The sequence below is a fragment of the Pseudomonas sp. P1_C12 genome (genome assembly GCF_056406435.1).
The window spans coordinates 1-56,788 of sequence record NZ_JBFUAE010000023.1; the positions used below are offsets into that span (position 1 = coordinate 1).

The window sequence follows — 56,788 nt, forward strand, 5'->3', positions numbered from 1 at the left end:
TGTTGCAGTACCACGATTCACCCTTCAGGTTTTGCGATAGCTGAACAACAGATGACGTGAACGGCCTACCGGCCTGGCGAAGATCCTGGCATAAAAATCGGCTTTAAGAAGCCGATGGGCTTTTTAGGATCGTCAGGCGCGATTCTCATCGTGGCGCTGGGGCATGCCCCAAACAGACGCCGGATAGATTTAAGCAAGCCAACCACACCACCCGTTAATCAGTATTGCAAAAATGGGGGCGACCATAGAATTTTTTATGGCGAGCACAAAACCTGTAGGATTGCGACCCGCCGATATTGCGCATTAACCCCCCGTCTTTTTCCTGTCCATACAAGCTGTTACTGTACGGTCCACAAAGCCCAAGCCGCCTGGATCGGATCCCCTATTTGAAGCGTCCCCTGCCCCTGCTCCTGATCTGCCTGGCCTTGAGCTCCACCGCAAGCGCGACGATCAGCGAAAGCCATGGTTATGCGCAGTTCGGCACGCTCAAGTACCCGGCCCGATTTACCCACTTCGACTGGGTCAACCCGCAAGCGCCCAAGGGCGGTACGTTGCGGGTCATGGCGTTTGGCACGTTCGACACGCTCAACCCGTACACCTTCAAGGGCACCAGCCCGGTCACCACGCCGAATTTCCTGCAATACGGCATCAACGAGCTCAACGAGCCGCTGATGGTCGGTACCGGGCAGTACGCGCCTTCGGGTGACGAGCCCGCGTCCAGCTATGGCCTGATCGCCCAGTCGGTGGAGTACAGCGAGGACCGCAGCTGGGTGGTGTTCAACCTGCGTCCCGAAGCACGCTTCCATGACGGCACGCCGATCACCGCCTATGACGTCGCGTTCTCCTACCGCACGCTGCTCAAGGAAGGCCATCCGCTGTACCGCACCAGCCTTCAGGAAGTGTTGCGGGTCGACATCCTCAACCCGCAGCGCATCCGCTTCGTGTTCAAGCGTGCCGGCAATCCGCTGCTGATCCTGCGCCTGGGCGAAATGCCGGTGCTGGCGCAGCACTACTGGAAAGGCCGCGACTTCAAGGCCACCACATTCGAGCCGCCGCTGGGCAGCGGACCGTATCGCATCACCTCGGTCACGCCGGGACGGCAGATCATCTTCGAACGGGTCAAGGATTACTGGGGCAAGGACCTGCCGGTCAATCGCGGCAAGTACAACTTCGACCGCATGGAGGTCGAGTTCTACCGCGACAGCGACGTGGCGTTCGAGGCGTTCAAGGCCGGTGAATTCGATATCTATATCGAGCATCAGGCGAAGAACTGGGACACTGGCTACAACTTCCCCGCCGTACGCCGCGGTGACGTGATCAAGACACAGATTCCCCACCAGATCCCGACCCAGACCCAGGGTCTGTTCATGAACAGCCGTCGCCCGGCATTCTCGGACGCCAAGGTCCGTGAAGCGCTGGGGCTGATGTTCAACTTTGAATGGACCAACCGCACGCTGTTCAGCGGCGCCTACCAACGCGCCATGAGCTACTACCCCAATAGTGAGTTCTCGGCCAGCGGTTTGCCGGTCGGGCACGAATGGCTGTTGCTCAAGTCCTATCGTGAACAGCTGCCGGCCAGGCTCTTTACCGAACCGTTCAGCCTGCCGCAGACCGACGGGCACGGCATCCCCCGGGAGACCTTGCGCAAAGCCCTTGGCCTGCTCGCCGATGCCGGCTGGAAGTTCAATGGCCAGCGCCTGCAAAACGCCGCCGGGCAGCCGTTGCGCCTGGAGTTACTGCTGGTCAACCCGAACCTGGAGCGCATCCTCCAGCCTTACCTCGAGAACCTGACCAGCATCGGCATCGACGCACGGCTGCGCACGGTCGATCGCGCACAATACAAGCAGCGCCTCGACCAGTTCGATTTCGACATGATTCTGATGACCCTCAACCAGACGCTCAGCCCGGGCCTGGAACAATGGCAGTACTTTCACTCCAGCCAGGCCGGGGTCAAGGGCAGCAAAAACTACGCCGGCATTGCCGACCCGGTAGTCGATCACTTGCTCGAGCAGTTACTGGCGGCCCAGACCCGCGATGAGCAAGTCGCCGCCGGCAAGGCCCTCGACCGCGTGCTGCTGTGGCAGCACTACATCGTGCCCAACTGGTACCTCAATTATCACCGTCTGGCGTACCGCAACCGGCTCGCCTTCGTCACCACGCCGCCCTACACCCTGGGCCTGAACGCGTGGTGGCTGAAATCTTCGGAGAAAGATCAATGAAACCCATCCGCACCCTGCTCCTGCAGGCCAGCGGCCTGTTGTTCGCCGGGCTGGCCTGCGCCGCCCCGCAACACGCCGTGACCCTGTACAACGAGCCGCCGAAATACCCGGCCGATTTCAAACACTTCGACTACGTCAATCCCGACGCGCCCAAGGGCGGAATCTTCCGTCAGGCCGGTTTCGGCGGTTTCGACAGCCTCAACCCGTTTATCAGCAAGGGTGTGCCGGCGGACGATATCGGCATGATCTACGACACCCTGGCCAAGCAAGGGCTGGACGAGCCGTTCACCGAGTACGGCCTGATCGCCCGCCTGATCGAGAAAGCCCCGGACAACGGCTGGGTGCGCTTTTACCTGCGCCCCGAAGCACGCTTCCATGATGGCCATCCGATTCGCGCCGAGGACGTGGTGTTCAGCTTCCAGATGCTGACCAAGGATGGCGCGCCGATGTACCGCGGCTACTACAACGACGTGGCCGAAGTGGTCGCCGAAGACCCGCTCACCGTATTGTTCAAGTTCAAGCACACCAACAACCGCGAACTGCCGCTGATCCTCGGCCAGTTGCCGGTGCTGCCCAAGCACTGGTGGGCCGACCGCGACTTCAACAAGGGCAACCTGGAAATCCCGCTGGGCAGCGGCCCGTACAAGGTCAGCGAAGTGAAGGCCGGACGCTCGGTGCGTTACGAGCGGGTCAAGGACTACTGGGGCAAGGACCTGCCGGTCAATCGCGGTTTCTACAACTTCGACGTGATGACCACCGATTACTACCGCGACAACACAGTGGCCCTGGAAGCGCTCAAGGCCGGGCAGTTCGACTACTGGCTGGAAATGACCGCGAAAAACTGGGCCAACGCCTACAACACTCCGGCGGTCACCGAAGGTCGACTGGTCAAGGAACAGATTCCCAACGGCAATCCGACCGGCATGCAAGGGTTCGTGTTCAACCTGCGCCGCCCGGTGTTCCAGGATGTGCGCGTGCGTCAGGCATTGTCGCTGCTGCTGGACTTCGAATGGACCAACAAGCAACTGTTCAACGGTGCCTATGCGCGTACCCGCAGTTACTTCGAGAACTCGGAAATGGCCGCCACCGGCCTGCCTGATGCCGAACAGGTGGCGATCCTCGAACCGTTCCGCGGCAAGCTTTCACCGCAAGTGATCAGCGAAGCGTTCCAGAACCCGACCACCGACGGCAGCGGCATGATCCGCGCCCAGCAACGCCAAGCCTATCAACTGCTGCAGGAGGCCGGCTGGCGCATCGTCGATGACAAAATGGTCGACGCCACTGGCAAACCGGTGGTCATCGAGTTCCTGTTGGCCCAGACCGAATTCGAACGGGTGCTGCTGCCGTTCAAGCGCAACCTGAGTGACCTCGGCATTGATCTGGTGATCCGCCGGGTCGACGTCTCGCAATACATCAACCGCGTGCGTTCCCGGGACTTCGACATGATCGTCGGCAGCTTCCCGCAATCCAATTCGCCGGGTAACGAACAACGGGAATTCTGGATGTCGGCCGCTGCAGACAAACCCGGCAGCCGCAATTCCATGGGTCTGAAAGATCCGGTTATCGACCAACTGGTCGAGCAACTGATCAACGCCGATTCGCGCAACAGCCTGGTGGCCCACGCCCGCGCGCTGGACCGCGCTCTGCAATGGGGCTATTACGTAATACCCAACTGGCACATCAAGACCTGGCGCGTGGCGTACTGGAACCACATCGGCCATCCAAAGGTCTCGCCTAAATACGACATCGGCACGGCCACCTGGTGGGTCAAGCCCGACATCAAGCCGGCGATAGAAGTCGAAACCACACTGCAGGCCGCTCCTGCGGGCACGGAGTAATCAGATGCTGGCGTACATTTTTCGGCGACTGTTGCTGATCATTCCGACCCTGTTCGGCATCCTGCTGATCAACTTCGTGATCATCCAGGCTGCCCCGGGCGGGCCGGTGGAACAGATGATCGCCAAGCTCGAAGGCTTCGAAGGCGCCACCAGCCGCATCGCCGGCGGCGGTGCCGAAGTCTCGGTGGCAGGCTCGGCCTATCGCGGCGCCCAGGGCCTGGACCCGGCGCTGATCAAGGAAATCGAACACATGTACGGCTTCGACAAATCGGCGCCGGAACGCTTGTGGATCATGGTCAAGAACTATGCGTCCCTGGATTTCGGCGACAGCTTCTTCCGCGACGCCAAGGTCATCGACCTGATCAAGGAAAAGATGCCGGTGTCGATCTCCCTCGGGCTATGGAGCACGCTGATCATGTACCTGGTGTCGATCCCGCTGGGGATCGCCAAGGCCAAGCGGCACGGCAGCCACTTCGACGTCTGGACCAGTTCGGCGATCATTGTCGGCTACGCGATCCCGGCGTTCCTGTTCGCCATCCTGTTGATCGTGGTGTTCGCCGGCGGCAGTTACCTGGACTGGTTCCCGTTGCGCGGGCTGACCTCGAACAACTTCGATGAACTGAGCATGGGCGGCAAGATCCTCGACTACTTCTGGCACCTGGCGCTGCCGGTGACTGCACTGGTGATCGGCAACTTCGCGACCATGACCCTGCTGACCAAAAACAGCTTCCTCGACGAAATCAACAAGCAGTACGTGATCACCGCCAGGGCCAAGGGCCTGACCAACCACCGCGTGCTGTACGGCCACGTGTTCCGCAACGCCATGCTGCTGGTGATCGCCGGTTTCCCCTCGGCCCTCATCGGCATCTTCTTCACCGGCTCATTGCTGGTGGAGGTGATCTTCTCCCTCGACGGCCTCGGCCTGATGAGTTTCGAAGCGGCGATCAACCGTGATTACCCGGTGGTGTTCGGCACGCTGTTCATCTTCACTTTGCTGGGGCTGGTGGTGAAACTGATCGGCGACCTCACCTACACCCTTGTCGATCCGCGCATCGACTTCGAAAGCCGGGAGCATTGAGATGAACCTGTCCCCTCTCAATCGCCGACGCTTCGAACTGTTCAAGGCCAACAAGCGTGGCTGGTGGTCGCTGTGGCTGTTCCTGATCCTGTTCGGCGCAAGCCTGGGCGCCGAGCTGATCGCCAACGACAAGCCGCTGGCGGTGCATTACGACAACAACTGGTACTTCCCGGCGCTCAAGCGTTACCCGGAAACCACCTTCGGCGGCGAATTTCCACTGGAAGCCAATTACAAGAGTCCGTACATCCGCGAACTGCTCAAGGCCAAGGACGCCTGGGTGCTGTGGGCACCGATTCCCTACAGCTACCAGAGCATCAACTACGACCTGAAAGTCCCGGCCCCGGCCCCGCCCTCGACGGACAACCTGCTGGGCACCGACGATCAGGGCCGCGATGTGCTGGCCCGGGTGATCTACGGTTTCCGCATTTCGGTGCTGTTCGCCCTGACCCTGACCGTGCTCAGTTCGATCATCGGCGTGATCGCCGGGGCCTTGCAGGGTTTCTACGGTGGCTGGGTGGACCTGGCCGGGCAGCGCTTCCTGGAGATCTGGTCCGGGCTGCCGGTGTTGTACCTGCTGATCATCCTCGCCAGTTTCGTGCAACCCAATTTCTGGTGGCTGCTGGGGATCATGCTGCTGTTCTCGTGGATGAGCCTGGTGGACGTGGTGCGCGCCGAATTCCTGCGCGGGCGTAACCTGGAATACGTACGCGCCGCCCGCGCCCTGGGCATGCAGAACGGTGCGATCATGTTCCGCCACATTTTGCCCAACGCGATGGTCTCGACCATGACCTTCATGCCGTTCATCCTCACTGGCGCCATCGGCACATTGACCGCCCTGGACTTCCTCGGTTTCGGCCTGCCGGCGGGCAGTCCTTCGCTGGGTGAACTGGTGGCCCAGGGCAAATCCAACCTGCAGGCGCCGTGGCTGGGTATCAGCGCCTTTGCGGTGCTGGCCTTGATGTTGAGTTTGCTGGTGTTCATCGGCGAGTCCGCTCGCGATGCCTTCGACCCGAGGAAGTGAAATGAATCAGCACAATCTGATCGAAGTGCGCGACCTGTCCGTCGAGTTTGTCGTTGGCAATCGCTGTCAGTTGGCAGTCGAAGGCGTCAGCTTCGACATCAAGCGCGGCGAAACCCTGGCTTTGGTCGGCGAGAGCGGTTCCGGTAAATCGGTCACAGCACATTCGATCCTGCGCCTGCTGCCCTACCCGCTCGCCCGGCATCCGTCCGGCACCATCGAATACTCCGGGCAGAACCTGCTGAACCTGAAAGAAAAAACCATCCGCCACATTCGCGGCAACCGGATTGCGATGATCTTCCAGGAGCCGATGACCTCGCTCAATCCCCTGCACTCGATCGAGAAACAAATCAATGAGGTGCTGAACATCCACAAGGGGCTGACCGGCAAGGTCGCGACCAAACGCACGCTGGAGCTGCTGGAGATGGTCGGCATCCCCGAGCCGCACAAGCGCCTCAAGGCCCTGCCCCACGAATTGTCCGGCGGCCAGCGTCAGCGGGTGATGATCGCCATGGCCCTGGCCAACGAGCCGGAACTGCTGATCGCCGACGAGCCGACCACCGCGCTGGACGTGACCGTTCAGCTGAAAATCCTCGAATTGCTCAAGGAACTGCAGGTCCGATTGGGCATGGCGCTGCTGCTGATCAGCCATGATTTGAACCTTGTGCGAAGAATTGCGCATCGCGTATGTGTCATGCAGCAAGGATGCATCGTCGAACAGGCATCGTGCGAAGAACTGTTCCGCGCGCCGCAGCATCCGTACACTCGGGAACTGCTGGCAGCGGAGCCCGGCGGCAAGCCTGCAAGCAACGTGATCGGCCCGCCCTTGCTGGCGGTCGAGGACCTGAAAGTCTGGTTTCCGATCAAGAAAGGCTTGCTCAAGCGCACGGTGGATTACGTCAAGGCGGTCGACGGCATCAATTTCAACCTGCCCCAAGGCCAGACCCTGGGGATCGTGGGCGAAAGCGGTTCCGGCAAATCGACACTGGGTCTGGCGATTTTGCGCTTGATCGCCAGCAAAGGCGCGATTCGTTTTGAAGGCCAGCAGCTAGACTGCCTGACGCAGCAACAGGTCCGGCCGCTGCGGCGGGAGATGCAAGTGGTGTTTCAGGACCCGTTCGGCAGCCTGAGCCCACGGATGTGCGTGAATGACATCGTTGGCGAAGGCCTGCGGATCCACAAGATGGGCACCGCGGCGGAACAGGAACAAGCGATCATTGCAGCACTCAAGGAGGTAGGCCTGGATCCGGAAACCCGGCACCGCTACCCCCACGAATTTTCCGGAGGGCAACGGCAGAGAATCGCCATTGCCCGGGCATTGGTGTTAAAACCGGCGTTGATTTTGCTGGACGAGCCGACTTCGGCCCTCGACCGCACGGTACAACGCCAGGTAGTGGAGCTTTTGCGTTCGCTGCAAACCAAGTACAACCTGACGTATCTGTTTATCAGCCATGACCTGGCTGTGGTGAAAGCGCTGAGCCACCAGTTGATGGTGGTCAAGCATGGCCAAGTGGTCGAACAGGGAGACGCGCAAAGCATTTTTGCCGCCCCCCAACATCCGTATACACAGCAGTTGCTGGAAGCCGCTTTTCTGGCTCCGGCCACTGCGCAATAACCTGAAAGAGGAGCAACACATGGGTTTTCTCGCCGGTAAGCGCGTACTGATCGTCGGTGTCGCCAGCAAGCTGTCCATCGCATCCGGCATCGCTGCCGCCATGCATCGCGAGGGCGCTGAGCTTGCCTTCACTTATCAGAACGACAAACTCAAGGGTCGTGTCGAAGAGTTCGCACAAGGCTGGGGCTCGAGCCCTGAGCTGTGCTTCCCGTGCGACGTGGCCAGCGATGAAGAAATCGCCAAGGTCTTCGAAGAGTTGAGCAAGAAGTGGGACGGCCTGGACTGCATCGTGCACTCCGTCGGCTTCGCCCCGGGCGACCAACTGGACGGCGACTTCACCGAAGCCACCACCCGTGAAGGTTTCCGCATCTCCCACGACATCAGCGCCTACAGCTTCGTGGCCCTGGCCAAGGCCGGCCGCGAAATGATGAAAGGCCGCAACGGCAGCCTGCTGACCCTGTCGTACCTGGGCGCCGAGCGCACCATGCCGAACTACAACGTCATGGGCATGGCCAAGGCTTCCCTGGAAGCTGGCGTGCGTTACCTGGCCGGCTCCCTGGGTCCGGACGGTACTCGCGTCAACTGTGTATCGGCTGGCCCGATCCGCACCCTCGCCGCTTCCGGCATCAAGAACTTCCGCAAGATGCTGGCCGCCAACGAAGCGCAAACCCCGCTGCGCCGCAACGTCACCATCGAAGAAGTCGGCAACGCCGGCGCCTTCCTGTGCTCGGACCTGGCGTCCGGCATCAGCGGTGAAATCATGTACGTGGACGGTGGCTTCAACACCACGGCCATGGGCAGCATCGAAGAGTAATCTTCGGTCAGCCATTAAAAAACCCGCCTCTTCTGGCGGGTTTTTTATGCCTGCGATTTCCCCGGGCGATGCCGTCCTCCTACAGTGGATCTCTGGCGTTCACAAAACCTGTGGGAGCGGGCTTGCCCGCGAAGAGGCCCGCCAATTCACCACTGTTCTAACGGCTCATCACACGCTCGGCCTCACCCAACAGTTCCTCGATCGAGTCATGAACAGTGGGGTCATATTCGACCTGGGTAACACTGAACCGAATGTCATAACTGCGATGCGCCGTGGCGTTGCGCTCATCGAGAATCTCATTGAGCCGGGCCTTGATCGCCTCAATCTCCACGACGCTGGAACCGGTCAGCAACGCCACGAACCGGTCGCCTTCGAGCCGGCCGACCACATCGCTTTCACGAAAACCGATACGCAGGACATCGGCGAATGTCTTCAGCGCATCGTCACCTTTGGCCCGGCCATACAGATAGCTCATGCGCTTGAATTCATCGAGGGTGAAGTACAGCAGCGTCGCCGGCGTCCCCAGCTCCCGACAGGCGTTCAGCCCGAGCCGGGCCAGTTCGCTGAAGCCATGGCGATTGGACAGCAGCGTCAGCTCGTCCATGCTCGCCATTTGCACGCCCGCCAACTCTTGTTCGGCCTGGCGCGCCAGATCCCGCAGCCGTTCACGTTCTTGCTGTGGCGTGAGCAACGGGTTTGCGGATCGACCCGATTTGCCTGTTTTGCCTGAGATCAACATCATTCACTCCCTTGGCAGGTATGCACGTTAGAGTCGCCCATACCCGTATTGACTCCCTATTAGCGTGCCGCTGGTCAGCTACCCGCCAGCGGGCACGGCCCTCCTGCATCGGCCCAGCGCTTGAACCGGGTGACGAAGATATCGTGCGGTACCGACACCGGCGCGCGATTGCCGCCCGGATTCCAGCCCCACAGCACCAGCTTGTCCTCGCTGACGTGTTTGATCAGTGCGGCGAAATCCCGATCGCCGTTGCTGGAGCGATCCTTGATCATCGCGCACAACCGGTCGGCCGGCAGGCCGATCCAGGCCATCCGCTGCGCTGCTGGCGGCAGGCTCCAGTGTGGCGCTCCGGGCGGCGCGTGCGGACCATAACTGGCCGGCGGATTGCCTTGCGCATGGCACGTTGCACAGGGCAACCCGGCCGAGCCCTTGCCGTCCATGCCGCGCACGACATTCATCGCGTGGGGCACCCCGGCATCGAATTGCAGCGGCGAATCACCGGGAATGTGGCAGTTCTGGCAACGCGGGCTCTGGAAGACTTTCTGCACGGTGTCGAATGCCTGCAAGGCCTCGCGGTCTTCGGCGAACACGTGCGATGCGTAGGCGATGAGACAGATCAGGATCACCGTCCCAAGCAACCAATGATGTCGTTTCATCTCACACCCCCGACAGCTGCAACGGCAGCTCCCGCAGGCGCTGCCCGGTCAGGGCAAACACCGCGTTGGCCACCGCCGGCGCCGTGGGTGGCACACCGGCTTCGCCGATACCGCCGGGTTTGTCGCTGCTGGGCACGATATGCACTTCGACCACCGGCATTTCATTGAGCCGCAGCACCTGATAGTCGTGATAGTTGGACTGCACCACCTGCCCGTCCTTGAGCGTCAGCTTGCTGTGCAAGGCGAAGCTGAGACCAAAGGTGATGCACGACTCCATCTGCGCGGCGATGCTCTGTGGGTTGACCGCAATGCCGCAGTCCACCGCACACACCACCCGGTGCACACGGATGGCGAGGTTGTCCTGGGACACCTCGGCCACCTGGGCCACGTAACTGCCGAACGACTCGTGCACCGCCACGCCCAGTGCATGGCCGTCCGGCAGCGGTGCCTTCCAGTTGGCCTTCTCCACCGCGAGGTTCAGTACACCGAGGTGACGGGGATGGTCCTTGAGCAAGGTTCGCCGGTATTCCACCGGATCCTTGCCGGTCGCCGTGGCCAGTTCATCGATCAGCGATTCCACGACAAACGCAGTGTGGGTGTGCCCCACCGAACGCAACCACAAGACGCTGATCCCGGTTTTCGGTGAGTGCAGTTCGATCTGGTGATTGGCCAGTCCTTCGATGTAGGGGCTGTCGGCCACGCCTTCGACGGAGGTCTTGTCGATCCCGTCCTTGACCATGCTCGCTTCAAGGGAAGTCCCGGCCATGATCGACTGCCCGACCATCACATGTTTCCACGCCAACGGCAGGCCGTCGGCCCCCAGCCCGATGCGCGCATGGTGCAGGAACGCCGAGCGGTAGTAGCCACCGCGGATGTCATCCTCGCGCGTCCACACGGTTTTTACCGGTGCACCGGCGGCCTTGGCGACATACACCGCTTCGCTGACGAAGTCCGAGGTCGGATTGGCCCGGCGCCCAAAGCCACCGCCGAGAAACTCGGTATGGATCTCGACCTGTTCGGGTTTGAGCCCGGTGATTTTCCCGGCAACCATCTGGTCCAGGGTCTGGAACTGGGTGCCGGTCCAGATTTCGCATTTGTCCTTGGTGATGCTCACCGTGCAGTTCAGCGGTTCCATCGGCGCATGGGCCAGATAAGGTACGCTGTATTCAGCGTCGATGGTCTTGGTCGCTTTCGCCAGCGCAGCCTGGGTATCACCGGCCTGACCGGCGTTCAGGCCGGGGGTGGTGGCGAGTTTACGGAAGTTTTCCAGCAACGCCCGGCTATTGAGCCCGGCATTCGGCCCCGGGTTCCACTCGATTTTCAGCGCATCGCGCCCCAGCTTCGCCGCCCAGAAATGATCGGCGATCACCGCGATACCCGTCGGCACTTGCACCACTTTGTGCACGCCCGGAATCGCCAGCGCTTCGGCGCCTTCAAAGGATTTGACGCTACCGCCGAAGGTGGGTGAACGGGCGACCATCGCCGTCATCAGCCCGTCGAACTGCACGTCCATGCCGAATTTCGCCCGGCCGGTGATTTTCTCCGGCGTGTCCAGACGCTTGGTGGGTTTGCCGATCAGCCGCCAGTCTTTGGTGTCCTTGAGCTTGATCGAGGCCGGGTCCGGCCGTGGCAACTGCCCGGCGTCATCGGCCAACTCGCCATAAGTTGCACGATGCTCACCGGCGATGACCACGCCTGATTCGGTACGAATCTCGGATGGAGCGACGTTGAAACGCTTGGCCGCCGCGTCGATCAACATCAAACGCGCCGCCGCGCCGGCCTGACGATAGCGGTCGAATTCCATCCAGGTCGAGGTCGAACCGCCGGTGATCTGCATCCCGCCAAAGCCAGGCATACCGTAATCGGCGGCCGAAGCCGGGGAATGCTCGACGCGGATTTTCGACCAGTCGGCGTCGAGTTCTTCGGCGATCAGCATGGTCAGGCCGGTCCAGATGCCCTGGCCCATTTCCGAATGGCCGAGCAACACGGTGACGCTGTTGTCATTACCAATGCGCAGGAAGGCGTTGGGCGCAAATACGTTGCCCTGGTTCTCTGCGCCCATGGCGAAACGGTGGGCGCCGGGCATGACAAACGCCACCACCAGTCCACTACCCAGCAACGCACTGCCCTTGAGAAAACCACGGCGCGATAACGCGTTGATGCTGTTCATGGCCACCTCATCCCAGCTCGGCGGCTCGCTTGACCGCCGCGCGAATCCGCGGGTAAGTGCCGCAGCGGCAGATGTTGCCGGACAGCGCCTGATCGATGTCGCTGTCGGTCGGTTGCGGAATTTTCGCCAGCAACGCCGCCGCCGACATGATCTGCCCGGACTGGCAGTAACCACACTGGACCACGTCAAGTTCCGCCCAGGCCTGTTGCACCGGGTGCGAACCGTCCGCGGACAGGCCTTCGATGGTGAGAATCTTTTGCCCATCGGCCACCGCGGTGGCCGGTGTGATGCAGGCGCGTAGCGGCGCGCCGTCGACGTGAACGGTGCAGGCCCCGCATTGGGCTATGCCACAGCCGAATTTGGTGCCGGTGAGGTGGGCGACATCGCGCAAGACCCAGAGCAGCGGCATGTCAGCGGGGACATCCAGCTCCTGATCCTGGCCATTGATGTTCAGGGTCAGCATGGCGCATTTCCTCAGACTCACGGTGATCTGAAGGGGCGTCGCCGCGGCCTTGTACAGCCTGCGCGCGCCTCGGGTTCTCCCTTCAGCTAAGCGCAGATTTGCCGGCAGACCGTTGTGCATCGACCACCGGTCATGAAAAGGCCGCCTCGATGGGCGGCCATGGAACCGTTCGCTAGAGCCTTGGCCCTATTAAAATGCCGGTGTAGCGCCAGACAAAAACCGCAAAAGCGCTACACCACAGCAGCGCCGACAACGCCAACCCGTAACCGGAAAAAGGCACCAGCCACACCCGACACGCCCCCGCCAGCAACAACAGGACAAACCCCGCAACGATCGCCCTGGACGGCTGTAACATTCGCCCGGTATGCCCCAGGCTGACCCGTGCAATCATCGCCAGAATCAACCCGCCGATACCGCCGACGGCCAGCGAATGGGTGGCCAGGCTTTGCTGCGGCATCCAGCCCAGGTGCCACAGCGCCATGGCCAGCGTCGCTACCGCGAGCCAGGCGTAAGCCAGGTACAGCGACCACAGCAACGGCACGCGCCACAGGTCGCGGTCATGCCAGCGCCACAATCGCAGCAGATGCAAACCGCTGATCAACGCAAACAACAGCGCCAGCCACACGCGCGGGACGTCATTCAATCCGGCGGCAAAGGACACCGCCGCCAACATGGCGCTGATCAGCAACACCTTGCCCGGCAACGGATGGGCCGCAGGCGTTGCGGGCCGGTTCAGGCCGCGCTGGACAAAGAATGGAATCACCCGCCCGCCGATCACGCTCATCAGCGCACCCACCAGCCACAAGGCAGCCAGCACGCCATGGCGTTGCAGATTGGCGTCATCAACGGCGACCCCCAACAACGTCAACGCCTGACATCCGGCCAGCAACGACACCATCAACAGAATCGGATAATTCTCGCGCTTGCCCGCGGCCAGCAGATCGCGCCCCAACACCCACACCAACAGCGGCAGAAACGGAACTTGCAAGGCCAGCAGCAAGGGCGCCGGCATCGGCAACCACCAGGCCAGCCGCGCCAGCAGCCACACCAGCACCAGGCCGATCAGCGGCCAGCCCTTGAGCCCCGGCCGGCCGGTCCAGTTGGGCACCGCGGTCAGGAGGAACCCGGCAATGATGGCCGAGGCAAATCCGAAAGGCATTTCATGTCGATGCCAGGCGAGCATGCCGCCCAGCGGTTGCGCACCGGGCAAGCGGCCGTACAACCACAAGGCCCAGATCGCCACGGCGATGGCGGCGAAACCGGCCCCGACCAGAAAGAACGGTCGAAAGCCCAGACTGAAAGCCGGTGCAAGGGCAAGCCGGCGCATCAAGCCACCACCCGGGCCGGGACTTGGCTCGACAGATGAAGAACGTTCTGAGGGTTGCTGAAGAAGTTGAACATTTTGCGTACTCCTGAAGGCGTTCAGTTGTACGTTTATCTGTACAAGTCCCGTGCCAGCTCTTTACCCCTTCAGATCCAGGCACTTGCGCTCATACGAGTCATAAAGACTCGATACATAAATAGTCTGTTTGACTCCACACAAGTCATTTCGACTATATCTTCGCAACCCCGCGGCAATTTTCTCGATCTACGGTACGGCCGAACGACCAGAGGCTGACTACGCTGAAAGTCCAGGACATGCGCAACCTGCAGAGGAGTTGGCACCATGCAACGCGTACAAAAACTCACGCCCTGCCTGTGGTTCGACGATCAGGCCGAAGAGGCAGCGAAATTCTATTGTTCGATCTTCGACCATTCGAAAATCACGGCCATCACCCATTACGGCCACGCCGGTTTCGAGTTCCACGGCCGGCCGGAAGGTTCGGTCATGACCGTCAGCTTCGAACTCGACGGGCAGAGTTTCACCGGCCTCAACGGCGGGCCGTTATTCAAGTTCAGTGAGGCGGTGTCGTTTCAGGTCAATTGCCTGACCCAGGAAGAAGTCGACCATTACTGGGGCAACCTGTCGGCCGGTGGCGTGCCCGAGGCCCAGCAATGCGGCTGGCTCAAGGACAAGTTCGGGCTGTCGTGGCAGATCGTCCCCGTGGCGATGATGGAGATGATCAAAGACCCCGACACGAAAAAATCCCAACGGGCCATGCAGGCGATGATGCAGATGAAAAAACTCGATATTGCGACGTTGCAGCGCGCCTTTGACGGCGAGAGCTAATACACTCGGGCGCTGACCTGCCGAGGAGTGAGCATGAAGCACGCCGTTGCCAAGAACGCCGACAAGGCCCCGCGCTTCTGGCGCGATGATGCCCTGCCCTTCATCGAAGCCCGCTCCATCGCCGACGGGCGCGAAGTCTGCTACACCCGGCACGCCCATGAGCACTTTTCCATCGGGGCGATCACCGCCGGGCGCAGCACCTATCTCCATGAGCAGTCGGCGTTCGAGGTCAGCGCGGGCACGGTGGTGCTGATGAACCCCGGCGACGTCCACGCCTGCAACCCGATCGAAGACCAACCCTGGTCGTACCTGATGCTGTACGTCGACACGCCGTGGCTGGCCGATTTGCAGCATCAGCTTGGGTTCAGCGATGACGCGGCGTTTCGCTGTTTCTCGGTGACCCATACGCGGGACACCAGCCTGTTTGCCGGCCTCGCGGGCCTGTATGAAGTGTTGGTCGATCCGCGGCACGATGTCCTGTGCAAGCACAGCGCGGCCGTGGAGTTTTTCACTGATGTGCAGCAGCGATTGAACCCGATCGACCCACCGCTGCGTGAACCCAATTTCAAGCTGGAGCGTGCTGCCGATTACATCCGCGACCACTGCACGCAAACCCTCAGGCTCGAAGATATTTGCGAGGCGGCACAACTGTCACCGTCCTACCTGATCCGTGCCTTCAAACAGCATTACGGCATGACGCCCCACGCGTTCCTGGTGAACCGGCGCATCCAGTTCGCCCAGGATCAATTGCGCAGCGGCAAGCTGATTGCAGACGTGGCACTGGAAGCGGGGTTCGCCGATCAGGCGCATTTTCAACGGGCGTTTAAACAGCATCTGGCGGCGACGCCGGGGCAGTATCGGGGGTGAGGCACTGGCTGAGTCTGTGGCCTGACTGAATCTGTGGCTTAGTTGAATCTGTGATTTGGTTGAGTCTGTGGCGAGGGAGCTTGTCGGATCGCCGCACCGTCCCGCTCGGCGGCGAAGCCGTCGTAAATCCTGCAAGCAATGTATGCCTGAAAGAATGCCGAGGGCCGCTTCGCAGCCCAACGGGGGCAAGCCCCCTCGCCACAAGTACTCTCTCGCCACAAAACCGTGGTGATTGCCGTTACGGCAGCAACAGGTACACCGCACTCACCACCAGCAACAACGCCATCGCGCGATTGAACAGGCGCATACCCGCCGAATTATTCAGAAAGCCGCGCAAAAACGTCCCGGCATAAGCCCAGCAACCGACCGACACATAGCAGATCACCAGATAAATCACGGCGAACTGCCAGACCAGGCGCGCCTCGCCATCAGCGACAAACGCGCCCATGCCGGCGACACAGGCCAGCCAGGCCTTCGGGTTGAGCCATTGCATGATGGCGCCATACAGCATCGACGGGGCCTGCGCCGCTTCCCTGGCTTGCACGTGCCCATTGTCAGCCGCCAGCTTGAAGGCCATGTACAACAGAAACGCCACGCCCGCCCATTGCACCCCCTGGGTCAGCGCCGGCCAACGTTGCAACAACTCATGCAGGCCCAACCCCATCAGCACCAGCAGCAAGACAAACCCCAGCGTGGCCCCGGCCACGTGGCGCTGGCTGGCCCTGAAGCCAAACCGCGCCCCGGAGCTCAGCGCCACAATGTTGACCGGCCCCGGCGTGATCGAGGCGACCAGCGCAAACGCCGCCATGGACATCATCAGACTCATTGCACACCTTCTTCCATCGAGTTGAACAAGGCCCTCAAGGTAAAGAGCCGAGCGGCTCGCGTATTGAAGAAAACTGCCCTGCCTTACCCTGCCCTGCATTGCTATGAGAAATAACCCACGACGCTTTTCACTTTGGTCAATGCAACGCGTAGCGAGTCCATGTCCACGGAGCCCAATGCCAGGCGTATCGCGTGGGGCACATGGGTTGATATCGCAAAGGGCTCGGCCGGCGACACCGACACCTGCTCGCGCATCAGCGCCATGGCGATCTGGTCGGCCCGGGCGTCATCCGCCAACGGCAGCCAGATGAAGTAGGAATTCGGGTGACTGATGGTTCTGAGTCCCGCCAACACCTCGCGGGCCAGGGCTTGCCTGGCCTGGGCGTCCGCGCGTTTTTGTGATTCCAGTTGGCTGACGGTGCCATCGTCGAGCCAGGCCGTGGCGATGGCGGTCATCACGCCGGGGGTGTTCCAGGTGGTCGCCATGACGGTGCGCTCGAAGGCGGCGATCCATTGCGCGGGTGCGGCAATGAAGCCAACGCGCAGCCCGGTGGCGACATTTTTCGACAGACCGGACACGTACACCGTCCGCTCAGGCGCCATCTCGGCCAGTGGTGGCGGTACGTTTTCGGCCAGGAATGCGTAGGCCGCATCCTCGATGATCGTCAGGTCATGCCGACGCGCGATCGCTACCAGTTGCTCGCGCTGAACGGTGTCCATCACCCAGCCCAAGGGGTTGTGCAAGGTCGGCATCGAGTACACGGCTCGCACCGATCGGCTGCGGCAGAGTTTTTCCAGGGCAGGCAGATCAGGCCCGGTATCCGTGACCGGAATCGGTAAGACTTCCAGATGCAGGGTTTCGACCAGCGTCTTGAAACCGGGATAGGTCAGCGCATCGGCGGCGATCACATCGCCGGGCTTGAGCAGCGTCATCATCGCCACCGCCAGGCCATGCTGGGCGCCGCTGACGATCAACACCTGCCCGGCCGGCACGCTCAGCCCGCGTTCAAGCAGATGACGCGCGACCGAAGCCCGCTCATGCAGGCGCCCCGCGTGAGGCTGATAGCGCAGGAGGGATTCCAGGTCACCGGACAACGCCAGTTGACGCAAGGCAGTGCGCAGCAGGTCGGCCTGACCGGGCAATGACGGATAATTGAAATTCAGGTCGATCATCCCTGCCGCCACCACGTGCTGCGAGATGCCCTGCCCCGGCGGCAGCGAGGTTTCCCTGACAAAGGTCCCGCGACCGGTTTCGCCGCTGACCAGCCCCATGCCTTCCAGCTCGGCATACACCCGGCTGGCGGTGACCAGTGCCAAACCGTGCTCGGTGGCCAGTTGCCGGTGAGTCGGCAAGCGCGTGCCAGGCGGCAAATGCCCGGAACGGATGTCGGCGGCAAAGGCATCCACCAGGGTTTTGTAGCGGGATCGAGGCATGTCGAGATGTATCCATGACAATTTTTTGATTGTATCGATAGTCGCTCATACGATGAGTTTCGTGCAATCAGACAATGAGCGTGAGCCAAATGGAACGGACCTCGAACCTGCAACACCAGACGCTGGAAAACAGCACCGGCGGCTGGATCAACGGCCTGATCGGCGTGGTGATTTTCAGCGGCTCGCTGCCGGCGACACGGGTGGCGGTGCTGGAGTTTGATCCGCTGTTCCTGACGGTCGCGCGCGCGACCATCGCGGCGGTCCTGGCGCTGTGCCTGCTGGGGTTGTCCAAGGAAAAACGTCCGGCGCGCCAGCAACTGATACCGCTGCTCATCGTTGCCATGGGCGTGGTCATCGGTTTCCCACTGCTGACAGCGCTGGCACTGCAATACGTGACGTCCGCGCACTCCATCGTCTTCGTCGGCCTGCTGCCCCTGGCGACGGCGGTGTTCGGCGTCCTGCGCGGCGGCGAGCGGCCACGGGCGGTGTTCTGGATTTTCTCGGTACTGGGCAGTTTGCTGGTGGTCGGGTTTGCCCTGTCCCAAGGGCTGACCGCCTCCCCGCAAGGCGACATTCTGATGCTGCTGGCCATCCTCGCCTGCGGCCTGGGTTATGCCGAAGGCGCGAAACTGTCGCGCACGCTGGGAGGCTGGCAGGTGATTTGCTGGGCGCTGGTGCTGTCGCTGCCGGTCGTGGCGGCGCTCAGCTGGATGCGCATGCCGGCTTCGTTCACCGGCATCAGCACGCCGGCCTGGTTCAGCCTGGCTTACGTCTCGCTGTTCAGCATGCTGATCGGTTTCGTGTTCTGGTACCGCGGCCTGGCCCAAGGGGGCATCGCCGCCGTTGGGCAATTGCAGCTGCTTCAGCCGTTTTTCGGGCTTTCCCTGGCCGCCACCCTGCTGCATGAACAGGTCAGCCTCGGCATGCTGGGTGTCACCGTCGCCGTGATCCTCTGCGTCGCCGGGGCAAAAAAGTTCGCCAGATAGCCCGGTGTACGGTGGTTTACGCCCATGGCTGTACGGGTCTGACCGCCGCTGAACCGTGATCGTGTTGACCTGCCCGCATTGCAGTTTCGCCAAGCGCGAAGCCATGCCCACAGATGCCTGTCAGTTTTTCCATGAATGTGGCAATTGCAGGACTCTGCTACGCCCAAATCCCGGTGACTGCTGTGTGTGCTGCTCGTTTGGCTCGATGAAGTGCCCACCGGTCCAGGAGCAGCGCGGATGCTGTGGCATCGGGACGGATGCTCCCCCACACGTGGGGAAGCCCATTTTTTGGGGGGGAGATTTAGGGTCGGCTTTCGTCTGGAGGAAGTAGCCTGGAACGCAGCGCTAAAGGCCCAAGGCTTGCGGCCAAGCCGTCTTTCACTAAAATGGCCTGATTATTGCTTTATTGTTCATACGAGCTCCCAATTTACCAGGCATCCATGTAAAAACAGCGGTTATGGGAGGTGTGTCATGTGGAATCAGCCTCTGATGCTTGTGGTGATCTACCTTACTATCACTCTCAGCATCGGCTGGTTGTGGTCCATTGCTATCCTGTATTGGCTTTGACCCAGGGGAAAAGTGAATCACTACCTGATTTTATCAACACAAATGACCGGCAGCTTCACGCCCTGAGGAAGTCAGTCAAGCAAAATCGAGGTTCTTGAGGGGCCGTGATGTCGGCGCCATTGGCGACAATGCGAAACCTGGGGATCATGGAATTTTTCCAAAAAAAAAACCCGCACAAGGCGGGTATGAAAGTAAGGAGCTTGAGTTATCAAGCGACAGGAGTGTAGACCATCAATCCCATAGCGCGACCTGTTCCTGTGCTGCAGCGGCTTCGGTGCTGCTGATGGCTCGTCGTACCTGAGGGATTTGTTGTTTTTGTGGTCGATTACTTTCCGGTCCGAAATTCGCTGTCGATTTTCCGGTGGAGGCCACCCGTGACGCGATCTATGCTGCGCCCATGAACCTACAAAAAACGCTGCTTCCGCCCCGGGCCGAAATGCTTCGCGCCATGCTCGAACGAGACACCTCCTACGAGGGGGTGTTCTTCACGGCGGTCAAGACCACAGGGATCTTCTGCCGCCCCGGTTGCACCGCCCGCAGCCCGAAACCTGCGAACGTCGAGTTCTTTGCAAGCGCCGAACAGTGCCTGGCGGCGGGCTACCGCGCCTGCCTGCGCTGCAAGCCGATGGACACCGCCGCCAGCGCGCCGGACTGGGTGCAGACACTGTTCAAATCGGTAGACGCCGACCCTGAGCAGCGCTGGACCGACGCCCAGCTACTGGCCGCAGGCATCGAACCGCTGAAACTGCGCCGCTGGTTCAAGCAGCACTTCGGCATGACCTTCCACGCGTGGCTGCGCGCCCGGCGCTTGGGCATGGCATTGGACGGGATCAAACAGGGCGACTCCATCGATGACGTCGCCTTCGATTCCGGCTACGAGTCCCTGAGCGGTTTTCGCGATGCCTTCCAGAAATCGTTTCACATCACCCCGGGCCGCGCGGCCAACAGCGAACCGCTGCTGTTCACGCGCCTGACCACGCCGCTGGGGCCGATGATCGCCATGGCCGAACGGCGTGGGCTGGTGCTGCTGGAATTTCTCGATCAGGCATCGCTGAACCCGGCGGTCGAAGCGCTGCAAAACCGTTTGGGTTATGCCGTGGCGCCGGGGCACAACGCGCATTTGCAGCAGATCGAAGCGCAATTGTCCGCGTATTTCGCCGGCACACTCACTGAGTTCAGCGTTGCCCTGCACATGCCCGGTAGTGAGTTCTCCCGCCGGGTCTGGGCCGAACTGGCGAACATCCCTTACGGCCGGACCACCACCTACGGCGCCATTGCAGCGAGGCTGGGCAAACCCGGTGCCAGCCGGGCGGTGGGCCTGGCCAACGGGCATAACCGCTTATCGATTGTCGTGCCGTGCCACCGCGTGATCGGCGCCGACGGCTCGTTGACCGGCTACGCTGGAGGCCAGCCGCGCAAGGCGTTTTTGCTCAGGCTGGAGAACGCGGCGGTGCAGCTCACGGAGCAGCTGACGTTCTGATCCCCCACGTCTTTTTCAAAAGGAAGGAAGCTCGATGGACAGGCTCGACAATCAACTGCACCAACTGCATCACGAGGATTTGCTGATCCTCACCAACGTCGCCGATGCCGCCGGGGCGCGGCTGGTGGAGCAACTGGGCAACAAGGCCGTGGCTACCAGCAGCGCGGCGGTGGCCTGGGTGCATGGCTATCCGGACGGCAACACCCTGCCCCTTGAGCGCCTGGTCTCGACGGTCGAATCGATTGCCCGGGTCATTTCGGTGCCACTGACTGTGGACATCGAAGCCGGTTATTCCGATGACCTGGAACGGGTGGCGCAGGTGGTTGACGCCGTGATCGCCGCCGGCGCTGTCGGGATCAATATCGAAGACGGTTCCTCACCGCCGGAGTTGCTGGTACGCAAGATTGAGATCGCGCGCCAGGTGGCCGACCGACGCAATGTGAACCTGTTTATCAATGCGCGCACCGATGTCTACCTGCGGGGTCTGGTGCCTGCCGAAGATCGCGTCGCCGAAACCCTCAGGCGCGCCGCGCTGTATCAGGCGGCCGGGGCCAATGGCCTGTTTGCCGCCGGCGTTACTGCGGAGTACGAGATCAAGGCACTGTGCCAGGGTACCTCGCTGCCGCTGAATGTGCTGGGGTTCCCGGGCCTGCCGTCCCCCGAAGTGCTCGAGGCACTGGGCGTACGTCGCCTGACCGCAGGTTCGGGCATCGCCGAGTTCCTCTACGGCGCCATGGCCGGCATCGCCAAAAGTTTTCTGCAAACCGGCCGGTTCGATAGCCACGACCTGAAGGCGTTGACCTATGGCGAAGTGAACGCCCTGTTGAAACCGTCCGGGAAAGCCTGAGCCCATGTCTGACGGCTATCTGGCGGCCAGTGAGTTCCTGGCCGCCATCGATGACGACTGGCGCCGCCACATCGACGCCATCGGCCCGTGCCTGCACCAGCCGCATGCGGCGCGTGATCCCTATGAGTCGCTGGTGCGGGCGATTGCCTATCAGCAACTGCATGCCAAGGCCGGCGATGCGATTGTCGGCCGGCTGCTGGCGTTGTTCGGTTCGGGTTCGTTTCCCCGGCCTGAACAGATCGTCGCCACAGATTTCGACCAACTGCGCAGTTGCGGCTTTTCCGCGAGCAAGATCGCGACCATTCAGGGCATCGCCCAGGCGTCGCTGGACGGCGTAGTGCCGGATTACGCCACGGCACTGGCCATGGACGATGAAGCGCTGGTCGAACGCCTGACCACTCTGCGCGGTGTGGGCCGCTGGACCGTGGAGATGCTGCTGATCTACAGCCTGGAGCGCCCGGATATCCTGCCGGCCGATGACTTTGGCGTGCGTGAGGGTTATCGACGGCTCAAGGGCCTGGAGGTGCAGCCGACGCGCAAGCAGATGATCGAGATCGGGTTGGCGTGGAGCCCTTACCGGACAGTCGCTGCGTGGTATTTGTGGCGGCTGCCCAACCGTTAGACCACATCGCGGTCCCTGTAGGAGCTGCCGAAGGCTGCGATCTTTTGATCTTGATCCTGAAAAACAAAATCAAAAGATCGCAGCCTTCGGCAGCTCCTACAGGGGTCGGCTTGACCTCACAACCCCGACTTCAACCGACTGAACGCCCTGATCAACGCCCGGTTGAACACCTTGCCGTTGTCATTCTTGCTGTACAGCGAAGCCCTGACCGCGGCCGGAGGATACGTCCCCGGATCGTTGCGGATCGCCGGGTCGACCAAGCCGTCCGCCGCCGTGATCGCATTGGCGTAATGGATGCTGTCGGTGATCGGAGCTATCACCTCCGGGGTCATCAGGTAGTCCATCAATGCCAGGCCGGCCTTCGGATGCGGCGCGTCCTTGGGAATGACCATGGCATCGAACCAGATCAACGTGCCCTCCTGCGGAATCCGGTACTTCAGCGAATACGGCTTGCCCGCCGCCTCGGCCTGGCCCGCCGCGATGGCCACGTTGCCGTTCCACGACATCGCCACGCAGGTGTTGCCGTTGGCCAGGTCGCTGATGTTCAGGTCGTTGTCGAAGTAGCGAATGTAGGGCCGAATCTTCGCCAGCTGCTGTTCGGCGAGCTTCAGGTCATCGAGGTTCTGGCGATTGATGTCCAGGCCCATGTACTTCATGACCGCCGCAAACACTTCGTTGGGATCGTTGAGCAGGCTGACCCCGCAATCGGCGAATTTCGAGACCACGGCCGGGTCGAACAGCATCGCCCAACTGTCGGTCGGCGCGTCGGGCAGGCGCTGTTTCACGGCCTGTTCCTGATAACCCACGCCCGTGGTGCCCCAGGCGTAGATCCCGGCATAGCGGTTGCCCGGATCGAACACCGCCATGTGCTGGCGGAATTCCTCGCCGACGCCGGCGAAATGCGGCAGTTGCTGCTTGTCGACCGTCTGCACCGCGCCACTCTCGATGGCCCGGGACAGATGCTGCCCCGCCGTTAGCACCAGATCATAGCCACTGCGGCCAGTGAGCAGCCTGGTCTCGACGGTTTCCAGGGAATCGAAGTGGTCGGCCACCACATGGATGCCGGTTTTTTCCTCGAAATTCTTCAAGGTGTCCGGGGCCAGGTATTCACCCCAGATGTACAGGTTGACCACCGGCTTGGCGGTGTCGGCGGCCTGCACACACAAGGGTGCAAGCACCAGCAGTATTGCTTGAGTCAGTTTGTGCAGGCCCATGATCACACGCCTTTCTTGTTGGAGTGGGTGGCGGCGTACTGCGGCATGGTGATGCACGCGACGTTGCCGCCACCGAGGAGGATCTCCCGAGAGTTTTCGATGCCGACGATGCTGTGTTTCGGGAACAGCTCGGCCAAGGTCGCCAACGCCACCTTGTCGTTGCGATCACCGAACAGCGGCACCACGATCGAACTGTTACCGGCGTAGTAGTTGATGTACGACGCGCAGATTTTCGTCCCGGCCTGACGGGAGTGGGTGCTGTCCTGCTGGTCCAGGCCTTCGGCTTCTTCGGCGGTCCACTCCAGCACATCCGGCTGCGGCAGCTTGTGCACGATCAACTCGCGACCGCGACTGTCGCGGGTGCTGCGCAGAATGTCGTAGGCCTCCTGATAGATTTCCCACTGTGGGTCGTCGCGGTTGTCGGTCCATTGCAGCACCACTTCACCGGGGCGCACGAAACACGCGAGGTCGTCGACATGGCCGTCGGTTTCGTCGAACTTGCAGCCCCGGGGCAGCCAGATCACTTGCTCGGCGCCGAGGTAATCGGTCAGGCGGCGGGTGACTTCGTCCTTGCCCAGATGCTGGTTGCGGTTGCGGTTGAGCAGGCATTGCTCGGTAGTGAGGATGCTGCCCTGGCCGTCGCTCTGGATGCCACCCAGTTCGGCAATCAGCGGCGCGCGGTAGCGGTCGAAGCGTTCGATTTCGAGGATCTTGCTGGCGATCTGGTCGTCCTTGTCCCACGGGTAGTACAGGCCGCCGTCGAGCCCGCCATAGGCGTTGAACTCGAAGTCGACGCCGCGCACTTCGCCACTCTGATCGTTGACCACAAAGCACGGGCCGCTGTCGCGCAACCAGGTGTCGTTGCAGGTCATTTCCACCACACGCACCTGCGGTGGCAACTGCCGGCGCGCGGTGGCGAACTGGGCCGCCGAGGCGCATACGGTGACTGGCTCGCTCATGGAAATGGCAGTAACGATCTGCACCCAGACTTTCTGCGCAGGCTTGGCACCGTTGCGCCAGACGTCGGTGCGCTCCGGCCAGCCGAGCCAGCAACCGGACTTGGCTTCGAATTCGCCGGGCAAACGGAAACCGTCCTGTTTGGGAGTGGTGTCGAGCAAACGGGCCATGGTCAAACCTCTTCAGCAGGGATTGGAATGACCACAGGCTAAGGGCGTTGGTGACTGGCTCGCCAACGATGATTATTTCGGAACACTTGAATTCAACTCATCAATCGAGCAACTGATCGTTGAACCACTCCAGCATCTGCGCCACCGCCGGACGTTCCAGCCGCACCCGTTCGCACACCAGCGCGTATTGGCCCAGGGCGGTCATGCTCGACGTAAACGGGCGGACCAGCCGACCATTGAGCAAATCCTCCTGGGCCGTCAAGTTGTCGCCCATGGCCACGCCCTGCCCTTGCGCCGCGGCCTCCAGCGCAAGCCCCGCATGGGCGAAATACAACTGGCGGTCCGGGCGTTGGTCGCCGGCATGGCTGGTGAGCCACGCGGTCCAGGTCTTGCCGTCCTGGTCGTCGTGTAGCAGGCAATGGCGTGACAGGTCCTTCGGGGTTTTCAGCGTGCCCTGGTTGAACAGGCCGGGACTGCACACCGGAAAGAACTGCAGCGCCGGCAGCGGCCGGACGAAATATGCAGTGCTGTCCACCGGGCCGGTGCCGTAGGTGATCGCCAGGTCGATGTCTTCCCCGGGCGCCGTGGCGTCGATCGGTTGTTCGTACAGATGCAAGGTGATGTGCGGGTAACGCGCGTAGAAATCCGTGAGACGACTCATCAGCCACTTTTGCGCCAACTCGGCGGTGACCGCCAGACGCAACACCGCCAGGGATGAGGGATCACGCAGCTCGTCGCAGGCATCGCCAATCAACTCGAAGGCCTGCTGCAAGCTCTGCATCAGGCGTCCGGCGGCGAGGGTCGGGCGAATCTGCCGGCCCTCGCGCACGAACAGCGATACACCGAGCTGCTCTTCGAGCTGACGAATCTGGTGGCTGACCGCGCTGTCGGTGACACACAACTCGGCCGCCGCCCGGCCGAAATGGGCATGGCGGGCGGCGCATTCGAAGGTTCGCAGGGCTGCCAGGGAAGGTAATCGTCGCATCAGGTCATGTCCCGGTTTCGAGGGGGACATGCTGACTTGGCCTTTGGTGGGCGTCCAGTGGGGACCGCGTTATCGTTCATCGCAGGCAAGCCTGCTCCCACAGGTTAGGGCTGTGTTAACCACGGGACTCTGTAGGAGCTGGCTTGCCAGCGAAGGGGCCTGACGGTCTAGGCTGTTCCGGGTACGTTCAAGACAACCGGAGGCTCTCATGCAACTCGAAGGTTCCTGCCATTGCGGCGCGGTGTCGTTCAGTTTGACCAGCGCCCACCCCTACCCTTACCAGCGTTGCTACTGCTCGATCTGCCGCAAAACCCAGGGCGGTGGCGGTTATGCGATCAACCTCGGGGGCGATGCCGCCAGCCTCAAGGTTCGCGGGCGCAAGCACATCGCGATCTACCATGCACGGATCAAGGAAGAAGGCGACAAACGCGCCCACAGCAGCACCGCCGAGCGGCATTTCTGCTCGGTTTGCGGCTCGGGTCTGTGGTTGTTCAGTCCGCAGTGGCCGGAGTTGATCCATCCGTTCGCCTCGGCCATCGACACCCCGCTGCCGGTACCGCCGGAGCACACGCATCTGATGCTGGGTTCAAAGGCATCATGGGTGGAAGTCGAAGCGCAGCGCGGAGATCTACAGTTCGATGTGTACCCCGAAGAGTCCATCGCGCAATGGCATGAACGGCTGGGTTTGAGCCGTTCATGACTGGGTGGTGCGGGATTACGCCGCAGCCGGCACACCACTATGAAAACGGAATTCCACATCCGGGGATTCGATCAGTTCCTGCTCGGCGGCGCGGACCTTGTCGATCACATGCGCAATGTCCTTGGCGTCGCCGTACTGGTAGGCCAGTTTCAGGTAACCCTGGAAATGCCGGGCCTCGCTCTTGAGCAGACCGAAATAGAACTTGCCCAGCTCTTCGTCCAGGTGCGGCACCAGCGCTTCGAAACGCTCGCAACTGCGGGCCTCGATGAACGCCCCCACCACCAATGTGTCCACCAGCTTCACCGGCTCGTGACTGCGCACCACCTTGCGCAGCCCCGATGCATAGCGCCCGGCGGACAGCTGGCGCAGTTCGATCTTGCGGCGCTTCATCAGGCGCATGACCTGTTCGTGGTGCACCAGCTCTTCCCGGGCCAGGCGCGACATCATGTTGATCAGATCGACGTGGGAGTGATACTTGGCGATCAGGCTCAACGCGGTGCTGGCGGCCTTGAATTCGCAGTTCTTGTGGTCGATCAGCAGGGTTTCCTGATCGGCCAGCGCGGCCTGGATCCAGCCGTCGGGGGTGCGGCAGCCAAGGAACTCGTGAATTTCGGGAAGGATCATGGGGCTCACGGACAAATAGGTTCAAACGAAGGGCGCCGATTATACCGGCCTGCCCGCAGACCACCAGTCGCCAACCGTTGATATGCATCAAGTCCCCGAATCACAGACAGCAACTATAGTTGTGCAACGCCGTGCTTTTTCATTTTCAGGAGATCGTGCTCATGCAAGCCGTACGCAGCATTCTGGTGGTCATCGACCCCGAACACTCCGAAAGCCTGGCGCTCAAGCGGGCGAAGTTGATCGCCGGTGTCACCCAGGCGCAGTTGCATCTGCTGGTGTGCGACCCCAAGCATGATCACAGTGGCATGTTGGGTGTGCTCAAGGCCGCTTTACTGGAAGACGGTTACAACATCACCACTGAGCAGGCCTGGAACCAGAGCCTGCATCAAACCATCATCGATGTGCAGCAAGCCGAAGGCTGCGGCCTTGTGGTGAAGCAACACTTTCCCGACAGCGCGCTGAAAAAGGCCCTGCTGACACCCGAGGACTGGAAATTGCTGCGCCAATGCCCTTCCCCGGTACTGCTGGTGAAAACCGCTGGCTCATGGAAAGACAAAGTGATCCTGGCAGCCGTCGACGTCGGCAACAGCGACCTCGAACACCGCCACCTGCACGACACCATCATTGATCATGGCTATGACATCGCAACCCTGGCCAAGGCTCACTTGCACGTGATCAGCGCCCACCCGTCGCCGATGCTGTCGTCGGCCGACCCGACGTTTCAACTCAGCGAAACCATCCAGGCGCGCTACCGCGAGCAATGCAAGTCGTTCCAGGCGGAATTCGACATCGACGATGAGCATCTGCACATCGAGGAAGGCCCGGCGGATGTGTTGATTCCGTTCATGGTGCACAAGCTGCAGGCGGCGGTGACGGTGATCGGTACCGTGGCCCGTAGCGGATTGTCCGGGACCTTGATCGGTAATACGGCGGAAGTGGTGCTCGATGCGGTGGAGAGCGACGTGCTGGTGCTCAAGCCGATGGAAGTGGCGGATCATCTTGAGGAGATTGCCGACAAGCATTGAGGACAGATCAAAAGATCGCAGCCTGCGGCAGCTCCTACAGGGAAACACGACCAATGTAGGAGCTGCCGCAGGCTGCGATCTTTTCAGCCGCCAAAGGCATCTTTCAGGAACCCCGGCGCAATGTAGCGCTGGTAATGGGCCTCGGAGAGCAGGAAAAATTCCCGATCAATGGCATCGCGCAATTCCGGCAGGTTCCACTCGCGAAACTCCGGCAGCAATACCATCCCGTAGGCTTCCAGGTTGTTGATCACCCGCGCCCCCCGGGCGATCAACTGGTAGGCCCAGCAATATTCCGACTGATGGGGCACGAAGCGGATCTTGCGTTGCTCCAGCTGCATCCGCAGCAGCGCCGGATCGAAAATTTCCACCTTGGCGGCCATCACCTGGGACAGCAACTGCTCAAGGCGCAGCCATACCGCGCGCTTTTCTTCCTCGTTGTAACCGTTCCAGTGGATCACTTCGTGGTGGAAACGCTTGCAGCCACGGCACACCAGGTCACCGTAAACAGTGGAGCAGAGGCCGACGCAGGGTGTCTTGATGGTCTGATTGGGCATAGATAGGCAAAACGCGAAAAAGCAGAACAGGCCGGCATGTTAGCCCTTTGTCCGATATTCATCACCCCTCAAAGTTAAAGGGTTAGGGTCAACGGACCTCTGTTGGGCGCCACCACCAAAGTCCAATAAACACTGACTTACCTTTAATTTTTTTTTGCCGTAGAATCAGCCTGCCTTTTTAGGCGCCAATGTCCGTTAGAAGCTGTTTTCAAAGCGTCACGAGCACAGTCGTTCCTTCAGAGCGGTGTTGGCGAGGGGTTTTTCCAGCGGGGAAAAGCCCAACGCCAACCCTCATCAGCTCCCGTTCTGCAGGCGTAAAACTTTGAAAGCAGCTTCTGTAAGGAATTGTCGGTAATTCTGGCTAAGTGGCTCACAACGCCATGCTGCGCATGAGTACGGCAATTTCGGGATGAGCGTCCCGGACACCCATTTGGGACCACTGATGAGGGTAATAACTGTGCTTGAAGCCTACCGCAAACATATCGAAGAGCGCGCAGCACTGGGTATCGTTCCCCAGCCGCTAAACGCCGAACAAACTGCAGGCCTGGTCGAGCTGCTGAAAAATCCCCCGGCTGGCGAAGAAGCGTTCCTCGTTGACCTGATCACCAATCGCGTTCCGCCAGGCGTGGACGAAGCTGCCTATGTCAAGGCCGGCTTCCTGTCCGCCATCGCCAAAGGCGAAGCCAAATCCCCCCTGATCGACAAGAAGCGCGCTGTTGAACTGCTCGGCACCATGCAGGGCGGCTACAACATCGTGACCCTGGTTACCCTGCTGGACGACGCCGAACTGGCGCCAGTAGCTGCCAAAGAACTCAAGCACACCCTGCTGATGTTCGACGCCTTCCACGACGTCGCTGAAAAAGCCAAGAACGGTAACGTTCACGCCCAAGGCGTGCTGCAATCCTGGGCTGACGGCGAGTGGTTCGTGAAGCGCCCGACCCTGGCCGACAAGATCAGCCTGCGCGTGTTCAAGGTCACCGGCGAAACCAACACCGACGACCTGTCCCCTGCGCCTGATGCCTGGTCCCGTCCAGACATCCCGCTGCACGCCCTGGCCATGCTGAAAATGGCTCGCGACGGCATCGTGCCTGATGCACAAGGCGCCACCGGCCCGATGAAGCAGATCGAAGAAATGCGCAACGCCGGCTTCCCGATCGCCTACGTCGGTGACGTGGTCGGTACCGGTTCTTCGCGTAAATCGGCCACCAACTCGGTGCTGTGGTTCTTCGGCGACGACGTTCCTTACGTGCCGAACAAGCGTGCAGGCGGCTTCTGCTTCGGCAGCAAGATCGCTCCGATCTTCTACAACACCATGGAAGATGCCGGCGCACTGCCAATCGAATTCGACGTTTCCAACATGCACATGGGCGACGTGATCGACCTGTACCCGCATGCTGGCAAAGTCTGCAAGCACGGCACCGACGAAGTCCTGACCACCTTCGAAATGAAGACCCCGGTCCTGTTGGACGAAGTGCGTGCTGGCGGCCGTATTCCGCTGATCATCGGCCGTGGCCTGACCGAAAAGGCTCGCACCGAGCTGGGTCTGCCACCTTCGACCCTGTTCAAGAAGCCTGAAGCACCGGCTGAAAGCACCAAGGGTTTCACCCTGGCGCAGAAAATGGTCGGCAAGGCTTGCGGCGTGGCCGGCGTTCGTCCGGGCACCTACTGCGAACCGAAGATGACCACCGTGGGTTCCCAGGACACCACCGGTCCCATGACCCGTGACGAACTGAAAGACCTGGCGTGCCTGGGCTTCTCGACCGATCTGGTGATGCAGTCCTTCTGCCACACCGCGGCTTACCCCAAGCCGATCGACGTGACCACCCACCACACCCTGCCTGACTTCATCATGACCCGCGGCGGCGTTTCCCTGCGTCCGGGCGACGGCATCATCCACTCGTGGCTGAACCGCATGCTGCTGCCAGACACCGTCGGTACCGGTGGTGACTCCCACACCCGTTTCCCGATCGGCATCTCGTTCCCGGCCGGTTCCGGTCTGGTTGCGTTCGCCGCAGCCACCGGCGTCATGCCGCTGGACATGCCAGAGTCGATCCTGGTTCGCTTCAAAGGCGAACTGCAGCCAGGCGTCACCCTGCGTGACCTGGTTCACGCCATTCCTTACTACGCGATCCAGGCTGGCCTGTTGACCGTAGAGAAGAAAGGCAAGAAGAACGCCTTCTCCGGTCGCATCCTGGAGATCGAAGGTCTGCCTAAACTGACCGTAGAGCAAGCGTTCGAACTGTCTGACGCCTCGGCTGAACGTTCGGCTGCCGGTTGCACCATCCAGCTGTCCAAAGAGTCGATTGCCGAATACCTGCAGTCCAACATCACCCTGCTGCGCTGGATGATCGGCGAAGGCTACGGCGATGCACGTACTCTGGAACGTCGCGCTCAAGCAATGGAAGCCTGGCTGGCCAACCCTGAGCTGCTGCAAGCGGACAAAGACGCTGAATACGCTGAAATCATCGAGATCGACCTGGCCGACATCAAGGAGCCTGTGCTCTGCGCGCCGAACGACCCGGACGACGCTCGCCTGCTCTCCAGTGTTGCTGGCGAGAAGATCGACGAAGTGTTCATCGGTTCCTGCATGACCAACATCGGCCACTTCCGCGCTGCCGGCAAGTTGCTGGAACAGGTCAAGGGTCAGCTGCCAACCCGTCTGTGGCTGTCGCCGCCGACCAAGATGGACGCTCACCAGCTGACCGAAGAAGGCTACTACGGCATCTACGGCAAGGCCGGCGCGCGCATGGAAATGCCAGGCTGCTCGCTGTGCATGGGTAACCAGGCACGTGTAGAGCCGAACTCGACTGTCGTGTCGACTTCGACCCGTAACTTCCCGAACCGTCTGGGTGACGGCGCGAACGTCTACCTGGCTTCGGCTGAGCTGGCGTCCGTGGCTTCCATCCTGGGTCGCCTGCCGACCGTCGAGGAGTACATGGAATACGCTGGCAAGATCGACAGCATGGCGGCCGATGTCTACCGCTACCTGTCCTTCGACCAGATCGCCGAGTTCCGTGAAGCTGCTGCGAACGCCAACATCCCGGTCGTTCAAGCCTAACGTTGCAACGCAATGAAAAACGCCGCCCATCGTGAGATGAGCGGCGTTTTTTTATGCCGATGAAAAGTCACTGGCTGTTCCGGCCTCATCGCGGGCAAGCCCGCTCCCACAGGGTTTTGGGTGTTCACACGGTTTCTGTATTACCGCGCAGCCCAGGCATTGAAGCGCTGTTCAAGCTCCTCGCCATGGTCGACCCAGAACTCCGCGTCCACGGCCCGCGCGCCGGCCAGGTTGGCCTCGGCGGTCGGCAGTTGCTCCTGCACGTCCTTGGGCAGCAATGACAGAGTCTGGCGATGCACCGGCCCGTACGGGATGGTTTCCGAGAAGACTTTTTGCGTCTGCGGCTGACTGGCAAATGCAATGAAGTTTTCCGCCAATGCCTTGTTCGGCGTGCCTTTGACCACCGCCCAGTATTCCGGGTCGTACAGGCTCTGCGGCCAGACGATGCTCAGCCTCATGCCTTCCTTTTGCGCCGAAGCGATCCGCCCGTTGTAGGCGGCGCTCATCACCACGTCGCCGGCCACCAGCCATTGCGCCGGTTGCGCGCCCGCCTCCCACCACTGGATGTTCGGCTTGATCTGGTCGAGTTTGGCAAAGGCCCGCGTCACGCCTTGCGGAGTATTCAAGACCTTGTACACGTCGTCCGCCTTGACGCCGTCGGCCAGCAAGGCGATTTCCAGGGTGTACTTGGCGCTCTTGCGCAGGCCGCGCTTGCCCGGGAAGTCGGCGACATTCCAGAAGTCCGCCCAGGATTGCGGCGCCTTGGCCTGCTTGCTCTGGTCATAGGCCATGACCATCGACCAGACATAAGTGGCCACCCCGCATTCGGTCAACGCACCGGGCACGAAGTTCGCCGAATCACCGAAGCGCCCCGCATCGAGTTTCTCGAACAAGCCCTCCTCGCAGCCGCGCAACAATTCGGGGCTTTCGACTTCGACCACGTCCCAACTGGTGTGACCGGCCGAGACCATGGCCTTGATCTTTGACAGTTCGCCGTTGTACTCACCGGCGATGATGTTGCCCGCGCCGCTGGCGTTGAAGGGCTTGAAGTAGGCTTTATCCTGAGCCTGTTTGGTAGCACCACCGAAGGAAATCACGGTGAGGTCCTGGGGGGCCGCCCACACACTGGCACTCAACACCGCCAGGGCAAACGGAACACTGCAACGCAAGGATCTGGACATGGATCGCTTCCTCGGGTCTTGTCGACCCATTGTTGTTATCGGTGTTCGGATTCACTCAAGTAAGCCGCCAGGCGATCCATCAGGCGGTCACAGGCCGCCATCTGTTCGACGCTGACAAATTCATCGGGCTTGTGCCCCTGGTCCATGCTGCCGGGACCGCAGACCACCGAAGGAATGCCGGCCTGATCGAACAGCCCGCCTTCGGTGCCAAAGGCCACGGTGCTGAAATCGTCACTGCCGCACAGCCGGGCAATCAGCCGGGCCGCCGCGCTGTCGGCGGGCGTCGCCAGGCCGGGATAGGCCGAGATTTTTTCAAAGCGGATACCGGTATCGGTGTCCACGGCCTGCATGGCCGGCAGCAACGTCTGCTCGGCGTAGTCCTGCAGTTCATCGACGACCACTTGCGGGGCGAAGTCCGGCAAGGCGCGGATCTCGAAATCGAAACGGCAATCCGCTGGCACGATGTTCAGCGCCGTCCCGCCCTGGATCACTCCGACCTGCACGGTCGAGAACGCCGGATCGAAGCGTTTGTCGTGCAATGGCGGCCGGGCCAGGGTGGCGCCGATGTCGCCCAGCCGACCGATCAGGCGCGCGGCCTGCTCGATGGCATTGACCCCATAAGGTGCGTAGGCCGAATGACAGGCGGCGCCGCGCACGTGGCACCGCATCGCCAGTTTGCCCTTGTGGCCGAGCACCGGCTTGAGTTCGGTCGGCTCGCCGATCAAACACATCGCCGGTGCCGGGATGCGTTGCAGCAGCACTTCCAGCAATCCGCGCACGCCGAGGCAACCGACCTCTTCGTCATAGGAAAACGCCAAATGCACCGGGCGCTTCAAAGGGCTCGAGAGAAACATCGGCACCGCCGCCAGCACAGAAGCCAGATAGCCTTTCATGTCCGCGGTGCCGCGGCCGTAAAGCTTGCCGCCCGCCTCGCTCAGCCGGAACGGCTCGACCGTCCAGGCCTGGCCGTCCACCGGCACCACGTCGGTGTGCCCGGACAGCACGATGCCGCCGGCCACACGCGGGCCGACCGTGGCCAACAGATTGGCCTTGGTCCGCTCGGTGTTGTAGATCAGTTCGCAATCCACGCCCAGTTCGTGCAGGTAGTCACGCACGAACTCGATCAGCTCCAGGTTCGAATCGCGGCTGACCGTGGCGAACCCGATCAATCGCGCGAGCATGGCGCGGCTGCGCAACTCACTCATCGCCGGGCACTCCATAAGCGGGGGCCAGGGTCGGATTGAGGGCGCGGGTCAGGTAGTCCTGCAATTGCGGTTCGTAGGCCGTCCACAGTTTGCCCAGCTCGCTGATCGGGTTTTCATCGGCCCAATCCACCCGCAGGTCGACAATCGGCCAGGTCAGGTCACCCACCACCGACAGCGCCGCCGAGTGCACCGCGCCGGCTTCGCCACCGGCATCCTGCCCGGCCTGCAAGGCGCTCATCAGCCGGGTGGCGAGGCAGCCTTCGCTGTTTTCGAACGCCGCGACCATCGCTTCGATCACCCCACTGTTGGCCAGCAGGTTGCCGGCCGCCACGCATTGGTCACCGGCTAGGGCGTTATTGATGCCCAGGGCATGGTTGCCGCTGAACACCGCCGTACGGCCCTGAGCATCCACCACCGCCACCTGGCGGTATTGGCTGTAGCCATTGCGGGTCAATGAGTGATCCAGCGCCTGGGGTGGCGCCGAGCCGTTGGCCAGTTCATCGAGGATCTGCGGGCCGAGGGCCGGCAGCGTGATGTTCTGGCTCGACACCGCGCCGACACCGGCACGCAGCCACGGGCAGCGCGCGCCGACGGCAATGCTCGAAGAGCTGATGGCAATGCCCAACTGACCGGTCTCGGCGCAGCGACCCACGATGGAAAAAGTCATGGCCAATTCCTTATTCAGGGATGACAGCGATCACATCGATTTCCATCAGCCACTGCGGCTGGCCGAGGGCGCTGACCACAAGGCCAGTGGAAATCGGGAACACGCCCTTGAGCCACTTGCCGACCTCCTGGTACACCGGCTCGCGATAGCGCGGGTCGATCAGGTAAGTGGTGGTCTTGACGATATGGCTCAGGTCGCTGCCCGCCTCTTCCAGCAATTGCTTGACGTTGCGCATGGCCTGCTCGGCCTGGGCGCGCGGATCGCCGAGGCCCACCAGTTGACCGTTGAAATCGCTACCGACCTGGCCACGCACATACACGGTGTTGCCGGCGCGCACGGCCTGGCACAGGTCGTTGTCGAGCGTCTGGTTCGGGTAGGTGTCTTTGGTGTTGAACATGCGGATGCGGGTATGAGTTGGCATTAACGAACTCCCATGAGGCTGGCTTTCTGAATGGGTGCACGGGCGGCGTCGGCTTGACGCTGGGTCGCATCCCGATAGTTGAGATAGGTGTGCTGTTTAACGATGTGATCGGCGATGTGCTTGGCGTCGTGCCAAACGCCCCAGATAAACGCGGAGCCGCGGCGGGACTGCCAAGGCAACCCGACGAAATACACCCCCGGCTCGGCCGACACGCCGCGCTGGTGTTGCGGTTTACCGTTGTCCTTGAAGGCGTCGACCTTCAGCCAGCTGTAATCGGTGGAGTAACCGGTGGCCCAGATGATGGTGGTGACGCCGGCCTTGAGCAGGTCCAGTTCCAGGATTGGATGGGTCACGCAGTCCGGGTCCGCCAGCATGGCCCGGGCTTCGGGTTCCAGCGGCAGGTCCAGGCCATTGCGTTCGATATAAGCGTCGGCCTTGTCGAGCAGTGCCAGGTAATTTTCATCGCCACGTTTAATGTTGTCGGCGAGGTTGTCTTCGAAACTCACCACAGCGCCGTTGAACGCCTGGGTCAGGCCGACCAGCGTCATGCCTTGATGGGCCAGCCGGCGGAAGTCCACGGTGTGGCCACCACGGGCACCGCTCACGGCGATGGTCACATGCTCTTTACCGGGCTGCATGGCCTCGGCATCCCACTCGCCGAGCACCCCCAGCCACCAGCAGAAATCACGGTTGCGATAGGCACGGGGCGGACGATCGTGGGCGCCCACCGACAGGTAGACCTGCTTGCCGGAACGTTGCAGTTCATCGGCGATCTGCACGCCCGAGGAACCGGCTCCCACCACCAGCACCGCGCCTTCGGCCAGTTGCTGCGGGTTGTAGTATTGGGCGGAGTGAATCTGGGTGATGCCGGCGATTTCGGGAGCAATCGGCGGAATGGCCGGACGCTGGAACGGACCGGTGGCGACCACTACATGCCGGGCTTCGATCACGCCATCAGAGGTTTCAACAGTAAAGCCCGGACGGTCGGCGTTACGTTCAACTTTCTTCACGTCCACGCCGGTACGGATCGGCGCGTTGAACTTCTTGGCATAGGCTTCGAAGTACTCAGCCACCTGCTCTTTCCCGGCGAAGGCATCCGGGTCCAGACCGTCGAATTCCAGCCCCGGGAAACGGTCGTGCCAGGCCGGACCGTTGGCCACCAGCGAATCCCAGCGGCCGGTGCGCCAGGCTTCGGCGATACGATTGCGCTCCACAACGAGGTGAGGCACACCGAGCTTGCTCAGGTGTTCACTCATGGCCACGCCGGCCTGGCCGGCGCCAACTACAAGCGTATCAATTTCGGTCTTGTCAACTGTCATGGCTGTGCACTTCTGAAAGGTGGTTTGATTCAGGTCGGTCATGGCTGCCGCCTCGATTCTGATCACTGTTGTTCTTCTGCTGCGGCTATCGGTGTCAGGGTGTTGGCCGCATTCTGTTCGGAGCCGGGAAATAGCGAAATTATGTTTTTTGTGGTCGCTGGAGAGGAAAAAGCGTCGAGGCGACCGGTTGGCTGTGCAAGGTTGCGGTCGACCCGATCCCGGCCTATGGTCCAAGCGATGCATTGCCCGCGACCGACGCGAAGACCCGGCGCGGATTGCTGTCCATCCAGTGCGGATTTACGCAAGGAGTGATGACATGCCCGACAATTCCCGTCCTGCCGTGCTCGAACTGATTGGCAATACCCCGCTGGTGCGCGTCAGCCGTTTCGATACCGGCCCATGCACACTGTTTCTCAAACTCGAATCCCAGAACCCCGGCGGTTCGATCAAGGACCGCATCGGTCTGGCGATGATCGATGTCGCCGAACGCGATGGTCGCCTGCGCCCCGGCGGCACCATTGTCGAAGCCACCGCCGGCAACACCGGGCTGGGCCTGGCCCTGGTCGGCCGCGCCAAGGGTTACCGGGTGGTGCTGGTGGTGCCGGACAAGATGTCCACCGAGAAGGTCCTGCACCTCAAGGCCATGGGCGCCGAGGTGCACATCACCCGCTCCGATGTCGGCAAGGGCCATCCCGAGTATTACCAGGACGTCGCCGCACGGCTGGCGGCGGACATTCCCGATGCGTTCTTCGCCGACCAGTTCAACAACCCCGCCAACCCGCTGGCCCACGAATGCAGCACCGCGCCGGAGATCTGGGCGCAGACCCAGCACGATGTGGACGCCATCGTCGTCGGTGTCGGTTCGGCCGGCACCCTCACCGGCCTGACCCGCTTCTTCAAACGGGTGCAGCCGGACCTGGAAATGGTCCTGGCCGACCCGGTCGGCTCGGTGATGGCCGAATACAGCCGCAATGGCACCCTCCCCACCCCCGGTTCCTGGGCGGTGGAAGGCATCGGCGAAGACTTCATTCCGTCGATTGCCGACCTGTCCAGCGTGCGCCACGCCTATTCGATCAGCGACGAAGAAAGCTTCGACCACGCCCGCCAGTTGCTGCGCGCCGAAGGCATTCTTGGCGGCTCGTCGACCGGCACCTTGCTGGCGGCGGCGTTGCGTTACTGCCGAGAACAGACCCAGCCGAAACGGGTGGTGAGCTTCGTCTGCGACACCGGTACGCGTTACCTGTCGAAGGTCTACAACGACCAGTGGATGAACGATCAGGGCCTGCTGCAACGCAAGCACTACGGCGACCTGCGCGACCTGATCGCGCGGCGTTTCGAAGATGGCCGGGTGATCAGCGTCGGCCCGGATGACACGCTACTGACGGCTTTTCAACGCATGCGCCTGGCGGATGTCTCGCAACTGCCGGTGTTGGTGAAGGGGCAGCAACTGGTCGGCGTGATCGACGAGTCCGACATCCTGCTGGGCGTGCATGAAGACGTTGCGCACTTTCGCAAGACCGTATCCAGCGCCATGACCGACAAACTGCAAACCCTGTCCCCCGATGCCTCACTGGCGGATCTGGAGGCAGAACTGGGCCGTGGGCTGGTGGCGATCATCCAGGATGCCTCGGGCTTCCACGGCCTGATTACCCGAACCGACATGCTCAATCACCTGCGGAGATCCCTGCCATGAGTCAACAGGATAAAAACGCCCCGCCACAGGGCTTCGCCACCCGGGTGATCCACGCCGGGCAAGTGCCGGACCCATCCACCGGGGCGTTGATGCCGCCGATCTACGCCAACTCCACCTACCTGCAACAGAGCCCCGGGGTGCACAAGGGCCTGGACTACGGGCGTTCGCACAACCCGACGCGCTGGGCGCTGGAGCGCTGCGTGGCGGACCTCGAAGGCGGCACCCGGGGCTTTGCCTTCGCCTCGGGGCTGGCGACCATTTCCACGGTGCTCGAACTGCTCGACGCCGGCTCGCACATCGTCTCGGGTAACGATCTGTACGGCGGCACCTTCCGCCTGTTCGACAAGGTGCGCCAGCGCAGCGCCGGGCACCGTTTCAGCTTCGTCGACCTGACCGACCTGGCGGCGTTCGAGGCCTCCCTGCAAGACGACACCCGGATGGTCATGGTCGAGACCCCGAGCAATCCGCTGCTGCGCCTCACGGACCTCGCCGCCATCGCCCGCACCTGCCGCGCACGCGGCATCATCTGCGTGGCCGACAACACCTTCGCCAGCCCGTGGATCCAGCGCCCGCTGGAACTGGGTTTCGACATCGTGCTGCACTCGACCACCAAATACCTCAACGGCCACTCCGACGTGATCGGCGGCATCGCCGTGGTCGGGCAGAACGCCGAACTGGCCGAGCGCCTGGGCTTCCTGCAAAACGCCGTCGGCGCCATCGCCGGCCCGTTCGACGCCTTCCTCACCCTGCGCGGCGTGAAGACCCTGGCGCTGCGCATGGAGCGGCATTGCAGCAACGCACTGGAGCTGGCGCAGTGGCTGGAGCGCCAACCGCAAGTGTCGCGGGTGTATTACCCCGGCCTGCCGTCGCACCCGCAACACGAACTGGCCCAACGGCAAATGCATGGTTTCGGCGGGATGATCTCCCTCGATCTCAACAGCGACCTGGCTGGCGCCAAACGCTTCCTTGAAAGCGTGCAGATCTTCGCCCTGGCCGAAAGCCTGGGCGGCGTGGAAAGCCTGATCGAACACCCGGCGATCATGACCCACGCCACCATTCCGCCCGCCACCCGCGCAGAACTGGGGATTGGCGACGGGTTGGTGCGGTTGTCGGTGGGGGTTGAGGATGTGGAGGACTTGCGCGCGGATCTCGCGCAGGCGTTGGCGCGGATGTAACGCTTGCGAGAGGACCAAAGTCAAAAGATCGCAGCCTGCGGCAGCTCCTACAGAAGGTGTGCATCCCAATGTAGGAGCTGCCGCAGGCTGCGATCTTTCAAGGCTTCATCTATACGAGCCATTGCACCCATCTGCTCCATGCGCTGGAAGACCATGCTGGTCAAGTACGCAGTAGTCCCTATAATCGCGGCGTTTTCGTCTACCCTCACGAAGCGTCGTGCAGCAATCAGCTTGTGCGGGGCGCATCGACATTTTTCCGCTATTGAACCGGAGAACTTCCATGCTCAAACGTACCCTGGCAATGGCCGTTGGCCTGACCTTGTCCCTTTCCACGCTGCTGGCACAGGCTGCCGAGACCCTCAAAGTCAGCGCCATTCCTGATGAAGCACCCACCGAACTGCTGCGCAAGTTCAAGCCCTTGGGCGAGTATCTGGAGAAGCAACTGGGCATGAAGGTCGAGTTCGTACCGGTGTCCGACTACCCGGCGGTGGTCGAGGCGCTGGCCACAGACCGTATCGACATGGCCTGGCTGGGCGGCTTCACCTTCGTGCAGGCGCGACTGAAAACCGGCAATGCCATTCCACTGGTACAGCGTGAGCAGGATGCGCAATTCACCAGCAAATTCATCAGCGCCGACCCGGCCGTCAAGTCGCTGGCCGACCTCAAGGGCAAATCCTTTGCCTTCGGCTCGGTCTCGTCGACGTCAGGCAGTTTGATGCCGCGCTATTTCATGCTGCAGGATGGCATCAAGCCGGAAACCTATTTCAGCCGTGTCGGCTACTCCGGCGCCCATGACGCCACGGTCGCCTGGGTTCAGGCGGGCAAGGTGGACGCTGGCGTGCTCAACGCCAGCGTCTGGGAAAAACTGGTCAAGGCCGGCAAGGTCGATACCGACAAGGTCAAGGTCTTCGCCACCACACCGGCCTACTTCGACTACAACTGGACCGTGCGCGGCACCCTCGACCCGGCCCTCGCCAACAAAATCAAGGTGGCCTTCCTCGCGCTCGACCCGGCCAACCCGGAGCAAAAAGCGATTCTGGATCTGCAAGCCGCCAGCCGCTTCATCGAGACCAAGCCTGAGAACTACAAGGGCATCGAGGAAGCCGCGCGCGCTGCCGACCTGCTGAAATGACCTTGCATCTGAACCGGGTCAGCCTCACCCACGGCAATGGCGTGCGTGCGCTGCATGAGGTCGACCTGCAGATCAGTGCCGGTGAGCAAGTCGCAATCATCGGCCCGTCCGGTGCCGGCAAGTCGAGCCTGCTCAACGTGCTGGCCACCGCCCTGCGCCCGGACAACGGCGCGGTCGAGGTACTCGGCGAGCACGCCTGGCAGCTTGGCGCCCATCGGCGTCAGCAGCTGCGGGCGCGCATCGGCCTGGTTCACCAGGCGCCACCCCTGCCACCGCGGCAGCGAGTGGTCACGGCGGTGCTGGCCGGAAAGCTGGGGCAATGGGGTTTTGCCAAAAGCTTGTTGAGCCTGCTGCATCCGGTGGATGTTCCGGGCGCGCGGGCGGCACTGGTCAAGCTGGACCTGGGTGACAAGCTGTTCGCCCAGTGCCAGCAATTGTCCGGAGGCCAGTTGCAGCGCGTGGGCATTGCCCGGGTGCTGTACCAGGCGCCCGAAGTGCTGCTGGCCGATGAGCCGGTGTCGGCGATGGACCCGGTACTGGCCGGGCACACCCTATCGATCCTCTGCCGCCACGCCCGGGAGCACAACGTGACGCTGGTGGCCAGCCTGCATGCGGTGGAACTGGCCCTGACGCACTTCTCGCGCATCATCGGATTGCGTGACGGCCAGGTCCTGTTCGATCTTCCCGCCAGCGACGTCGACCACGATTTGCTCGACAAGCTCTACGCCAACGAGCAACTGCTATCGCCGCCCGTTCCGGTGGCGCCCTTGAGCCTGCAGATTCCCCGATGCTGACGCGCGATACACGAGACCCGGCCATCCTGCCCCGCCTGCTGCTCAGTCTGTTGGCACTTGCTCTGCTGTGGCCCGGCATTCATTTCAGCGAACTGGACCTGGGTGTGCTGCTCAAGGCCGACAGCCAGAGTGAGATGGGCCGGTTTGTCTCTGCCTTCTGGCCACCGGCCCATGGCGAAGAGTTCCTCCAGTTGCTGTGGCAAGCCACGTTGCAAACCCTGGCCATCGCCACCGCTGGCATGGCTTTGGCTTTGCTGTTGGCCGTGCCTGCCAGCTTGTTGGCCAGCCGGGCGCTGTCGTTGTCCGCCGCCTCTCGCAGCGGTCGCCCGAGCGCCTTGGGCCGGCTGCTGCGCTGGCCGGTGCGCGGATTGCTGATCTTCCTGCGCAGCGTGCCGGAAATCGTCTGGGCCTTGCTGTTCGTGCGCGCCGTCGGCCTTGGCCCGACCGCCGGGGTGCTGGCGATTGCCATCACCTACAGCGGCATGCTGGGCAAGGTCTATGCGGAAATTTTCGAGTCGGTCGACCAGCGTCCCGCACACTCACTGCTGCAAGCCGGCAGTGGCCGGTTGGCTGCGTTCTGCTATGGCATCCTGCCCAACGTCGCGGCGGAGTTGCTGTCGTACACGGTGTATCGCTGGGAATGCGCGATCCGCGCGTCGGTGGTGATGGGCTTCGTCGGTGCCGGCGGGCTGGGCCAGCAGATCGATTTGTCGTTGCGCATGTTCGCCGGCGGTGAAGTGGCGAGCATGTTGCTGACCTTTTTCGTCCTGGTGCTGTTCGCCGACCAGATCAGCCGCCTGTTGCGCTGGAGGTTCGCATGAATCGCCTGATCAACCTGCTGCTGATCCTGTGCATTGGCGCAGCGGTCGTCGCTTCGTTCAGCTATCTGGGCATCGATCTCGGCGAACTTACGGGCAGCGCTAACCTTGCGCAGATGGGCGCCTACGTGCTGCGTTTTCTCAGCCCGGACCTGAGCGCCGGCCATCTGCATGCCATCGGCCGTGGCGCCGTGGAAACCATGGCCATGTCTGCCCTTGGCACCCTGCTCGCGGCGGTATTCGGCCTGGTGCTGGCACTGCCTGCGGCCGGGCGTTTCGGTTGGCCGTTGCAGAGCGCGTCGCGCCTTGTGCTTAACGCCCTGCGCGCCATTCCCGAACTGGTGTGGGCCGCGTTGATGGTGCTGGCAGCCGGACTCGGCCCCAACGCCGGCACCCTGGCGCTGGCCATGCACACCACCGGGGTGCTGGGTCGATTGTTCGCCGAAGCACTGGAAAACACCCCGCCGCAACCGGCCGAAGCCATCCGTTTGCAAGGCGGCAACGTCGTCTGGGCCTTCTGTTACGGCACCCTGCCCAACCTGTTTCCACAACTGCTGGCGTACATCCTGTACCGCTGGGAAAACAACATCCGTATGGCCAGCGTGCTCGGTTTTGTCGGTGCCGGCGGTTTGGGGCAGATGCTCTATGTCAGCCTCAGCCTGTTCCAGGAGGCCCAGGCCAGTACGGTGATCCTGGCGATGTTGCTGCTGGTGTTTGCCGTCGATGGGCTGAGCAGCTGGAGTCGCCAGCGTTGGGTCAAGGCTTGATGGGGAATTGCATGGTTTTGCACACCTGATTGCATTGGAGCTGAGCAACCATTTGTATCGAGTTGACTGCCGCGTTTTATGGCTATGACCGGCAGAAAACGACCGATTCTGTTGAAAAAGTCGCTCTGCCCAAACTGCCTGATCATTGACTGGTGATAACGCCTTTTTTGCACGCTGCTACGTGAAATCCGAGTCCGGTAGCCTCTGCCAAAAGTAAAGATTTCAACCTCGGACGCGTACTTTTCAGATACGCAAACCATGGCCGACTTTTTCAACAGAATCGGCCGAAAGCTGCCGACCATCAAGGGCTGCTACCGACCTGGAGCAGTCGACGAACAGAATAATGGCAAATTTGTGGCTATGCTTGGTCTGCTGTCGAAACTGATCAGGCAGTCCGGCAGGCTGCGCGGAAATGACCCGCAACGTGCCCTATGTCACCCGACTATTCTGCGTGAAGCATCCAGTTCAGGGGCGCAAATCCGCAACGACACTCGGGAAGACATGGAGCAAACCCTGCACCTGCAGGCGCAGGGTTTGGACTAGATCTGTTGGGATCACTCAGGATCGAATCGACTTTCGCTACGGTGCGGCTGGGCACTGCGAAAACGGGGATATGCTCACCCCAGACATGCTGGCCAAGGTCTGCACGCTCGCCAGAGGCGCAGAACGAGGCTGAGGAAATTGAAAGGAACAGAACATCTGGCAAAAGTGATTGCCGACGTTCAGTTCTACAATGGAGAGCGAGGAGAATCGTTACCTGAAACGATGATGTCAAACACAACAAATGAAAATGATTTCGTTTTATCGCCGAAATGTTAAGAGACTGCTTCCGAGAGTAAAAAATTTCACCATGAAATTAGCATCGCCAAATGCATTGCTTAGTGTCGAATAGTTGGTTGGCGTGACACTTAAGACGTATAGCTTCGGTAGCTATTGCTTGTCTCGGGAGCTTCGCTCACGAAAACCAGCGTGAATCCAGAACAGAGAAAAAATTTGGCTAATGCTACGTGCGGTGTGTTCTCAGGTTCAGGTGTCGGCACAAAAGGTTAATTGGTTTCCGAATACCGCTTCTATTGGTCAATTTAGAAGGATTATGTTTGGAGATTGTGAAATGGATTTTTTCAGGAATAAAAGCACCGCAAAGCAAGCCATACCCACCCGTTCAAATAAGCCGCGCTCGACCAAATGGCACCGCATGTACTTTTTTCTTGCGGGATTCGACGTGCTGGTTGTTGTGCTGAGCGTGCTATTGAATCACCTGATCGTCGATACCTATCACCGCTCCATCACGGCAAACCAGTCGTGGGTCCAACAGCTGTCGAGCTATTCAACGCTGGGCAGCCTGGCTTCCAAAGTCAATGCGCCGGGCAATAATGTGTTCGATACACATGATGTTGAAGCCGAATCGCGGAACATGAATGAAGCCTTGCGCGCCTTCAACGAGCATTTGGCAATGGCCAAAAAACAGTTGGAAGTACGGATCGCCAATGAGGCTGAACACAGTGCAGATATACAAGCCTTTACCCTTGCATTGAAGGATGAGGTGGGTGCAATTGATGCCGCGATGGTCGAAATGGTGAACGAGGCCTTGCTGATCTTTTCCTACTTCAGGGAGGGGCAGTCGGATAATGCCGGCAAACGCATGGCAACGATGGACAGGAAGTTTGCCCTGTTGCTCGCCTCACTCAGTACCGTGCGGGATCGCGTTGGCCTGATTCAAAGCAAGCTCCTGGAGGAGGAGCTTGAGTCGGTCGAAGAACTGCGCCGGGTCGAATACGCGATCATGGTGTTCGTACTACTGATGGTCAGTGCGGCCGTTATCTACGGGGGCAAGATCAGGCGCGAAATGGAGTCGCAAGCAGCCGAACGGGAAGGTTATCTGGCAGTGCTGCGCGAAAGCGAGAAGCAGGCCCGCCAGCAAGCATCGCTGCTGGACAAGGCCCAGGACGCCATTGTCGTTCACGGGATGGATAACCGCATCCTGTACTGGAACAAAAGTGCCGAGCGTCTCTACGGTCTGTCAAAGGAAGAGGCACTCGGCAAATCGGCACAGGAATTGATCTACCAGGGTAGCGCCGCTTTCAATGCGGCCACTAACAGCCTGATAGAAACGGGTGACCGGGCGGACGAAGTTACACTTCGACGCCGGGATGGCTGCATCATCACGCTCGAAAGTCATCGAACCCTGGTGCGAGACGATGATGGCCAGCCGCAATCCGTTCTGTCGATCAATACTGACATCACCCACCGTAAGACCGCTGAGCAAGAGGTCCAGCGTTTGGCCTTCTACGATCAGTTGACCGGGCTGCCCAACAGGCGGCTCATGTTGGACCGGTTACAGCATCTGCTGGCGGGCAGCTCCCGTAGCCTGCATACGAACGCGATAATTCTCATTGACCTGGATAACTTCAAGGCACTGAACGACACGCTGGGGCATGACAGAGGCGACATGTTGCTGCAGCAAGTTGCTCTGCGCCTTTGCGGCTGCATACGCGAGAGCGACACCGTGGCTCGCCTGGGCGGAGACGAATTCGTCGTCCTGCTGGATGGCCTTAATGAGAATCCTCCAGGAGCAGCTATCCAGGCCAAGGCTATTGGCGAAAAGATTCTCAACTCTCTGAACATTTCCTACCAGTTGGATGGATATGAGCACCACAGCACCCCCAGCCTCGGCATTGCGCTGTTCCAGGGGCAGCTGAGCACAGTGGACGATATTATGAAGCGCGCTGACCTGGCGATGTATCGCGCCAAGGCGGCGGGCCGCAATACCATGCGCTTCTTCGATCCGGAAATGCAGGCGGTTGCCATGGCACGCGCCAGACTGGAAGTAGACTTGCGCCAAGGCTTGCAGGACAACGAATTCCTTCTTCATTACCAGCCGCAGGTGAATAGTGAGGGCCGTATCATTGGCGCAGAGGCACTGATGAGATGGCAGAATCCTGAGCGCGGAGTCGTGTTTCCAGGCGAGTTCATTCCATTGGCAGAGGAATCGGGGTTGATTCTGCCGTTAGGCCGTTGGGCGCTGCAGGCAGCCTGCACTCAGCTGGTTGCCTGGGCAAAGCATTCGGAAACCGCCCGACTGGGTATGGCTGTGAATGTCAGCGCCCGCCAGTTTCACCATCCGGACTTCGTCGAGGAGGTACTGCAAGTACTGAGATACACGGGGGCCGATCCGAAGAAATTGAAACTGGAACTGACCGAAGGCCTGCTGATAGAGGATATGGAAGGTACTGTCGCCAAAATGATCGAGTTGAAAGAGATCGGCATAGGCCTTTCGCTGGATGATTTCGGAACCGGCTACTCGTCACTGTCATACCTGAAGAGCCTTCCGCTGGATCAACTCAAGATCGACCAGTCCTTCATCAGAGATGTGCTGGTTGATCCCAACGACGCCGCAATCGCCTGCGCGATTGTGAGCCTGAGCCAGATATTGGGGCTTTCGGTGATTGCAGAAGGTGTGGAGACAGAAGCCCAGCGCACCTTTCTGGTCAAGCATGGCTGCCAGACCTACCAGGGCTTCCTGTTTTCCCCGCCACTGCCAGCCGAACAATTTGAGGCGTATGTTCACGAAAGATTAATGGCGAGCACTGATTTCCCACGGACCAAGACTAAATCGCCATAACTTCGCAGGTGCCTGGAAACGTCCGCTTTCGGCTGTTGATTCAACCCAATGCGGACGATGAGAGGTCGACTCAAATGTGGCTCGCACCCGCAACTGCCGGAGGCGACCTGTCAAGCGGCACTCGCCTCATTGGCAGGATTCAAATAGCAGGCCATCTCCCGTTCGACAACGTCGATCTCATTTAGCCCCCAGTTTGTCAAGGGCGCGGAAGGTTTGCCGGTCGACGCAAAACTCGCGGCCAGCAGACGGGTCATCAGCGTCTTTGCCAAGTCCAGTTGCTCCTGAAGCTCCTGAACCGCGCGATCAGCCTTGTCCAGGCGCTGTTGCAGGGCATCGCGCCCGGCAGTGATCTGTCCGATACTGGCCATCGTTTCATGTGGGTCGACCATCACTGCCGCTTTTTCTTCCAAAGATTTGTCACTCATCAATGTGCTCGATCGCTCAGGTTCAAGGTCAGGCGCGTGCAGGCCCTGCCTCACTGATATCGGCACGAGAGTTTATTCCTATAGTTTTCTATCGCACGGCTGCGCAAGGCGCCGACCAACGGCAGCGTAACCCATCAGCGAACCCAGCCTGGTTGCGAACAAGCATCTCAGCTGGCACTGGGTTAAGTGCTCCTATCTATAAACGTCCGTTCCTGGCCGATTCTGTCGGTCGAGATCGGCAGCTATGGGTTGATCAGGGCTGATCGCAATAAGGACTGTTGAGTGCTCTGTAGTTGTTGCGCCTGGCACAGAGCGACCAAGGCGGACGTTCACGGGGACAGTGCTCTGACCGCAGGCAACGGCCGTACTATAATTAATTTCTGTCAATGTTTGCGTGGCGAGCGCTCCAAAACGACTCAGGTATCCATAGCTTTCACCTGACAGGCAGAGGGCTGCACAGCAAATGGGATGGACAGTACGTCTGATTACGCGAGAGAGGGTTCAGCCATGAAAATTCACTCCTTCCAGCATTACTCTCATGGTCTGGAGATGGCCGTTCACGATGCATGGATTACCGCCAAGGTGAAGTCGGCCCTGGCATTTTCCGATCCGACCCTTAGCCTGCATATCAATGTCAAAACCCATGCGGGCATAGTGGGGTTAAGCGGCCGCGTCAACACTCATAGACAGTGTGAGCAGGCCATTGGTCTGGCCCGTTCGGTTCATGGTGTCGCCGAAGTCGATGCCAGCGACTTGCAGACCCATGTGTTCACGCCAGGGAGTTTTCCAGAAGCGCCCAACGCCGAAGAGAGCACTGAGCTCCGGCCACAATCGTCAACAAAGATGGACGACAAATGATAATGGCAACTTTGCAGGCGCCGCGCTCCCAGTCGGGAACCGAGGGCGGAGGGAAGCTGAATGCCTGTGTGCCCCAGAGTGAATCGCCCATGGTTTCGTGGACATTTCCGACTGGCTGCTTATGGCCGTTCTTTGCCGGTCATGGTTACAAAGCCTGCTGGTTAAATCCGATGCAACCGGTGGTCAAGTGCAGTGCAATTTCGCGCCTGACGACCAAACCAGTACTGCCCACGCCAAAAACCCTTCCTGCGCGTCAACGCAGGAAGGGTTTTTTCGTAGCAGCCGATCAGTCTTTAGCCTGGCTCAACTTGGTGAACAGCTCGGTCGGTACTTTCTTGCCGTTGGAGATGTACTGGTTGGTGCGGAACTTGTACACCTCACCCTCGGACAGGAAACCATCGCTGTTGGTGTCCATCGCCTTGAATTCCTCAGTGCCCTTGGGCGCCACCGCCAGCAGTTCCTTGAGCGACACGCGACCGTCATGATCGGCGTCGGTCCTGGCGAACGAGGCATCACCGCATTTGCCTTCACCGCACTTGCCCTCGGCCTGGGTCTTTTGCGCGCTGGCTTCGGCACCGCACTTGCCTTCACCACACTTGCCTTCGCTGGTCTTTTCTGCGGAAGCCAGTTGATAGCCTTGAGGCAAGGCTTCGGCGGAAAACGCGGAGGACGCGAAGTTGATACCGCCGACCAGTGCAACAGCGATCAGGCCAATACGGGTTTTGTTCGGGAACTGGATACGAGACATGTTGATACTCCGGATCAATGGCGTGGCTGGACCACTATTGGTCGTACCACAAGGGTTGATAAACCTGGTTGCGAGGTGCGTTGTGCATCTCGCTTTGGCAGGTCTATTTGGCCCCAGTGGTGTATCCGGGCTGTATCCGTAAAGAGAGGGTTTTGTATAGCTGTATGCGGATGTCGTGCCCTGATACACAGCGATACACGAAAGCCGGTAGTCAGTTGCTCATGTCCGCAAGAGCGCTTGTTTAAAAAGGTTGTAGGTTATTTCCTGAGGGCTACAAGACCTTGCGTCGTTGCCTACGGTTACGCCAGAATCCGCCGGCTTGTGCGCCTTGCCTCTGGTCTCTATCGTTTCCGCGCCACTGCCCATCAGTGGTCGGGTTTAGCAGCCCGGGGTTGTAAGCAAGGTGCACAAGCTCCTGTCAGTCAGGTATTCCCATGCCTGCATTTGATGGTGGCTGTGCGCAGGGCGCCTTCGGGCGCGCCGGCTTTGCTAGCTTCCCCGGTCTGCTAACCTGCGCACAGCTGCCTCCTTCTCGTTTAGCAGCAAGAGGGTTGGCACCCAATCAGAGAAGCAAGCATATGTTCAAAGTCACCCCCAACCCGCCGGACACCGATCCGACATCCCCGTACGAACCCGATTCAAACAAGCTCAACGAGGCCGCCGAACGTGCCCTCGCCTTCCACTTCCCATCGACTGCCGACATCAAAGCCACACCGCGCACGCCAGGCTCGCTGTTTATCGTAGACCCCAAGGTCGATACCGAAACCCTGATGGTGTATCTGGTCGAGACCCTGGCCTCGGTCGATGTGATGGTGCACCAGTTGGTGGATCATCTGGACGGCGGCTCGCGCAATGCCCTTCTGGGGATTTCCAACAGCGTGATGTTGGCGGAGATCACGGCGAACCGGGTGCTGGATCAGATTGATCCGCCTGAGTAATCACTGAATCGGTGGCTAACGCTGCCCCCTCGCCACAGGTTTTGTGTGTTTGATAAAACCTGCTTGCGCGTCCTGTTGAACGAGATCAGTCTCAAGGGCTGTATCGACCTTCGCCCATGTGCGTTGAACACGGGCGAAGGCATACCTCCCAGCGAGGAAATGAAGATGAAATCTGCTTTCGTCATCCTGCTAATGGCCCTCGCACTGTGCAACTCGCCCCTGGTGAGCGCCGCTCCCGCCGCCGACGCCATTGTGCCCTTCCACGTCGATATCCAGGATCAACAACTCACTGACCTGCGCAACCGCCTCGCGGCCACACGCTGGCCGGACAAGGAGACGGTGGCCGATCGATCACAAGGTGCACAGCTGGCGAAACTGCAGGAGCTGGTTCGCTACTGGGGCACGAACTATGACTGGCACAAGGCCCAGGCGCAGCTCAATGCCTTGCCCCAGTACACGACCACCCTCGATGGGGTCGCTATCCATTTCATCTGGGTGCGCTCGCCCCGGCCGAATGCGTTACCGATGATCCTGACCCACGGTTGGCCTGGCTCGGTACTGGAGTTCATCAAGGTGGTCGGCCCGCTCACCGATCCGGCCGCTCACGGGGGCAATAGCGCGGATACATTCGACGTGGTGATTCCGTCGATCCCCGGCTACGGCTTCTCCGGCAAACCGACTGAGCCCGGATGGGACCCGGACCATGTGGCCCGGATCTGGGGGCAATTGATGCAGCGTTTGGGGTACTCCCGCTACGTTGCCCAGGGTGGCGACTGGGGTGGCCCCATCACGAGCGCCATGGCGCGCCAGTCCGTGCCCGGGTTACTGGGCATTCACCTCAACCTGCCGGCGACGGTCCCGCCGGAAGCGACCGCAGCACTTGCTGCCGGCGGTCCCGCGCCTGCGGGGTATTCCGAGCAGGAGCGTGCGACCTACGACGCGCTGGCCGCATCGATTAAACAGGGAAACCTGGCCTACAGCGCGATGATGGCCGCGCGGCCGCAGCTGATTGGTTACGGCGTAACGGATTCTCCGGCGTTCCTCGCAGCGTTCATGCTCGGTCACCCGGGATTTTCCAAGTGGTCGTATGGCGCCGACCCACAGCAATCGCCAGGCAAGGATGAAGTACTGGACGACATCACGTTGTACTGGTTGACCAACAGCGGCGCCTCGGCAAGTCGGCTGTATTGGGAAAACAAAGGGCGCAGCCCGCTTTTTTCTGCGGCACAGAAGACCGGCGACATCACACTGCCGGTGGCCGTCACGGTATTCCCTGATGATGTCTATTTCCCGCCGGAGAGCTGGGCCCGACGCGCCTATCGCAACCTGATCTACTTCCATCAGGCTGCCAAGGGCGGCCATTTCGCCGCGTGGGAACAGCCGGAGCTGTTTGTCGAGGAGCTGCGCACGGCGTTTCGGCCGCTGCGCTGAATCACCTTCGTATCAATTGGGGTCCAGCAACCCGCCACTCCAGTTACGCGACACCCGGCTGCCGGTGAATTTCGCCACCCCCATACCCTGAGATATCAGGCGATCGCGATAGCGCGTCACCAGGCGCCCCGCTTGCTCGGCATGCAGCACCACTTCGGAGGCTGGATCGCCCGGCCGCCCGAGAATCCGTGCAAAGCGCTGGCCTTCCTCGACGAAATCCCCCAGCTCTTTTTCGAAGATCAACACGCCGGGTTGCGGGGCGATGATGGTTTCCATGTGGCCCATTTCCACGGCTTCGACGGGCCAGTCAGCCGGTGAAACTTGCTCGTCAATGACACCGCAACCGCACAGCCAGTTGTACAGCCCTTCGGCATCCGACTCGGCAAAGCGGTCGCTGACATCACCCTGCCCACGCAGCTCCAGGGTCGCAGCCATGCGGTGCTCGGTGACGCCTTCGCGCAGCCACGGGGCAATGATGGTTTCCTCGAAGGAGCCATCGTCGCCGTCATCCCAGATGATCGCCACGTCCATCTTCATCGCCGCCGCCAGTTCGCGGCCACGGGGCCAGAAACTGCGGTGCACGTACAGGTACGGTAGCGCCTCGTCATCGGTGTGCAGGTCGAGCATCACATCGGCCGGGGCGGCCAGTTGCACCAGTTTCTTTTGCCATTGCTGAACGCAGGTCGAAGGTCGTTCCATGGCCGCCGACTGGTCGAACGAACGATTGAAGTTATGCCCGGTGGCGTCATGGTAACGACCGAGGATCCGTCCCTGGCGAAACTGCCCGATGCCCAGCGGATTGGCCTGCGGCACCACGGTGATGTTGCCTTTGAGCCGGCCCTGGGTTTCGGCGGTTTGCAGTCGTTGCATCAGCAGGTGCAGGACCAGCATCCCGGCGATTTCATCGGCATGTACGCCGGCTTGCAGGTGCACGTTTGGCCCGCTGCCGTCGCCGGCATAGCGCCAGGCACCGACCCGCACAGCATCGCCGTTGTTGTTGCTGACACTGAACGAAATATCCTGCGGCATTGGCTTTCCCTCCTGTCATGACCGTTGAAAAACGCTGTATCGCTGCTGTCGAGGCTGGTGATTGAACAGACGTTCAACTAAGCTCGGCAGCGTGGAACCTCACCCAAGGACAGCCTTGTGACGACCGATGCCCCGAAAAACCGCCGCGCCGAACCCGATGACCGTCGCGAAATGCTGGTAGCCGCCACCCTGCGCTGCCTGGGCCGCGACGGTCACGCCGGGATCTCCGTGCGACGCATCGCTACCGAAGCCGGGGTGTCCGTGGGGTTGCTCAACCATCACTTCGGCAGCATCGAGGCACTGATCGCCGACACCTACCAGCGGCTCGCCAGTGAACTGACCACGGCCCTGCTCCAGGAAATCGAACAGGCCCAGACACCCGCGCAAAAGGTCGATGCCTTCCTGGAAGGCTCATTCTCGCCCAGGGTCATGGACCCGAAACTGCTCGGTGTGTGGGTGGTGTTCTGGAGCCTGATCCGTCACTCCGAACACGTCAGCCAGTCCCACGAAAAAAGCTACCGCGCCTACCTCGATCTGATCCGCCAGTTGCTCGACGGGCTGGCCGCCAGCGAAGGCTTCGTGATTCACGACACCCGCCTGGCCGCCATCGGCCTATCGGCGATGCTCGACGGTCTCTGGCTCGAGTGGTGCCTGAACCCCGAGACCTTCAGCGCCGCCAACGGACTGCATATCTGCCGCTGCTGGATAAAGGGGTTGCGTCACGGGGCATTCAGCACCGACGACGCCCTGTGACGGATGCCGGCCGAAGATCATCGCCAGGGTGCCGCTGACGGCGGTCTACCCTTGTCGAACTCATCAGGCCGACCTGCGTACCGGCGTCCCGCGCCGCTCGGCAAAGGCAAACAGCGCCTCGATCAGGAACGTCAGGCACACATACACCCCGGCCACCAGCAACAAGGGTTCGTACACCTGCAGGGTTTGCGCGCGGACCACGTTGGCGGCGCCGAGCAGATCGATCACGGCGATGGTCGACGCCAGCGCCGTGGACTTGAGCAGCATCACGGTTTCCCCGGCCAGGGTCGGCAGCAACAGGCGCATGGCCCGGGGCAAGCGTACCCGCAGCAAGGACTGGCGCGCGGTCATGCCGAAGGCCGAGGCCGCTTCCATTTCACCCTTGGGCACCGCCAGCAGGCCACCGCGGATCACTTCGCCGACATAAGCGCCGACCGACACCACCAGGGCGAACACGATGTACCAGTAACCGTCGCGCAGGTAGGGCCAGAGGAAACTGCCGCGAATCAGCGGGAACTGGGCAAACAGGCTGCCCAGGCCGTAGTAGAAAATGTAGATCTGGATCAGCAACGGCGTACCGCGGGTCACGCTGGTGTAGAACAGGCTGACCTTGGCGATCACCTTGTTTTTCGAAATCCGCGCCAGCGCCACCAACACCGCCAGGACAAATCCGAACACACTGGCGATCAAAAGAATCGCGAGGGTGGTTTGCAGCCCCCGGCCCAACAGAGCCGCGTATTCAACTATCCACGCTGGAATCATTTCATTCTCTCTGCCGGTTCAGTCAACAAGAGGCATCCAGCGACGAATACGTCGCTCAAGCCGACCCGACACATAGTTCGACGCCAGCGTCACCGCGTAATACAACGCGGCAGCCGTGAGGTAGAACAACAGATAGTGGCGCGTCGACCCCGCGCCTTGCTTGGCGGTGTACAGCAGCTCGTTGGTGCCAACCACGCTGATCAGCGCACTGTCCTTGATCAGGTTGATCCACAGGTTGGCCATCCCGGCCATGGCGTAAGGCGCCATGATTGGCAGCGTGACCCGGCGGAACAGACCGAAACCGTTCAGGCCGAACGCCTTGGCCGCTTCGATCTGGCCGAAGGGAATCGCCTGGATCGCCGCGCGAAAAATCTCCGAGGCGTAGGCACCCTGCACCAGCCCCAGCACCACGATGGCCGCCAGCGGACCACTGACATCGACCACGCCGTAGCCGAGCCGGGTCATCAGCGAATTGAGGAGCATGGAGCCAACGTAGTACAGCAACAGAATCAGCAGTAATTCAGGAACCGCGCGGAACAACGTGGTGTAGCCGCGCATCAGCGCTGCAATCGGTTTTGGCGCGCCGAGCTTGAGGCACGCCACCACCAGCCCGATGGCCAGCCCGAGCACAAAGGCCCCGGCGGAAATCTGCAGGGTCATCCATAGCCCCTTCAACAGCGCACTGCCCCATCCCTGTTCAGTGAAATTGATCAGATCGAACATTGCCGGCATTTCAACCCCCAGTAACGACCATGAAAACACTGCAAAAACCCTTGTAGGAGCTGGCTTGCCAGCGAAGCTTTTGGCGGCCTCAAGGGCCCCTTCGCCGGCAAGCCGGCTCCTACAGGATCTGTGTGCTGGTCAGAACGCCGGCTTCACGCTGGTGCCGAAGTAGCTCTGGGAGAGTTCGTCGTAGTCCTTGCTCGCCAGCAACTCCTGGATGGCCTTGTCGAGCCGGGCCTTGAGTTCGGCGTCGTCCTTGCGCAGGCCGGCTCCCACGCCTTTGCCGAAGATCGGGTCGTAAGGCACGGTGCCGAGGTAGGCCAGGTCCTTGGCGTCCGGGGTCTTGATGAACGCGGCCATGGCGGTGCCGTCGGCCATCATCAGGTCGATGCGCCCGGCAATCAGGTCGGCGTTGGCCGAGTCCTGGGTGTCGTAGTACTTAACATCGGCAATTTTTTCGTAGTAGGTCTTCAGGTAACTGGCGCTCACGGTGGAGTTCTGCACGCCGATGATCTTGCCCTTGAGGTCATCCGGGTACTTCTTCACCGACGCCTCTTTCGGGCCGACGACGGCAATCGCCGAATCGTAGTAGGCCTTGCTGAAGGCGATCTGTTTTTCGCGTTCTTCGGTCACCGACATCGAGGAAAAGATCACGTCGATCTTCTTCGCCAGCAGCGACGGAATGATGCCGTCCCACGCGACTTCCTTGATCTCGCAATCGGCTTTCATTTCGCTGCACAGCTTGTGGATCAGGTCGACTTCGAAGCCCTTCCACTCACCATTGGCCTGCTTTTCGGTGTACGGCGGATAGGGTTCGGCTGCCACCGCGAACCTGATCGGTTGCGCTTGGGCGGCACTCATGCCGGCCAGCAATACGCAGGCCGCACCGGTCAACCAGTTTGCAAAACGTCGATTTCCCATGTTGTTTTCCCGTCTTTTTATGATGAGTTAGCGAGTCTGATGAGCGTTGACGAATTGTCGGCAACGCTCGCTGCGTGGGTGTACGAACACTTCGTCCGGCGAACCGGTTTCCTCGATCAGCCCTTGATGCAAAAAAGCGACTTTGGAAGAGACATCGCGTGCGAACGCCATTTCATGAGTCACCAGGATCATGGTCCGGCCTTCTTCGGCGAGGGAGCGGATCACCCGCAGCACTTCCCCGACCAGTTCCGGGTCGAGTGCCGAGGTGGGTTCATCGAACAGCATGACCTTGGGCCGCATGGCCAGGGCCCGGGCGATGGCCACCCGTTGTTGCTGTCCCCCGGAGAGAAACGCCGGGTACTCGTTGCGCTTGGCCGCAAGCCCCACGCGTTCGAGCAGGGCTTCGGCGCGCTCGGTCGCCTCCGCACGGCTTTCACGCAGGACCTGGGTCGGCGCTTCGATGAGATTTTCCAGCACCGTGCGATGGGGCCAGAGGTTGAAGTTCTGGAACACCATGCCCAGGCTCGACCTTATGCGCACAAGCTGTTTGGCGTCCGACACCAGCGGTGCGCCGGGGCGATTCTGGTTAAGGTGAATGCTTTCGCCATCGACCAGGATGCGTCCCTGGTCCGGCACTTCGAGCATGTTGATGCAGCGCAGCAAGGTGCTTTTTCCCGAGCCGCTGGCACCGATCAGAGAAATCACGTCGCCCTCGCGGGCGGTCAGGGAAACGCCCTTGAGCACTTCGATATTGCCGAAGCGTTTGTGCAGGCCATCGACCTCGATCATAGTCTTGGCGACGACCGGTTCGGCGGCTGCGGTACTGGTCAGCGTGCCGATCAGCGGCCTCGGCGCTTCGCCATTGAGCACCTGGACAAAGCCGCGAATGCGCTGGCAGGCCTGGGCCAGGCGCTCTTCACCCAGGGTGAACGAAAGCCGTACAAAACCCTGGGCCGGCTCGCCGAATGCCGCCGCATCCAGCACCGAGACACCGGCTTCGCGCAGCAGGCGCCAGGCGAATTCCAGCGAGGTCAGGCCGGTGCCTCGCACGTCCACCAGCACGAACATGCCGGCATCGGGGTTGAGCACGCTGATGCCCGGGCAATCCGCCAGTCCGGACACCACCAGATCGCGGCGCCGGCGATAGATCTCGCGCATGCCGTGGGTGACTTCGTCATGGGACTGCACGGCCTTGAGCGCCGCTTCCATGACAAACCCGGGCAAGCCGTACAGCATGCTCAGCACCAGGGTTTCGACATGATTGACCAGGGCTTCATGGGCCACTACCCATCCAATGCGCCAACCGGTCATGGCATGGGATTTGGACAGGCTGCCGATCACCACGCAGCGCTCGGCCATGCCCGGCAACGCCGCCAGGCTCAAGTGTTCACGCTCGTAGGCGAGGCTCTCGTAGACCTCGTCCACCACCACCCACAGGTCATGGGCGATGGCGAGGTCGGCGATGGCTTGCAGCTCTTCGCGGCCCAGCACCACGCCAGTGGGGTTGTTCGGGTTGGAGAAGAAAATCGCCCGGGTGCGCGGGGTAATGGCCTTGGCCAAGACGGCGGCATCGAGGCGGAAACCCGAGTCCGCGGCACAGGGTACCCGCACCAGCGTGGCGCCGGACGCCTTGAGCGTGGCTTCGTAGGTGACGTACATCGGATCGAAGGCAATCACTTCGTCGCCGGCACCGAGCAGGCACATCGAGGTG

At 61.1% G+C, this 56,788-nt stretch carries 52 protein-coding genes (1 of these 52 cut by a window edge); 28 read left to right on the top strand and 24 right to left on the bottom strand.

The genetic code is table 11. The features are described 5' to 3' along the window. Positions 1–398: 398 nt before the first annotated feature. From AC1D19_RS27250 to fabI, 6 genes are read left to right on the top strand one after another with little or no spacing between them, the layout of a single operon-like run. Positions 399–2,219: an extracellular solute-binding protein gene (locus AC1D19_RS27250; RefSeq protein ID WP_477765224.1), complete on the top strand. Its 1,821-nt coding sequence runs from the start codon at positions 399–401 to the stop codon at positions 2,217–2,219. Beyond that, on the top strand, positions 2,216–4,057 hold the full coding sequence (locus AC1D19_RS27255; protein ID WP_477765180.1) for an extracellular solute-binding protein: 1,842 nt from the start codon (positions 2,216–2,218) through the stop codon (positions 4,055–4,057). Before AC1D19_RS27250 ends, AC1D19_RS27255 begins: the two co-directional genes overlap by 4 nt. A 4-nt stretch (positions 4,058–4,061) precedes the next feature. Continuing rightward, positions 4,062–5,135: a microcin C ABC transporter permease YejB gene (locus tag AC1D19_RS27260; RefSeq protein WP_223547164.1), complete on the top strand. Its 1,074-nt coding sequence runs from the start codon at positions 4,062–4,064 to the stop codon at positions 5,133–5,135. Between the two features lies 1 nt (position 5,136). Continuing rightward, complete coding sequence (locus AC1D19_RS27265) at positions 5,137–6,156, top strand: ABC transporter permease (RefSeq protein WP_007979115.1); 1,020 nt, start codon at positions 5,137–5,139, stop codon at positions 6,154–6,156. A gap of 1 nt (position 6,157) precedes the next feature. Beyond that, a complete protein-coding gene (locus tag AC1D19_RS27270) occupies positions 6,158–7,768 on the top strand; it encodes an ABC transporter ATP-binding protein (protein ID WP_477765181.1) in 1,611 nt (536 codons plus the stop codon). 19 nt (positions 7,769–7,787) lie between these two features. Continuing rightward, on the top strand, positions 7,788–8,582 hold the full coding sequence (fabI, locus tag AC1D19_RS27275) for an enoyl-ACP reductase FabI (RefSeq protein WP_057715039.1): 795 nt from the start codon (positions 7,788–7,790) through the stop codon (positions 8,580–8,582). A gap of 157 nt (positions 8,583–8,739) precedes the next feature. On the opposite strand, the gene AC1D19_RS27280 is transcribed toward fabI, so the two are convergent. The 5 genes from AC1D19_RS27280 to AC1D19_RS27300 form a co-directional block, all read right to left on the bottom strand. Beyond that, on the bottom strand, positions 8,740–9,321 hold the full coding sequence (locus tag AC1D19_RS27280; RefSeq protein ID WP_477760279.1) for a GGDEF domain-containing protein: 582 nt from the start codon (positions 9,319–9,321) through the stop codon (positions 8,740–8,742). 74 nt (positions 9,322–9,395) lie between these two features. Next, positions 9,396–9,977 carry a hypothetical protein gene (locus AC1D19_RS27285; RefSeq protein ID WP_477765182.1) on the bottom strand — a complete coding sequence of 194 codons (582 nt, stop codon included), beginning with the start codon at positions 9,975–9,977 and terminating at the stop codon, positions 9,396–9,398. Between the two features lies 1 nt (position 9,978). Then, the gene (locus AC1D19_RS27290; protein WP_477765183.1) at positions 9,979–12,147 is read right to left on the bottom strand and encodes a xanthine dehydrogenase family protein molybdopterin-binding subunit; all 2,169 of its coding nucleotides are present in this window, start codon (positions 12,145–12,147) and stop codon (positions 9,979–9,981) included. A gap of 7 nt (positions 12,148–12,154) precedes the next feature. Continuing rightward, positions 12,155–12,610, bottom strand: coding sequence for a (2Fe-2S)-binding protein (locus AC1D19_RS27295; RefSeq protein WP_477753587.1), 456 nt, complete (start codon positions 12,608–12,610; stop codon positions 12,155–12,157). Positions 12,611–12,782: 172 nt separating this feature from the next. Beyond that, a complete protein-coding gene (locus AC1D19_RS27300; protein ID WP_477765184.1) occupies positions 12,783–13,937 on the bottom strand; it encodes an NnrS family protein in 1,155 nt (384 codons plus the stop codon). A 339-nt stretch (positions 13,938–14,276) separates the two neighbouring features. Here AC1D19_RS27300 and AC1D19_RS27305 point away from each other — a divergent pair, with 339 nt between their 5' ends. Together AC1D19_RS27305 and AC1D19_RS27310 are read left to right on the top strand one after the other, a co-directional pair. Next, positions 14,277–14,780 carry a VOC family protein gene (locus AC1D19_RS27305; RefSeq protein ID WP_477753589.1) on the top strand — a complete coding sequence of 168 codons (504 nt, stop codon included), beginning with the start codon at positions 14,277–14,279 and terminating at the stop codon, positions 14,778–14,780. Positions 14,781–14,813: 33 nt separating this feature from the next. Continuing rightward, on the top strand, positions 14,814–15,647 hold the full coding sequence (locus AC1D19_RS27310) for an AraC family ligand binding domain-containing protein (protein ID WP_477765185.1): 834 nt from the start codon (positions 14,814–14,816) through the stop codon (positions 15,645–15,647). A gap of 238 nt (positions 15,648–15,885) precedes the next feature. Here AC1D19_RS27310 and AC1D19_RS27315 read toward each other — a convergent pair whose 3' ends face one another. Both AC1D19_RS27315 and AC1D19_RS27320 read right to left on the bottom strand, forming a co-directional pair. Continuing rightward, positions 15,886–16,473, bottom strand: coding sequence for a LysE family translocator (locus tag AC1D19_RS27315; RefSeq protein WP_477765186.1), 588 nt, complete (start codon positions 16,471–16,473; stop codon positions 15,886–15,888). A gap of 101 nt (positions 16,474–16,574) precedes the next feature. After that, a complete protein-coding gene (locus AC1D19_RS27320; protein WP_477765187.1) occupies positions 16,575–17,906 on the bottom strand; it encodes an aminotransferase-like domain-containing protein in 1,332 nt (443 codons plus the stop codon). A gap of 89 nt (positions 17,907–17,995) precedes the next feature. Here AC1D19_RS27320 and AC1D19_RS27325 point away from each other — a divergent pair, with 89 nt between their 5' ends. From AC1D19_RS27325 to AC1D19_RS27345, 5 genes are all read left to right on the top strand, one after another. Beyond that, positions 17,996–18,892 (top strand): DMT family transporter, encoded by an 897-nt coding sequence (locus AC1D19_RS27325; RefSeq protein WP_477765188.1) that lies wholly within the window; start codon positions 17,996–17,998, stop codon positions 18,890–18,892. Positions 18,893–18,953: 61 nt separating this feature from the next. Next, positions 18,954–19,223 (top strand): GDCCVxC domain-containing (seleno)protein, encoded by a 270-nt coding sequence (locus AC1D19_RS27330; RefSeq protein WP_477765225.1) that lies wholly within the window; start codon positions 18,954–18,956, stop codon positions 19,221–19,223. A gap of 633 nt (positions 19,224–19,856) precedes the next feature. After that, positions 19,857–20,939, top strand: coding sequence for a bifunctional transcriptional activator/DNA repair enzyme AdaA (locus AC1D19_RS27335; protein ID WP_477765189.1), 1,083 nt, complete (start codon positions 19,857–19,859; stop codon positions 20,937–20,939). A gap of 34 nt (positions 20,940–20,973) precedes the next feature. Then, positions 20,974–21,786 carry an isocitrate lyase/PEP mutase family protein gene (locus AC1D19_RS27340; protein WP_477753595.1) on the top strand — a complete coding sequence of 271 codons (813 nt, stop codon included), beginning with the start codon at positions 20,974–20,976 and terminating at the stop codon, positions 21,784–21,786. A gap of 4 nt (positions 21,787–21,790) precedes the next feature. Beyond that, positions 21,791–22,408, top strand: coding sequence for a DNA-3-methyladenine glycosylase family protein (locus AC1D19_RS27345; protein WP_477765190.1), 618 nt, complete (start codon positions 21,791–21,793; stop codon positions 22,406–22,408). Positions 22,409–22,524: 116 nt separating this feature from the next. Here AC1D19_RS27345 and AC1D19_RS27350 read toward each other — a convergent pair whose 3' ends face one another. From AC1D19_RS27350 to AC1D19_RS27360, 3 genes are all read right to left on the bottom strand, one after another. Then, positions 22,525–23,622, bottom strand: a complete 1,098-nt coding sequence (locus tag AC1D19_RS27350; RefSeq protein ID WP_477765191.1) for an extracellular solute-binding protein — start codon at positions 23,620–23,622, stop codon at positions 22,525–22,527. 2 nt (positions 23,623–23,624) lie between these two features. After that, complete coding sequence (gene aguA, locus AC1D19_RS27355; RefSeq protein ID WP_477753598.1) at positions 23,625–24,749, bottom strand: agmatine deiminase; 1,125 nt, start codon at positions 24,747–24,749, stop codon at positions 23,625–23,627. 100 nt (positions 24,750–24,849) lie between these two features. Continuing rightward, the gene (locus AC1D19_RS27360; RefSeq protein ID WP_477765192.1) at positions 24,850–25,734 is read right to left on the bottom strand and encodes a LysR substrate-binding domain-containing protein; all 885 of its coding nucleotides are present in this window, start codon (positions 25,732–25,734) and stop codon (positions 24,850–24,852) included. A gap of 208 nt (positions 25,735–25,942) precedes the next feature. Here AC1D19_RS27360 and AC1D19_RS27365 point away from each other — a divergent pair, with 208 nt between their 5' ends. Further along, positions 25,943–26,434: a GFA family protein gene (locus AC1D19_RS27365; protein WP_477765193.1), complete on the top strand. Its 492-nt coding sequence runs from the start codon at positions 25,943–25,945 to the stop codon at positions 26,432–26,434. Positions 26,435–26,449: 15 nt separating this feature from the next. On the opposite strand, the gene AC1D19_RS27370 is transcribed toward AC1D19_RS27365, so the two are convergent. Then, positions 26,450–27,058 (bottom strand): MiaE family protein, encoded by a 609-nt coding sequence (locus AC1D19_RS27370; protein WP_477765194.1) that lies wholly within the window; start codon positions 27,056–27,058, stop codon positions 26,450–26,452. Positions 27,059–27,219: 161 nt separating this feature from the next. On the opposite strand from AC1D19_RS27370, the gene AC1D19_RS27375 reads away from it, so the two are divergent. Next, positions 27,220–28,083 carry a universal stress protein gene (locus AC1D19_RS27375; protein ID WP_477753603.1) on the top strand — a complete coding sequence of 288 codons (864 nt, stop codon included), beginning with the start codon at positions 27,220–27,222 and terminating at the stop codon, positions 28,081–28,083. Between the two features lie 83 nt (positions 28,084–28,166). Here AC1D19_RS27375 and AC1D19_RS27380 read toward each other — a convergent pair whose 3' ends face one another. Further along, entirely contained in the window at positions 28,167–28,637 is a 471-nt protein-coding gene (locus AC1D19_RS27380; RefSeq protein ID WP_056727706.1) for a DUF1289 domain-containing protein, read from the bottom strand. Positions 28,638–29,094: 457 nt separating this feature from the next. On the opposite strand from AC1D19_RS27380, the gene acnB reads away from it, so the two are divergent. After that, positions 29,095–31,695 (top strand): bifunctional aconitate hydratase 2/2-methylisocitrate dehydratase, encoded by a 2,601-nt coding sequence (acnB, locus tag AC1D19_RS27385; RefSeq protein WP_477765226.1) that lies wholly within the window; start codon positions 29,095–29,097, stop codon positions 31,693–31,695. Positions 31,696–31,835: 140 nt separating this feature from the next. On the opposite strand, the gene AC1D19_RS27390 is transcribed toward acnB, so the two are convergent. The 5 genes from AC1D19_RS27390 to AC1D19_RS27410 are packed head-to-tail and all read right to left on the bottom strand — an operon-like array spanning position 31,836 to position 36,530. Continuing rightward, positions 31,836–32,876 (bottom strand): ABC transporter substrate-binding protein, encoded by a 1,041-nt coding sequence (locus AC1D19_RS27390; protein ID WP_477765195.1) that lies wholly within the window; start codon positions 32,874–32,876, stop codon positions 31,836–31,838. Between the two features lie 35 nt (positions 32,877–32,911). Then, positions 32,912–34,081 (bottom strand): acetylornithine deacetylase, encoded by a 1,170-nt coding sequence (argE, locus tag AC1D19_RS27395; protein WP_477765196.1) that lies wholly within the window; start codon positions 34,079–34,081, stop codon positions 32,912–32,914. Next, entirely contained in the window at positions 34,074–34,748 is a 675-nt protein-coding gene (locus AC1D19_RS27400) for a DUF1028 domain-containing protein (RefSeq protein WP_477765197.1), read from the bottom strand. The genes argE and AC1D19_RS27400 overlap by 8 nt, the downstream gene beginning before the upstream one ends. A 10-nt stretch (positions 34,749–34,758) precedes the next feature. Further along, complete coding sequence (locus AC1D19_RS27405) at positions 34,759–35,169, bottom strand: RidA family protein (protein WP_477765198.1); 411 nt, start codon at positions 35,167–35,169, stop codon at positions 34,759–34,761. Further along, entirely contained in the window at positions 35,169–36,530 is a 1,362-nt protein-coding gene (locus AC1D19_RS27410; RefSeq protein ID WP_477765199.1) for a flavin-containing monooxygenase, read from the bottom strand. The genes AC1D19_RS27405 and AC1D19_RS27410 overlap by 1 nt, the downstream gene beginning before the upstream one ends. A gap of 274 nt (positions 36,531–36,804) precedes the next feature. Between AC1D19_RS27410 and AC1D19_RS27415 the strand changes: the two genes are divergently transcribed. The 8 genes from AC1D19_RS27415 (at position 36,805) to AC1D19_RS27450 (ending at position 46,489) form a co-directional block, all read left to right on the top strand. Further along, positions 36,805–38,181: a pyridoxal-phosphate dependent enzyme gene (locus tag AC1D19_RS27415; RefSeq protein ID WP_477753609.1), complete on the top strand. Its 1,377-nt coding sequence runs from the start codon at positions 36,805–36,807 to the stop codon at positions 38,179–38,181. Next, entirely contained in the window at positions 38,178–39,356 is a 1,179-nt protein-coding gene (locus AC1D19_RS27420; RefSeq protein WP_477765200.1) for a trans-sulfuration enzyme family protein, read from the top strand. The genes AC1D19_RS27415 and AC1D19_RS27420 overlap by 4 nt, the downstream gene beginning before the upstream one ends. Before the next feature lie 280 nt (positions 39,357–39,636). Beyond that, positions 39,637–40,488 carry a putative selenate ABC transporter substrate-binding protein gene (locus AC1D19_RS27425; protein ID WP_477765201.1) on the top strand — a complete coding sequence of 284 codons (852 nt, stop codon included), beginning with the start codon at positions 39,637–39,639 and terminating at the stop codon, positions 40,486–40,488. Then, a complete protein-coding gene (locus AC1D19_RS27430; protein WP_477765202.1) occupies positions 40,485–41,282 on the top strand; it encodes a phosphonate ABC transporter ATP-binding protein in 798 nt (265 codons plus the stop codon). The genes AC1D19_RS27425 and AC1D19_RS27430 overlap by 4 nt, the downstream gene beginning before the upstream one ends. Beyond that, complete coding sequence (locus AC1D19_RS27435) at positions 41,276–42,103, top strand: PhnE/PtxC family ABC transporter permease (protein WP_477765203.1); 828 nt, start codon at positions 41,276–41,278, stop codon at positions 42,101–42,103. The genes AC1D19_RS27430 and AC1D19_RS27435 overlap by 7 nt, the downstream gene beginning before the upstream one ends. Then, positions 42,100–42,867, top strand: a complete 768-nt coding sequence (gene phnE / locus AC1D19_RS27440) for a phosphonate ABC transporter, permease protein PhnE (protein WP_477765204.1) — start codon at positions 42,100–42,102, stop codon at positions 42,865–42,867. The genes AC1D19_RS27435 and phnE overlap by 4 nt, the downstream gene beginning before the upstream one ends. Positions 42,868–43,125: 258 nt before the next feature. Next, positions 43,126–43,410: a hypothetical protein gene (locus tag AC1D19_RS27445; protein ID WP_477765205.1), complete on the top strand. Its 285-nt coding sequence runs from the start codon at positions 43,126–43,128 to the stop codon at positions 43,408–43,410. A gap of 568 nt (positions 43,411–43,978) precedes the next feature. Next, positions 43,979–46,489 (top strand): putative bifunctional diguanylate cyclase/phosphodiesterase, encoded by a 2,511-nt coding sequence (locus tag AC1D19_RS27450; protein ID WP_477765206.1) that lies wholly within the window; start codon positions 43,979–43,981, stop codon positions 46,487–46,489. Between the two features lie 110 nt (positions 46,490–46,599). On the opposite strand, the gene AC1D19_RS27455 is transcribed toward AC1D19_RS27450, so the two are convergent. Then, positions 46,600–46,914, bottom strand: a complete 315-nt coding sequence (locus AC1D19_RS27455; RefSeq protein ID WP_477765207.1) for a hypothetical protein — start codon at positions 46,912–46,914, stop codon at positions 46,600–46,602. A 507-nt stretch (positions 46,915–47,421) separates the two neighbouring features. Between AC1D19_RS27455 and AC1D19_RS27460 the strand changes: the two genes are divergently transcribed. Then, entirely contained in the window at positions 47,422–47,772 is a 351-nt protein-coding gene (locus AC1D19_RS27460; protein ID WP_477765208.1) for a BON domain-containing protein, read from the top strand. A 286-nt stretch (positions 47,773–48,058) separates the two neighbouring features. Here AC1D19_RS27460 and AC1D19_RS27465 read toward each other — a convergent pair whose 3' ends face one another. Continuing rightward, complete coding sequence (locus AC1D19_RS27465) at positions 48,059–48,520, bottom strand: HvfA family oxazolone/thioamide-modified RiPP metallophore (RefSeq protein ID WP_477765209.1); 462 nt, start codon at positions 48,518–48,520, stop codon at positions 48,059–48,061. Positions 48,521–49,098: 578 nt separating this feature from the next. Here AC1D19_RS27465 and AC1D19_RS27470 point away from each other — a divergent pair. Both AC1D19_RS27470 and AC1D19_RS27475 read left to right on the top strand, forming a co-directional pair. Continuing rightward, on the top strand, positions 49,099–49,458 hold the full coding sequence (locus AC1D19_RS27470; protein WP_477765210.1) for a DUF6124 family protein: 360 nt from the start codon (positions 49,099–49,101) through the stop codon (positions 49,456–49,458). Between the two features lie 165 nt (positions 49,459–49,623). Further along, entirely contained in the window at positions 49,624–50,889 is a 1,266-nt protein-coding gene (locus tag AC1D19_RS27475) for an epoxide hydrolase family protein (RefSeq protein ID WP_477765211.1), read from the top strand. A gap of 12 nt (positions 50,890–50,901) precedes the next feature. On the opposite strand, the gene AC1D19_RS27480 is transcribed toward AC1D19_RS27475, so the two are convergent. Continuing rightward, entirely contained in the window at positions 50,902–51,918 is a 1,017-nt protein-coding gene (locus tag AC1D19_RS27480; protein ID WP_477765212.1) for a M14 family zinc carboxypeptidase, read from the bottom strand. Between the two features lie 117 nt (positions 51,919–52,035). On the opposite strand from AC1D19_RS27480, the gene AC1D19_RS27485 reads away from it, so the two are divergent. Next, positions 52,036–52,671, top strand: a complete 636-nt coding sequence (locus tag AC1D19_RS27485) for a TetR/AcrR family transcriptional regulator (RefSeq protein ID WP_477765213.1) — start codon at positions 52,036–52,038, stop codon at positions 52,669–52,671. A gap of 63 nt (positions 52,672–52,734) precedes the next feature. On the opposite strand, the gene AC1D19_RS27490 is transcribed toward AC1D19_RS27485, so the two are convergent. From AC1D19_RS27490 to AC1D19_RS27505, 4 genes are all read right to left on the bottom strand, one after another. Continuing rightward, positions 52,735–53,433, bottom strand: coding sequence for an ABC transporter permease (locus AC1D19_RS27490; RefSeq protein ID WP_223533165.1), 699 nt, complete (start codon positions 53,431–53,433; stop codon positions 52,735–52,737). An 18-nt stretch (positions 53,434–53,451) separates the two neighbouring features. Beyond that, the gene (locus AC1D19_RS27495; RefSeq protein WP_477765214.1) at positions 53,452–54,165 is read right to left on the bottom strand and encodes an ABC transporter permease; all 714 of its coding nucleotides are present in this window, start codon (positions 54,163–54,165) and stop codon (positions 53,452–53,454) included. Between the two features lie 129 nt (positions 54,166–54,294). Next, complete coding sequence (locus tag AC1D19_RS27500) at positions 54,295–55,077, bottom strand: transporter substrate-binding domain-containing protein (RefSeq protein ID WP_477765215.1); 783 nt, start codon at positions 55,075–55,077, stop codon at positions 54,295–54,297. A 27-nt stretch (positions 55,078–55,104) separates the two neighbouring features. Then, positions 55,105–56,788 carry the 3' portion of an aminotransferase class I/II-fold pyridoxal phosphate-dependent enzyme gene (locus tag AC1D19_RS27505; RefSeq protein ID WP_477765216.1) on the bottom strand. Its footprint extends 320 nt past the window's final position, so the window shows 1,684 of its 2,004 coding nt (coding positions 321–2,004); its start codon lies beyond the right edge, outside the window; its stop codon occupies positions 55,105–55,107.

Excerpts from the sequence above, each read along its gene's own strand:
- AC1D19_RS27335 (WP_477765189.1), top strand. The coding sequence starts at position 19,857 with ATGAACCTACAAAAAACGCTGCTTCCGCCCCGGGCCGAAATGCTTCGC.
- AC1D19_RS27370 (WP_477765194.1), bottom strand. The coding sequence starts at position 27,058 with ATGATCCTTCCCGAAATTCACGAGTTCCTTGGCTGCCGCACCCCCGAC.
- AC1D19_RS27415 (WP_477753609.1), top strand. The coding sequence starts at position 36,805 with ATGCCCGACAATTCCCGTCCTGCCGTGCTCGAACTGATTGGCAATACC.
- AC1D19_RS27420 (WP_477765200.1), top strand. The coding sequence starts at position 38,178 with ATGAGTCAACAGGATAAAAACGCCCCGCCACAGGGCTTCGCCACCCGG.
- AC1D19_RS27480 (WP_477765212.1), bottom strand. The coding sequence starts at position 51,918 with ATGCCGCAGGATATTTCGTTCAGTGTCAGCAACAACAACGGCGATGCT.
- AC1D19_RS27315 (WP_477765186.1), bottom strand. The coding sequence starts at position 16,473 with ATGAGTCTGATGATGTCCATGGCGGCGTTTGCGCTGGTCGCCTCGATC.
- AC1D19_RS27425 (WP_477765201.1), top strand. The coding sequence starts at position 39,637 with ATGCTCAAACGTACCCTGGCAATGGCCGTTGGCCTGACCTTGTCCCTT.
- AC1D19_RS27280 (WP_477760279.1), bottom strand. The coding sequence starts at position 9,321 with ATGTTGATCTCAGGCAAAACAGGCAAATCGGGTCGATCCGCAAACCCG.
- argE (WP_477765196.1), bottom strand. The coding sequence starts at position 34,081 with ATGAGTGAGTTGCGCAGCCGCGCCATGCTCGCGCGATTGATCGGGTTC.
- AC1D19_RS27285 (WP_477765182.1), bottom strand. The coding sequence starts at position 9,977 with ATGAAACGACATCATTGGTTGCTTGGGACGGTGATCCTGATCTGTCTC.
- AC1D19_RS27310 (WP_477765185.1), top strand. The coding sequence starts at position 14,814 with ATGAAGCACGCCGTTGCCAAGAACGCCGACAAGGCCCCGCGCTTCTGG.
- AC1D19_RS27495 (WP_477765214.1), bottom strand. The coding sequence starts at position 54,165 with ATGCCGGCAATGTTCGATCTGATCAATTTCACTGAACAGGGATGGGGC.
- AC1D19_RS27260 (WP_223547164.1), top strand. The coding sequence starts at position 4,062 with ATGCTGGCGTACATTTTTCGGCGACTGTTGCTGATCATTCCGACCCTG.
- AC1D19_RS27345 (WP_477765190.1), top strand. The coding sequence starts at position 21,791 with ATGTCTGACGGCTATCTGGCGGCCAGTGAGTTCCTGGCCGCCATCGAT.
- AC1D19_RS27465 (WP_477765209.1), bottom strand. The coding sequence starts at position 48,520 with ATGTCTCGTATCCAGTTCCCGAACAAAACCCGTATTGGCCTGATCGCT.
- AC1D19_RS27325 (WP_477765188.1), top strand. The coding sequence starts at position 17,996 with ATGGAACGGACCTCGAACCTGCAACACCAGACGCTGGAAAACAGCACC.
- AC1D19_RS27295 (WP_477753587.1), bottom strand. The coding sequence starts at position 12,610 with ATGCTGACCCTGAACATCAATGGCCAGGATCAGGAGCTGGATGTCCCC.
- AC1D19_RS27450 (WP_477765206.1), top strand. The coding sequence starts at position 43,979 with ATGGATTTTTTCAGGAATAAAAGCACCGCAAAGCAAGCCATACCCACC.
- AC1D19_RS27290 (WP_477765183.1), bottom strand. The coding sequence starts at position 12,147 with ATGAACAGCATCAACGCGTTATCGCGCCGTGGTTTTCTCAAGGGCAGT.
- fabI (WP_057715039.1), top strand. The coding sequence starts at position 7,788 with ATGGGTTTTCTCGCCGGTAAGCGCGTACTGATCGTCGGTGTCGCCAGC.
- AC1D19_RS27405 (WP_477765198.1), bottom strand. The coding sequence starts at position 35,169 with ATGCCAACTCATACCCGCATCCGCATGTTCAACACCAAAGACACCTAC.
- AC1D19_RS27500 (WP_477765215.1), bottom strand. The coding sequence starts at position 55,077 with ATGGGAAATCGACGTTTTGCAAACTGGTTGACCGGTGCGGCCTGCGTA.
- AC1D19_RS27410 (WP_477765199.1), bottom strand. The coding sequence starts at position 36,530 with ATGACCGACCTGAATCAAACCACCTTTCAGAAGTGCACAGCCATGACA.
- AC1D19_RS27445 (WP_477765205.1), top strand. The coding sequence starts at position 43,126 with ATGGCCGACTTTTTCAACAGAATCGGCCGAAAGCTGCCGACCATCAAG.
- AC1D19_RS27400 (WP_477765197.1), bottom strand. The coding sequence starts at position 34,748 with ATGACTTTTTCCATCGTGGGTCGCTGCGCCGAGACCGGTCAGTTGGGC.
- AC1D19_RS27300 (WP_477765184.1), bottom strand. The coding sequence starts at position 13,937 with ATGCGCCGGCTTGCCCTTGCACCGGCTTTCAGTCTGGGCTTTCGACCG.
- AC1D19_RS27255 (WP_477765180.1), top strand. The coding sequence starts at position 2,216 with ATGAAACCCATCCGCACCCTGCTCCTGCAGGCCAGCGGCCTGTTGTTC.
- AC1D19_RS27380 (WP_056727706.1), bottom strand. The coding sequence starts at position 28,637 with ATGCCCAATCAGACCATCAAGACACCCTGCGTCGGCCTCTGCTCCACT.
- AC1D19_RS27320 (WP_477765187.1), bottom strand. The coding sequence starts at position 17,906 with ATGCCTCGATCCCGCTACAAAACCCTGGTGGATGCCTTTGCCGCCGAC.
- AC1D19_RS27360 (WP_477765192.1), bottom strand. The coding sequence starts at position 25,734 with ATGCGACGATTACCTTCCCTGGCAGCCCTGCGAACCTTCGAATGCGCC.
- AC1D19_RS27350 (WP_477765191.1), bottom strand. The coding sequence starts at position 23,622 with ATGGGCCTGCACAAACTGACTCAAGCAATACTGCTGGTGCTTGCACCC.
- AC1D19_RS27270 (WP_477765181.1), top strand. The coding sequence starts at position 6,158 with ATGAATCAGCACAATCTGATCGAAGTGCGCGACCTGTCCGTCGAGTTT.
- AC1D19_RS27470 (WP_477765210.1), top strand. The coding sequence starts at position 49,099 with ATGTTCAAAGTCACCCCCAACCCGCCGGACACCGATCCGACATCCCCG.
- AC1D19_RS27475 (WP_477765211.1), top strand. The coding sequence starts at position 49,624 with ATGAAATCTGCTTTCGTCATCCTGCTAATGGCCCTCGCACTGTGCAAC.
- AC1D19_RS27340 (WP_477753595.1), top strand. The coding sequence starts at position 20,974 with ATGGACAGGCTCGACAATCAACTGCACCAACTGCATCACGAGGATTTG.
- AC1D19_RS27460 (WP_477765208.1), top strand. The coding sequence starts at position 47,422 with ATGAAAATTCACTCCTTCCAGCATTACTCTCATGGTCTGGAGATGGCC.
- AC1D19_RS27455 (WP_477765207.1), bottom strand. The coding sequence starts at position 46,914 with ATGAGTGACAAATCTTTGGAAGAAAAAGCGGCAGTGATGGTCGACCCA.
- AC1D19_RS27305 (WP_477753589.1), top strand. The coding sequence starts at position 14,277 with ATGCAACGCGTACAAAAACTCACGCCCTGCCTGTGGTTCGACGATCAG.
- aguA (WP_477753598.1), bottom strand. The coding sequence starts at position 24,749 with ATGGCCCGTTTGCTCGACACCACTCCCAAACAGGACGGTTTCCGTTTG.
- AC1D19_RS27490 (WP_223533165.1), bottom strand. The coding sequence starts at position 53,433 with ATGATTCCAGCGTGGATAGTTGAATACGCGGCTCTGTTGGGCCGGGGG.
- AC1D19_RS27265 (WP_007979115.1), top strand. The coding sequence starts at position 5,137 with ATGAACCTGTCCCCTCTCAATCGCCGACGCTTCGAACTGTTCAAGGCC.
- AC1D19_RS27390 (WP_477765195.1), bottom strand. The coding sequence starts at position 32,876 with ATGTCCAGATCCTTGCGTTGCAGTGTTCCGTTTGCCCTGGCGGTGTTG.
- AC1D19_RS27375 (WP_477753603.1), top strand. The coding sequence starts at position 27,220 with ATGCAAGCCGTACGCAGCATTCTGGTGGTCATCGACCCCGAACACTCC.
- AC1D19_RS27435 (WP_477765203.1), top strand. The coding sequence starts at position 41,276 with ATGCTGACGCGCGATACACGAGACCCGGCCATCCTGCCCCGCCTGCTG.
- AC1D19_RS27365 (WP_477765193.1), top strand. The coding sequence starts at position 25,943 with ATGCAACTCGAAGGTTCCTGCCATTGCGGCGCGGTGTCGTTCAGTTTG.
- AC1D19_RS27430 (WP_477765202.1), top strand. The coding sequence starts at position 40,485 with ATGACCTTGCATCTGAACCGGGTCAGCCTCACCCACGGCAATGGCGTG.
- phnE (WP_477765204.1), top strand. The coding sequence starts at position 42,100 with ATGAATCGCCTGATCAACCTGCTGCTGATCCTGTGCATTGGCGCAGCG.